We start from the raw sequence: 55,170 nt of genomic DNA on the forward strand, positions 1-55,170 counted from the left end.
GCACTGCCCGTGCAGCGCACTGGAGAACACGCGGCTGAGCGCCACGGCAAGTAGCGACGTAGCGGCGTACGGCCGGTCGTTGACGTACTGCGCCAGCGCGGCGTCAGGCGTCCCGCCCCGGCCCTTGCCTCGCCGCACCAGCGCCACAGGGTCCACCTCGAGCAACAGCGCGGCCGTGCAGTGCTCCGCCGTCGCCTCCGGGTACCACACATGAGCCGTGCCGTACGAGGTGGAGAACGCCTGCGCCTTGTCGGGGTGCTTGTGCAGCAGAAACCCGAGGTCGGTCGCGGGGCGCTCTGGGGTACCGGTCGTGCTGATTGTCAGGAACACCGTGGGGAAGCCTCGAAACACAGGGTCTGTAGTGCGGATGCCGTGCGGTGCGGTCCATTGCCGTGAACATCGCGGCCAACGTGCCTGCGCAAACGTACAGCGAACGTTTGAGAAGCTCCCAGGACTTTTTGATCGGCCACAAGTGCCCGACGGGAGGCACACCGGGAGAACCAGGTGCCGAGGGCACACGCCCGGCCTGGACGTGACCGGCCGGGCTTGAGGCTCCAACGCCGGTGCTGACCGGCACCGCGACCGGCAGCACCGGCTCACCAGTCCCGATGTCGCCACGTCATCCCGCCACCCCACGAACCCGCCGCGAAGGATCCCGCTCATGACCCAGCAGACGATCGTCAGTACCGGTGCCGGCGACGGCATCGGGCGCCGCCGCCGCGCGGAAACCGGCGGCCCAAGGCGAGGAAGCCGTCCTCGAGGGCCGCTCGCCGGCCAAGACCGCAGCCGCCGCACAAGAACTGAGCGCCCGGCACTACACGGCAGGCTTCGCCGATCTCGCGCAGGTACGCGACCTGGCCGACAAGCTCAGGCTGCCTGCTCGCACACCGACGTACTCGCCAACCACGCCGGTGGCCTCATGGGAGGCACCTGCGAGGTAACCGTCGACGGCTTCGAGAAGACCTTCGTCTGAGCAGGCCGCTGTCTGTGTGAGCCCTCCATCACGAGGAGCGCGCCTGCTCCCTCAGCCCCGGTGGGCGGCCTCGGCCGGTGGTGGCCGGCCGTGTGGTGGCCGCGGCGGTGCCGTTCGTCATGGCTTGCGCGCGACTCCGCCCCAGCCCGCCCGGTCGGTGGCTGTCCCAGTGTCCGCGTCAGGCATCCAACGAGGCCAAGAGGTGTACCCAGGGGGGTCGACCAGTTCGAGGCCGTCGAAGAGCTGCACCGTCTTGGAAGGTTCGCGGAAGATATAAGGGATCGCACCGCTCCGGTTGTACTCCTCCTGGACCGCCCGGTGTTCTTCGTCGGCTGCGGTGGAGTGACTCATCGCCAGCCAACTGCCTGACGGAAGCCTGTCCATCAGGCGCCGCACCAGCCCGACAGCCTCGTCCCAGTTCACGATGTGCCCCAGCACGTCACTGATGACCACGGCGACGGGCTTGGACAGATCCAACGTCTTGCTGGCCCCTTGAAGCACGAGATCCGTGTTTTCCATGTCCTCCTCGACGTAGGCCGTAGCGCCTTCCTCCGTGCTGGTGAGAAGTGCTTCAACGTGATTGATCACAAGCGGGTCGTGGTCGACGTAGACCACCCGGCACTCAGGGGCGATGCGTTGTGCGATCTCGTGGGTGTTGTTGCTGGTAGGCAGGCCGGCACCAAGATCCAGGAACTGCCTGGCCCGTTCATCCCGCGCCAGGAAGGTCACGGCACGCCGCAGCCAGTCCCTGCTCTCCGGGGGAAAGAGGCGCATCGGCGGGTAGTTGTCGATGTAGAGGTCACCGGCGATGCGGTCGACTTCGTAGTAGTCCTTGCCCCCTGTCCAGTAGTTCCAGATCCGGGCCGAATGCGGGACCGTGGTGTCTATCCTGCGGCGAGGCTGTGGTTCATTCGTCATGGCAGTTCCTCTCTCAGTCGATGGGCGCCGGACGCGGGCTCAACGCGGCCAAGCCGGTGGGTTCAAGGAGTCCGGGCCAAGGTCTGGGAGAGTATCGCCCTCCTCGCCCAGACCGCGCCCGGCCGCCTGGATGCCGCACGCACCCAGAACGACGCACGCCGGCCCCAGGCCCGCGACCACGAACTCCACGAGAGCCAGAGCGCGTTCGAGCGCCGCCGCGCCGTCATCGGGGCCGAGACGGTCCTGTTGGATGCCGCTCTCGGCTTCGACGCCACTCCTGATGGACCGGTGCAGATGCCCTTACCGCCGCTGTTGGCGTCCATGGGCGTCACCGACGCCGGACTGGAGCTCCTGTCCGCTCTGGACGACCCTGACCAGCCGTCCGGCGCTTCACCCAGGCCGTGACCCTCGCCAGCATCGACGCCCTCAGTCAGCCTGACGCCGGCACCTTTCACGTGGGCAGGTAGGCGTCATGCTCGGCGTAGTGAATGATCGCCGGGCACCGCTCCAGCACTCCGGGAGAAGCACCATCGCGCCAAGCTGACCACACCCGCAGCACGTCGCGGGCGAGCTCCACTTCCAGGAGGTAGGCCAGGTTGCGGGGCGGCGCGTCCCAGCTCGCCACTGTCGCACTGGAATCGGCCGTCCAGGGCTGGGCTGCGTAAATGACGAAGTCCGCGGGCTGGTGCTCATCGAGGGCCAGCAGCACCTCTTTCAACGACGGCATGGAGAGAACCTACTTCTCCCCACTGCCACCAGGAGAGGCACCGCCGGTGGGAGAGCCTCCCGCCACGGCACCGCGTGCGCTCAGAAGGTCCAGCGCGTGTGGCTGTAGACCCCGCCGTCCCTGCCGAAGCCGTACGCCGTGTCCGGGGCCACCGCGAAGACCAACACGTCGCCCTTTCGGATGCCGTCCCCCATCCCGTAGAAGGTGCCCTCGGGCGAGGTCATGTGCTCGCCGTACTTCGTCTCGTGGGCGGCGATGACCTCCTCCAGCGCCGCCGGGTCCGTGACCTGGTCCGCCATGCCCTCCACGATGATGTCGAGCCCCTCGGTGAGCGCGTTCCGCCCCGTGGTGAGCGCGCAGTGCGGATCGTGGGCGAGGTTCTTCGCCTTCTGCTCCCCCGGTCCGGTGGAAAAGTGGAGCGCTCCGTCGTGCCAGGCGCCGATCAACGGCGTGACGTGCAGCCGGCCGTCGGGCCGCACAGTGGACAGCCAGAAGATCTCGGCGGCCTCCAGCTGCCGCCGGGCCTCGGCCCAGTCGGTGGCGGTGACGTTCTCCGCGCCGGGACGGGGGTTGGTCGCAGAGCTGTAGCGGGTGTCGAGCTCGGTCTTGGGCATGCGGTTCTCCTCTCGTCTTCTCCATGTAACGACCGGGCTGCGGGACAGAAATCATCGCCATTCCTTTGCCCAGCGCCGCCAGCAACCCTCTCCGCCGCTCCGGCGCCGCTCCCGGTCCCCGACGAGCGGGGACGTGAGCGCAAGGGCCCTCTCCCATGCCGCGCGCCATGTCACGGGGGAGGGGTCGGCGGTGTCCTGGTCGGCCCGCTGCTGGAGCTGTTCGCGAAGCTGCATGGACCCAACCTCCCGTCCCACCCCGTCGGCACACCGCAGGCCGCACGGTCGTGTCAGTGGCGAGTGGGAGGCTGTAACGCCATCAGCCTGTTGCCTGAGCTCTGCCGCAATGTCGTACCAGTCCGGTTCTCAGTCGATCGATCCCCAGGCCCGGTACGGCCGTTGCGGCTCGGGGGTGTTCTGGACCGCGGCAGGTCCGTGCCGCCTGCGGGAGCAGTGTTTGAGAAGACCAACTAGGCCCGCTACGAGCCCTGCGGCGAACGGCAAGAAGAGCAGGCCGCCCATCACCAGCATGCCAATGGCCTCCGCCTTCTTCCCGTCCTGCAGCGCGCCGATGCCGGCGACGGTGAAGATCACGATGAGTACGAGCGGAGGCAGGAGCCATGGCCACGCTTTGGGCTCAGGGGTCTCCCGGAGAGCTGCGTACCAGTAGCGGGCGCACCACCAGGCGACCGCGAAGGCCGAAAGTGCGAGTGCGGCGAAGCCGATCATGGGCAGAGGGCGGTCGGCGGTGTTCGCGGCCACGCTGGAAAGCGTCACCCCCATCAGGGCCATGAAAGGCGTCAGCATCCCTCCCACGATGAGGCGGTGACGACGGGAGCCGCTGAGTGCGTTGGACGGAATGAACATGAACAAACATCCTAAGGACTGTCGGGCGGATCACGAGCGAAGCCAGAGACGAATAGCAACGACGGCCACCGTGCCGTGGAAGACATACGCCGCTTTTGTCGAAGCGGGTGGCTACAGCACGAAAGCCTTTGAACGTGTTGGTCGTTCACTCGACTTCGTTACGCCGCTTGTAGATCGTCTTGTCGAAGCCGGTGGGCCGGCCGCCCGCGCTACCGCGGCGCTGGCGGTTGGCCCGCTGGTCCTTGCGCTCGGGAATGGTGTGCTTCATCTGCCGACGTCGCAGATGCGAGCGATTCCGGCGGGGGCGAGTATGCCTTGTCGCCACCCAGGTGATCGGGACGCATGCGTGGATGACCGCCGGCCGGACGCGGGACACGGATGCGTTCGAGGACCGGGATCAGTTGCGGGGCGTGGCCCCACTGGCCTGGTGTGACGACGAACGTAACCGGACGTCGGCCGCCCTCACCTGCAAGATGGATCTTGCAGGTCAGCCGGCCACGCGAGCGGCCCAGGGTGATCTTTCTCGAAGGCCCTCTGCCCGCCTACTCGCCCGGCCTGAACCCGGTCGAAGGTGTGTGGGCGCACGTCAAACGCAGCCTGGCCAATCTCGCCGTCGTCGCCCTCGACCGCCTGGAGACTCTCGTCCGCAGCCGCCTCAAACGCCTCCCGCACCGGCCCGAGATCCTCGACGGCTTCATCACCGGAACCGGCCTGACACTCGACACCCCAACATCACCTTGACACGCCGAAGTCAGTAGGCACTGGACCCTCACTGCGGCAGCACATCCGCACACGTTTCCGCATTTGACAACCGGGCCGCTCACCATCAGGTTCTCAGCATGAACCGACGTCGGCTGCTCTCGCTCACCCTCCCGGCAGCTGCCGTGATGACCGTTCAATCCGCGTGTGGGCCGCAGCCGTCTCACGATCGACCGCGTGCGCTCGTCTACCGGGGCCCGGCGGCTTGCGGGGGCTGCGCGGAGGCGGTGGCCGCGCTGCTGCGTAGCGCGCCGGCACGGCCACGTGTGCGGTATTGCGGCCCTGGGGAAGCGGTGCCGCTGACGGCGTCGGCACTGGCACAGGCGGCTGTCTACGCCCAGCCGGGCGGTGGGGACGACCTGACAGCCGCTTGGAAGGAGATGAGCGCTTTCGCCGACCCGCTCCGCCGTTGGGTGCGGGGCGGAGGCCGCTACCTCGGCTTCTGCCTGGGCGGCTATCTGGCCGGCCACAGCCCCGGCTTCGGTCTCCTGCCCGGTGACACCGACGCGTACATCGCCTCCAAGGGTGCCTCGGTGCACACGCCGGCGGACACCGTCATCCCCGTCCGCTGGCGCGGCCGACGGCGGCACATGTACTTCCAGGACGGGCCGTACTTCAAGCTGGCCGACAAGGCCGCCGCCTCGGTGATCGCCACATACGACAACGGCCTGTCGGCCGCGGTCCTGGCGCCCTACGGAAAGGGACAGGTCTCCGTCGTCGGGCCGCACCCAGAAGCCGACGCCACCTGGTACGCCGACTACGGCCTGACCAACCCAGACGGTATCCGGTTCGACCTGGGCCATGACTTGGTGGAAACAGCCATGGCCGGCATCCCGTCCTGACCAACCAGGGCGGCAACTGGGTAACGCCTCGGATCCGGCCTCTAGCCCCAATACCAGTGATTTAGCGGACCGTTCGTAACTCTGAAGTGGAGAAACGTCGTCGGCTGGGGCTTCCGGAAGCCGTTACATACCTGCGGATCGGCTCGTGAGGGCACGCGAAGGGCGTACCTTCCCGAGTGATCGATCCTTCCCGAGTGATCGATCGACTGGTATCGAGCAGGCCGACGTTGCACCGTCGGTCGGGTCCTGGTCCTGATCGGCGTGCGCGGGAACGGCAGCAAGGAGACGAAGCCGAACTCCTCGCGTTCTACGACTTCCCCGCCGAGAACTGGGTCCACCTGCGGACCACGAATCCGATCGAGTCGACCTTCTCCACGGTCCGCCTGCGGACCAAGGTCACCCGCGGTCCCGGCTCTCGCGCCGCCGCCCTCGCGATGGTGCTCAAGCTGGTCGAGTCCGCCCAGGCCCGCAGGCGGGCCGTGAACTCGCCCCACCTCGTCGCCCTGGTCCGCGCCGGAGCCCGCTTCGAACGAGGCCACCTCGTCGAACGCCCTGGGGCAGTCGCGGCCTAATCGATCGAGAAGGTGGCACCGGGGGCGGCGTAGTCGACGGGACCGGCGAACCGGGCCGAAGCGCGTGCCACCGCCTGCTGCGGGGTGAGGAAGCGGCCGACGTGCGTGACGATCAACCGGTCCACCCGGGCTGCGCCGGCCGTCTCGCCGGTGTCCTCTGGCGTGTGGTGCACTCGTTCGCCCTCGGCCGGCGCCTGCGCGCTCTCGGCCTCGCACAGCAGCACGTCGCACCCCTCGGCCAGCTGCGTGAGGCTGGGACACGGCGCCGTGTCCCCGGAGTAGACCAACGACCGGTCCCCGGCCTCGATGCGCACGGCAAAGGCCGGGATGCCGTGCGCCACTGCCCGGCTGGTCAAAGTGAGTGCGCCGACGTGCACCTGATGCCCGTCGTGCAGTTCATGGACAGCGAAAGCGGATTCGACCGGGCTGCGGGTCGAGGTGTTGGTGAGGAAGTGTGCCAGCCGGTCAGCGATGCCCGGCGGGCCGTACAGCGGGATGGGCGCGGTGAGTTGCACGTCCGCGAAGAGCGCACCGTAGTAAGCAGTAAGCAGGTCTGCGCTGTGATCGGCGTGCAGGTGCGAGATCCAGATCCCGTCCAGCTCATTCAGCCGGACATGCCGTTGCAGCTGGGCCAGCGTCCCGCTGCCCGCATCCACCCAGACCCGGGTACCGCCGCTGGACACCAGGTAGCCGGAGCAGGGGTTGTCCACGCTCGCATAGGGCGTCGCGGACCCCAGGACGGTGAGCTGGAAAAGATCGCTGGTCATCCAGGGAGTCTAGAACGCTCGATCCACAGGTATGGACAATTTCTCCACCGGTCCGCTGCCGGAAGAGAATGCCGTTGATCACCTGCGATGACTCTTCCAACGCCCGCCTCGTCCCATGTTCTTCGGCAAGTGGGGCTCAAGCCGAGCCCACTACCGATCCGAAAGATCACCCCGCCCACACCAGCCGGAGATGATGCGACTGCCGACCTGGTCACACGACCCGTCGGACAGTGCCTAGCGGCGTACACCGGGGACGAGCCGGAGTCGCGGCGGGAGGCCGTGCGGCAGTCCGACGCAGCGAAGATTCAGGCGCTTCAGGAGTCGGGGCGGGCGGAGAACGTGGCTGGTTCGTCGCTGGGCAGGACCTCATGAAGGCGGCTCGCGCCGCCATGGCCCAGGAGTAGCCCTCAGGTCCCGTCATTAGTGCGGCCTTCCGTGCACGGTAGTCAGCGAGGGATCGGAACCTGGCGGTGAGGCGCTCGAAAACCAGTGGAGCAGCGCCGCTGTGTGCCATTACCGTGCTGCCGGACCAAGTCGTCTAGTCAAGGACGTGCCGTTGTACACCCTGTGAGACCTCCCGAGCGTTGAATCGTCGCGCGTCGCGCATGTGCGCCGCGCTCCTTTTTGCTGCGGACTTCTCACTGAAACCGGTGTATTTCTGTGCTCAAAACCTGGGTGGTCGTACCCACCTGCCTGTCGCTCGTTCTCCGTCGTTGTCACGCGTGCGTGGCCGAGCGCTTCCGGGCAAGCGGTCGATTTCGCGTCAACGCGAACCACAAGCTCATCGACGCCTGGCTCCTCGCGCTCTGTACTGCTTGCAGGGAATTGGCGAAGCTCACGGTCCTGGAGCGGATGAATGTGCGCTCCATACGACCTGAGCTGCTGGACCGGCTGCATGACAACGACCATGGCCTGGCAGCTGAGCTGCTCCGGGATCCGGTCGCGCGGCGCCGTAATCGTATTGCCCTCGACTGGGACAACTCCTGGCGCCTCGACACCGACGGATCGGATCACCTGGACTGCGAGGTGATCGACGTCTCGGTCCGCCTTGCGGCGCGGATTCCTGTCCGGCCGGTGCGACTGATCGCTGAAGGTTGCGGTCTTTCACGGGCCGAGGTCGGGAGACTGATCACGGAGGGGAAGTTCGTTTCGGCAAGCTGGCTGAGCGGCAAGCCCTCCGGCGAATTCACGTCTTCGATGACCACTCCGGCCTCCAGCGTCCCCGTCCAGCATCTCCGTGACATCGCGCGGGCATCTTTCCAGTTTGCCGAGGCGGTACGGGAAGCCGCTCATGCCTTCGGCCACACGGGCGGCCCGGACCAGGTCGAGCGCCCCGCTTGGCAGTCGCCGTACGGTCCGCCGCCGCCCCGGGCGCACCGCGGCCGGTGGACACCCGCGCCCGTCCTGGTTCGCTCCCGGCATCGCGACTCCACCTTCACGCTCAAGCGACCCTGAGCCCTCCTCGGGGCCAGGGCCTGTCCGGCAAGATCCGCTGGACAGGCCCTGGTGCTGTGACCGGAAAGGTGTGCCGGGTTGTTGTTCCCGGCCAGCGTCAGTGTGGCGTGATTGCCGAGAAGTCCCGTACGAAGCGGGTCAAGAGGTGGGCAAGGGCGGCTCGGTCTTCGGCGGTCCAGCCGGCTGTGGCCTCGGCGATGACCTCGCGGCGGAATGTTCGAATCCGCGTGAGTACATCTCGCCCCTCGGGGGTGAGGGTCAGCAACGACCGGCGGCCGTCGTGCTGGTCCGCCTCTCGTCGCAGCAGCCCGGCCTGGAGGGCCTGCGAGGCGAGTCGGCTTGACCTGGGCTGGTCGACGCCGAGCAGGGCCGCGACCTCGGTAACGGTCATCGCCGAACCTTGCCCCTCGGCCGCCTCGACCGCGTCGAGCAGCTCGAAGACAGCGTCGGGCAGCCCGGTGTGTTCGCCGTGACGCTCCGCCAGCCTCGCCAGTGCACGGCGCTGTCGGCTGCGGCGCAAGGCGACGACGGCCGTCTCAATGTCTGCCACGTCCACACTCGGCTTGCCCGCCACAACCCCTCCGTGCATAGTTGAAGACAAGTACATGTCATTCTACATATGACTTGGAGGGTTCGTGGACACGCCCAAGCCCATCGGCTACTGGCTCAAGCACCTGCACAACCTGTTGGAGGAGCAGTTCGACGCAACCCTTGCCGACCTCGGTCTCGGACGCCGGCACTGGCAGATCCTCAATACCCTGGCTCGCGGCGAAGCCACCCGCGACGGGCTCATAGCCGCCCTCGCCCCCTTCTGGGCACCAGGCGAGCCGGACCTGGACAGGGTCCTGGAGGACGTCACCGCCCGCGGATGGATCCGTCCAGGCCCGTCCCTCGAGCGGAACCCCGTCGTTCTCGCCGACGAGGGACGCGCCGCTCACGCGAACATCGCGGCACGTGTTGATGCAACCCGCGCAGTGGTGCTCAAGGGTCTGACCCCCGAGCAGTACACCGAAACCGTACGGATCCTGTCGGTTATGGCAGGTAATGTCGAAGCGGATCTCGCCGCCCGGTAGTGCTGCGACCGGGGCTCGGCGGTGTCCGGTGTCAGGCCGTGGCCCGGACCGCCCGGCCGCCCCGACGGATGCCTTTCTCACTGCGGATCCGCGCGCGTTCGCGACGCTGAGCGGCGCGGACGTCGGGTGGCGGGCGTAGGCGTTGCGCCAGCGCAGGTAGGCGTGCGGGGCGCGGGTCTGCACCGTGTGGTTGGGGTGCCGGGCCGTCACGGTAGTGCGGCATGACCAGGCCCTTTCACCAAGAGCACCCCGATGCTGCCCCGGCAAGAGACTTGGTGCCTCCCAAACTCAGGTTCTGGCTCAACTTCTGTGGTGGTGTGCCATGCACGCTCGTGCCCGGGTCGCTGCCAGCTTGTCTGCGGTGCGGGGCGGTGCTCCGGCCCTGGTCCGGGCCACCGAATCCCGCCCGGCATAGGGTGACACACCGTGGAAGACGCCAAGGATGATCTCGGAAGTCTCGTATGGGGCCAGGCCGAACAGCGCGCCGCGCAAGGTGACCCCTCGTACGTGCGCGAGCTGGGCTCGCAGCTGGCCGACCGGCACGCGGCCGCTGTCGAGCAGGTGCGTGAGTACGAGCGCCAACTTGCCTACGTGGTAAGGGTGCTCGCCCTAACCCCTGGCCGCGCCAGCCTCGTACAGCTGTGCCGACTCCTTGATGAAAAGCGCCCATCCACTTCGGGTTCCGGCCTCCTGCCGCGCTTTGTCGCGTCGCTCCTCGCAGAGCACCAGTACGTCACCGACCTGGCAGCCACCGTCTTCGACCGCCGCGAGTGGGGCCGGCTGGACGAGCTGCGCGCCTGCCTCTTCCACGAATTGGTGCTCCGTGGCGTGGATATCGACAAGTTCCCGCCGCTGCGCTCCTGGCCGCTCGAACGGCCCGGCTGGCATGCTCTGGCCTGGCTCCCGGTGCACCTCAGCGCATTTGAGTCCGATGTCGACTTTCCGAGCCGCTCGATACGCGGCTCCGCCCGCGGAGGGCCGGCCAATCTACCCAGCGAGGGTCGGATGGACCCGCCGACACCACGCACGTCCGAGCGGTCCGCCCTTCGGGACATCGCCACCGTGGATGTCTACGAGACCATCGTCGCTGCTGTGCAGGCGGGCGAATGGGGTGACTACGGGGCCTGGGTTTTCATGCTCGACGAAGCCATCACCCCCGACCAGGTGCCCGCCTTGCTGCCGACCCTGCCTATGGACTGTGTCGACGGTCTCGGACCCACGGGGCGCTTTGAGATCGCGGTCCGCCCGGCAGACGGAATCTGGAGCATGCTCTTTGCCACCGCATCGATGGGCGGTATGTACGGCTCGGGCGTGCAGGGCGCCTTCGGGCGACTTTGGGCATGGCGTTCGATGGCGGGGCTCAGCGGCACTCGGGTGGGCGCGAGTGTGGAGGAGGTGGAGTACCAGGCCCGGCAGTGCACCTGGTTCCACTTCGAGGCCGATGCGGACTGGTTCCACAACGACATTTCCGCCGACTACGGCATAGCCACCCTCTCTGCCGACCGCCGCCGGATCGCAGTACTGGCAGCGACTGACACCGACTAGAGATACAGGCGGACCAGTTCCCCGACACAACCCGTGTCGACTGCATTGAATGCGACTGGCTTCGGTGAAATCCGACATCACAGAAGTTGAGCCAGAGCCACTACGGTTCGATAGGTCCACCGGCTGAGCGGGCGGCGCCAGGGCACTGTCAGTCAGAGAAGACGGGCATCTTGAGCTGGGGGTGGTCTTTGCAGCCGAGGCGTTTGGTCTCAGCGGTGACGTAGCGGGGGAACATCTTCCGTACCGCCTGTCGGCCGGCCGCCCCGCCGTCGCCCTCGGTGGCCGGGGGCCTCGCGGTGAAGGCCACGACGTCGTCGCCCTTGCAGGGCATTTGTACGACGGCCTGCGTGGCGTTCAGTGTCCCGAACACCTTGGGGGAGCCGGCGGCCCGGATTTCCGGGCCGCCATACAGGGCGGCGTCGTCGTAAGCATGAGCGAGACGGGGATCGGCGATGGTGGTGAAGAGCCCCTCGCGTCCTTCCAATCCCTCGGGGTTGACCTCACAGGTACGCACCCCGTGTCGGGAGCCCTTCGAGCTCCGGTCGTACGGTGACCGAGGGTTCACCTCCTGCGGCCAGTCGAGGTTCTCGATTCCGCACAAACGGTGCCTGGCGTCCTCATAGCGTGGCGGGCGGGGGAGTTTGCCTGGTGTGGGCAGGGTGCCTTTGCAGCCGTAGTGGTGCATAGCAGCGTTGGCGACGTCGGTGACGGCCCGTGCCATCTCGGCTTGAGCCGGCACATCCTTCTGCGACAGGCGGACACCGTTGGCCCGGGTGATTACCACCATGAACGGAGTGGCGTCTTCGCCATAGCCTGGGCCACTGAGGCAGCTTTCGGGGATTTCGCGCCACGCCCGCGTCGGGGACGTCACGCCCGTGCTGATGTGTCTGCCGTGGCCGGACTGGAAGGACGTCATGCCACCTGTCAGGTTCTCCCTCACCCACAGCGGCCCATGGACACCGTCAGCTTGGGGCCGGCCGTTGCTGACCGTCTCCAGCTTCACGGTGACGGAGTGGGCGAGCTCTCCCCTTCCGAGGCGACATTCGCCCCTGGAGCGCTCCGTCGTCAACTCCCCTCGAGCGGGTATCTCTTCCGACCACAGCCGGTCCTCCTCCAGGTCCGGCATCAGGTCAGTCTGCTCCTTGTGGGAGAACGCGCCCCAACAGGCAGCAGCGCGGGGCTCCTTCTGCATGGGCAGTTTGCCTGCCTGCCAGGCCATGCCACCTGCGCCGACCAGCACACCGGCCATGACGCCTGCCACGGCGGCCGTCGGCCGGCCCCGCAAACGACGCTGTCGGGGCTTCGGCGGGTCCTGCAGGACCCGCGTTTCGCTTTGCTGCTCGCCACTCGACACTTCGTGCCCCCTGCCGGTGATGGTCACTGGTCGTGCGGGAGCGTACAGACCGGTGATCAGCGGAGCATCACGAGGGCCGGACTCCGCAACCTGGTCCTTCAGTCAGCTTCGTCCGGCTCGCTGGCGCGTGCGATGCCGTCCAGCTCTGCGCCGATGGCTTCGCGTTCCGTGGCCCAGCGGTGGAGGCCCTCTTGGATCTCCCGCAGCTTGGCCGGGTCGTCGGCAGCGGAGGCTGCCACGATGGCGAAGCCGGTGCTGCCGTCACTAGACCGGTGCTGCCGTCACGAGAATGGACGATCCCGGGCAGCAGCTTGGACGTACACGGCGTGGATAGACCCTCGTTCTCGTCACACCGCCTGTGGGTCCGCAGAGATACGCAGGGCCTCCACCAGCTCCCGGTACAGCGCGTCCGTGGCGAGCAGCTCATCGTGGCTGCCCCGCGCGCGTATCCGGCCCTCGTCCAGCACCACGATGGTGTCCGCGTCGATCACGGTGGACAGCCGGTGGGCGATCGTGACGACGGCGCCGGTCTCCGCGCGGGCGCGGACGCACCCCTGGACGGCGGCCTCGGTCAGCCCGTCGAGCTGGGCCGTCGCCTCGTCCAGGAGAAGCACGTCCGGGGCGCGCAACAGGGCGCGGGCCAGTGCGATGCGCTGCCGCTCGCCGCCCGAGACGGCCGTGCCGGACAGGGACGTGCCGAGCCCGTCGTCCAGGGCGTCGACTTTCTCTGCCAGCCGCACCTCGTCCAGCACCCGGCGCAGTTCCGCGTCGGTCGCGTCGGGGCGGGACAGCAGCAGGTTGTCTCGGATGCTCCCGGGCACGACCGGGGTGTCCTGCTCGACGTACGCCAAGCGGGACCGGATCTCGTCGTGGGTGTGGTCGCGGTAGGGACGGCCGTCCAGGAGCAGTTCGCCTCCGGTCGGCTCCAAGAAGCGCAGTACCAGGGAGAACAGGGTGGTCTTGCCCGCTCCCGACGGTCCGACGATCGCGGTGTGCCCACGCCGCGGAATAACCAGGTCGACATCGCGCACCACCGGTTCGGCGTCGGGGCCGTAGGCCGCGGTGACGGCTCGCAGTTCCAGTACGGGGGTGTCCGGTCGGGCGATCTCGCGCACCGGGGTCTGCCGTACGGGTCGCCCCACCGTCTCCTCCGTCCGGAGGTCCTCCGTCTCCCGGATCCGTTCCGCCGCGGCGATGCCCGACTGGAGCGCGGTGACGTTCTGGCCGAGTTCGCTGACCGGTTCCATCAGCCCGAACGCGTACAGCAGGAACGCGACGAGGCTGGAGACCTCGAGCGCCCCCTCGGAGACCCGCCACGCGCCCACGCCCAGGACCAGGACGATCGCCAGTTGGATGCCTGCCCCCGCGATCGTCCAGGCCAGGGCTTCGCGGCGGACCGCGCGGATACCGTGCTCGGCGGAGGTGCGCGCGTCGGCGACGATGCGCTCGGCCGTGCGGTCCTCGGCCCGGCCTGCCTTCACCGTCCGGATGGCGCGCAGCGCACCCTCCAGGTTGCCGCCGAGCCGTCCCAGATGGTCCTGGGCGCGTCGCTGGGCGGTCGCGATCCCGGGCATCAGGACGGCGAACAGGACGCCGAGCACCGCCACGGCCGCCCCGACCGTGCCCAGCAGCACCAGGTCGAGTACGCCCATGAGAACCAGGGTCCCGAGGAGCATGACCACGGCGTTGATCAGGCCGACCGGGACGCCGGTGGCGGCCTCGTGCAGCAGGACCGTGTCGGACGTGACGCGGGTGACCAGCTCGCCGGGGGGTCGCCGGGTGACCGCGGGCACCGTGGCCCGCAGGAAGCGATGCACCATCGACTCGCGGGCCCGGAGCACCACGCGCTCCCCCAGAGCGCCGATCAGCGTCCACTGCCAGTACGTGACGGCACTGCCTACGACCAGCAGAAACAGCAGGGCCAGCAGCGGCCCCCGCAGCGAGTCGGAGCCACCGAGCGCGTCGAGCACGCCCTTTGTGACCATCGGCGTGGCCAGTCCCATCCCGGACCCCACGAGGGCGAGGACGAGAGCCAGGGCCAGGGCTCGCCGGTGCGGACGAGCGAACGACCAGAGGATCCGCAGCCGCGGAATGGACACTTTGGAAGACGTACCTTCCGGAACAGTCATGCCGCTGAATGGAACACTGCTGTTCCGTAACGGTCAAGCGATTTTCATCATGGAAGGGAGCGCTACCGTATGGCGCATGAGTGAGGAGCGGACAGGGGCGCCTGAGAGCGGAACACGGACACGCACGCGGCGCGCCATCGTCGACGCCGCCGTCGTCCTGCTGGCCGGCGACCCGACCGCGTCGCTTGGCGATGTCGCGGCAGCGGCGGGGGTGGGGCGGACGACCGTGCACCGCTACTTCCCCGAGCGGTCCGACCTGCTGGCGGCCATCGGCGCGGACGTCCTGGAGAAGGTCGCCGCTGCGACCGAGCGCGCCCGGCTCGACGACGGCCCGGCCGCCAAAGCGCTGGAGCGGCTCTGCCAGGAGTACTTCGAGCTCGGCGACGGCCTCACGCTGATGTTCGAGTCGCCGCAGCTGGCGACCTGGTCCGGCTGGGACGAGGAGACCGCCGCCGACCAGGACTTCCTGCGCACGGTCCGGCGCGGCCACACGGAGGGCAGCATCGACCCCGAGCTGGACGAGGAGTGGGTCCGCAATCTGGTGTGGGCACTGCTGTACTCGGCCTGGGAGCACACCCGCACCGCCGGGGCGTCCAAGCACACCGCCATGACCCTGTGCCTGCACACCCTGCGCAAGGCCATCGCCCCCTAGCCAGAAGCCGGGTCCGACAACTCGACAACTCACCCTGAAAACCTGCATGGGGGGCTGCGGCCGCTGCTGAGGAGATGCTGTCAGCCTGCGACCAGTGGCCGTCCACGGCAGCCCCGAGCTGTCTACGGCGTCACCGTCACAGACACACCACGCTGCGGCCGGCCTCCGCATCACGGTGCAGATCGGGAAGCACCTCGGCGGCGGTGGAGGTAGGTGATGAACGGCCCGAAGTGCGCGGAAGACGTCGTATGCCTCGCCGACGGCGGCTCGTCCTGCGGGGTCTAGCTGGTAGGCATCCAACAGTGCGGACAGGTGGGATAGTCATCTTCAATCGGCACCTGCGTCAGCCCCCCGTGTCAATCGGGCCGTGCCGGCCTTCGACGGGTTCAGCGCCTCGGTGAGCCAGCTCATGAAGGGCACGTATGCCGCGCTCGTACTCCAGCGCAGAACGGCCCCCTCGCCGTGTTCCGCTGCGGTCGTGCGACCGATTCTGTCCATCGTGATCGGCATCAACTCCGAGTCCACGAACGGGAGGTCGAGCGCGGCCGAGAGGGTGAGCGCGTCGTGCTGCATGCTGCCCGGGTGGAAGTCTCGGAACCACCGGTCCAAATGGTCGGAGAGGATCCGCGCCCACGGCGGGTTATTCGGGGCGTTCAGGGCCTCGTACAACGCGCTGTTCGCGGTGACCTCCATCTGCGGCGTGAACGTCACCTCGGAGGGAATGAACTCCGGGGTCGTCAGGCGGCCTTCGGCCACCGCCGCGAGCACCGCCTGAGCGGCCGGGACGTCGAGCCGGACGTTGTGCTCGGCGCGTTCGGGGTTGCGGTACCTGAGTGCTCCGCCCATCTGCGTCACGCGCAATTGCGCAGCCACCTCGGGGGCCTCGGCGAGGACGCGGGCGAGGTTGCTCAGCGGGGCAATGCCAACCCACCGCACCGGCCCCGTGGTGGAGGCGCATACCTCACGGACCGCAGCCACCACATCGGTGGGCTGAGGCGGCACGTCCTGGGGAATCAAGTCGTCCACGCAGTAATAGGGGGTCGCTCCCAAGGAGGCCCCGGCCACCGTGGCCACGTCGCTACGGCCCATGGCGTCCAGGAGGTGCCGGGCGAAGCGAGCGCGCTGCCCTGCGGCTTCGTCTCCCGTGATCACCGCGGCCAGTTCAGGCACGTGCCGGGCCGCGACGGCGACGGCCAGCGCGTCATCGGCGTCGCCGCCGATATCGGTGTCAATGATCAGAGGGCTATGGCGCAGGTCCTCCAGCCACGGGCCGGTGGTTTGCAGCTGCTCGCCGATCTCGGCGAGCCCGCCGCCCGGAACGGCGTTCCCGAGGTCCACCGTGGTCTCCCAGCGGCGCCCCATGGCATCTACTCCTTCCTGGTGCGAAAGCTCGCACTCTTGCACAGGCGTTGGTCACTTCGCGATGGGATGCGAACGGGCCCTCCTTGCTTCCCGCAGATCGCACAGCGGATCGGAGCGGGGCGGTGAGCGGCTGGGGCCATCTGACGGTGCGCTGGTGGCACCGTTCCGGACGCCGCTTTCACCACTGCGCGCCGCAGCGCTGCTCCTTGAGGAACCTGATCACCGCCATCTTGGCAACGGGGGGCCAGACGGATGCGCTCGGGGAGGGTCTGGCGGCTATCGCTCTGGCGTTGACTGACGTGGCAGAGGCGATCAGGGACGCGTCGGCGGACCTGCAGCGGCGGTAGCGACTTCCGCTTGGGCCCTCGTTAAGGGCCCCGAGCGGGGCGCTGTTACCTACGGGTGTGTGACGGGCCGCCCGGCGTGGTGGGGCGGCCCGTCGGGGTCGGGGTGGTCAGTTCTGGATCCACCACGTCAGCAGCCATGTCACCATTCTCGTTGTCTCCTCTCGGCAGGCGTCGGACTACGTGGAAGGCAACGCCGGAGGCGTGGCACTGCCCTGGGTCGGTCGAACTGTCCCAGGGGTGACAGTAGTTGCCGTGTGGCACACCGGGGTATCGGCCTTTGGGACGGTGGCGTATCGGCCTATGGGACGGCATCGGCAACAGCATGGTGTACGTCCTGCGGGGCCTGTGGGAAACCCCTCTGAGCCGTCCGCAACTGTGGTGTTCCACCTTGCCTGCTGCCCCCTGACGCCAACGATTGGCACACACGCTCTGGGAGCCGAGCTGTGTGCGGCGAGCAATTGTCAATGGTTGTGGACGGCTGCGCGCGGGCGTCGTGCGAGGAACCCGCCTATTCGTTCAAGCCGTCTCCGCCGGAGATCACAAGCTCAGGTAACGCTGCTCAGCAGTGAGGAGAGCTTCTCCGAGGCTGCTGTCGGAGGGCCACGAGTCGGTGATCACTCGGGCCATGCCGCTGAGACGTTGTCCCCGTGGTGGCAGCGTCCCCAACATGACTTGGCCCTGAAGGATCTCCAGGTTGGCGCGGAAGGTCTTGAGCTGTTTCGGATTGCCGACAGTGCCCCGGCCTGCGGCGTGCTCTGAGAGCTCTTCCTCGATCGCTGCAAGGGCGGCTTCCACTGCCTTCAGCGCGCGCTGCGTCTTGGTCATGTCAGTTTCCGGGTCTCTCAGTCAGAGCCTGGGGGCCAGTCTCGCATCATGGACAGCCAGGTCGAGCAATTGTCAAGACCTTTGGTTGGGAGCCGCACCGACCCAGCGGCGATAGGCGTCCACATCGACGTTGCTGCCGCACACGATGGTGACTACGTGTCGGCCGGCGAAGCGGTCACGGTCTTCGAGGATCGCCGCGACGCCGAGCGCGGCCGACGGTTCGACGACGAGGCCGGCGTGGTCGAGGAGCATCCGCATACCGGCGATGATCGACGCCTCCTGGACCAGGACGGCGTCGTCAGCGACGAGGAGGAGGTCGTCCAGGACGTCCGGGATGGGACGCCGGCCGGCGACGCCGTCAGCGATGGTGTTGGTCGAGTCGGTGGTGACGACGCGCTGCTGGTGCCACGAGTGCGTCATCGCCGGTGCGCCCAGCGGCTGGATGCAGATCACCTCGGCTTCGGGCGCCATGGCCTTCACCACATGACCCACGCCGGTGGCCAGTGCCCCGCCACCGAGAGCAACCAGGACGGCGTCGAACGAGGGCACCATGTCCACCAGTTCCAGGCCGATGGTCGCCGCGCCCTCGCAGGTTTCGATGTCAAGACTGTCTTCGACCAGCCGGATGCCGTCGTACCCCGCGATGGCTGCCGCCCGCTCTCGAGCCATCTCGTGGTCGCCGTCGACCAGTTCCAACCTGGCGTCCAGTGCGCGGATGCGATCAAGCTTGGCCGCAGTCGCGAAGCGGGATGCCACGACGGTGACGTCGAGCCCCCGGCCGCGACCGGACCAGGCGAGGGCTTGGCCAAGGTTGCCCGCGCTGGCGCAAACCACGGCTCGTGGGCCATTGTCGGCGAGCAGGCTCGCGACTACCTCGGTGCCGCGGCCCTTGAAGCTGCGGACCGGGTTCGCCGTTTCGAGCTTGATGCTCACCGTGCACCCGAGGTCGGGCTCCAGCGCCTCGCAGCGGTACAGCGGAGTGTCGAGAAACATCGGGTCGATTACCCGGCGAGCCGCCCGGATCCGAGCAGTGTCGAGGCGCGTCTCCTGCATGACACAGCAGCGTAGCGCCGCCGACGCAGTTCCTTTTGGACGAATGCCCTGCGGAACCGGCAGTAATAGGTAAGACCTGTGGGTCGGTTGAGGTTGTGCACGCCGCGGCGGGCTCGGGACGCTCGACGAGGTAACCGCGTTCGAAGAGGGCTCCAGCGCGGACGAGGGCGACGAGATGCGGTGCGTTCACGGCCCGGGCCGCTGCTCGCGGTCTTCCGCGTTATAGATGTACTGGATCGCTTTCTTCGCCATCGGCTGGGCCGACTTCGGGAGGCTGTCGAGGGCATTTTCGGTTTTGTGAACCCAGCATCTTTGTGGGCGTGTTGCCGGGCACACCTCGGCAAGGGCCTTCCAAAAGCCCAGGGCGCCGTCGCTCACCGCGAAGACGGGATCGTGCATCCCACGCCGGGGCGGCATCCCGCAGCAGGTTCGCCCAGGACTCCGACGACTCGCGGTAGCCGTCGGCCATCGCGATGAGTTCCTTAGTGCCGTCGGCGCGCACGCCCATCAGCACCAGCACGCAGGCTTTCGCCTGCTCCAGGCGGACCTTCAGGTGGATGACATCGGCCCAGACATAGACGTAGCCCGCCTAACGGCTGTCCCGTAAATGATCTTTGATGTGCTGGGTGACCTGCTGGGGGTTTCTGCGTCACCCGGCAGGGACAAGGTTGTGCAGGCGGGCGGTGCCGGGCAGGGCGTGGTGAATGACGTCGCCTTTCAGTCGGCAGTCGCGAAGGATCTTCCAGCCCTTCATTCCGGCGAAGACATGCTCCAACGCGGGCGCGGGCTTTGCGGTGGGAGGTGTTGTGTTCCTCTTTCCAGGCCGGGAGTTCGTCTGGCCTTTCTCAGGCGGTGCGGGATGACCAGGCCGGTGCCCCGGCAGCCACCGTCCGCGATGACCGTGGTGTTGCAACTGTGCCTCGATGCCAACGGAAGCGACGAGGTCTATGCCAGGCCGTGCACGCCGGGTGGCAATGACTACCAGCGGTGGGGGCGCTGACTGCCCGACTCGGGCAGCAACCGACGGACCGTCTCTACCGGCTCATCGGCGATTGGAGCGGATCAGGCCTTCGGCAGCCGCCACAATTGTGGGAACGCGAGCATGTCGTCGAAGAGGTTGAACGCCGGGTGCTCCATAGTCACGGTGGCGGCGTCGCCGGTGAAGAGTGCGGAGCACTGCGCGGTCAGTCGCTCCATGGCCGGCACGTCGGATTCCAGCGGCTTGACCAGGCGGTAGCCGATGGTCGAGTGGAACTGGTAGGTCTCGAAGTCCGACGCCCGGATCTCCAGCAGGGCGCTCAGCTCCCGTCGGATCGTCCAGAGCGTATTGAAGGTGGCGTCGTCGGCGGGAGTGAGCTCCATCGTGAAGGCGGTGTCGAAGGGATGGAACCCCTTGACCTTCATCTTGATCGGGCCCACTGGGGTCAGCGTCGACTCCTGGAGGCGCGCGAGGATCCGCTGGGACACCTCGGAGACATCCGTGCAGTCAGCGAGCCAGGCCGGGAGTTGCTTGTTGACGACGGTGTCTTGTGTCGTGGCGTCGAACACCGTCATGTGCATGCTCTGGTGTGGCAGGCAGACGTACTGATCGGCGATGGAGGACCGCTTCATGAGCTCCATCGCCTTGGTCTCGGCGTGGAAGAAGGCCGAGTCCTGGGGCACAGGGCAAACAAACGTGTTGCCACGGAAGCGCTGCGCGTTGCCGTCGAGGTCCCACTTCTTGCCGGGTCCGGCGGCCAGCGGCTCGCGCCGCTCGGTGCTCTGCGAGGCGGCAAACGCCGTGGCGGGGGCAATCGCGAGACCGGCGGCAGCACCGGCAGCGCCGAAGAGGACGCCCCGGCGGTTGGGGGTAGACATGTCACTCCTGTTGAGTCGGGGGCCAGACAGGCGAAAAGTGCCGGGGCGACCTGAACGTTGGATGGACCCTGGCCTACCTCTAGGCGGCGACTGTGAGCTTGTCCCTGGCCGTAGCCGCCCACGCCTGCCTGACCGGCCTACGGGCCCGCGAACTGGACGCCGGAAAAGCAGAAACGGGTCCTCCCAACTCACTCACCTGAGCCTCGTCGAGATCAGACGGCTGATCCACCGCCTCACCGACCCCCGATCCGCATCAGTCAGCCACACTCTGCACTGGTCACGCCGGCGCGCCGCAGACGCGACACGTCCAAGCCCGCAGCAGCCTTACGTGCGACGTTGCCCAGCTATCAGAACAAACACCGTTGCAGTACTAGCGGCGGCCGTTGTGGCACGGCCGTGATCATGCGAAAGGGCCAGTTCGAGAGGATCAACCGGTGGACTGGTCCACTATCGCCAGCACGGTAGTCGGCAGCCCTATCGGGATTGCCTCAACCCTCACGGGGGAGTGGGTGCACTCCCGCCGGGACCGGGAGACGAGCGGCCATGCCGTCCGTCTCCAGCTCCACGGCGACAATCTTGCTGCACTGTCCCGCACGCGCTCAGACCTGCGGGCCGTTGCCCGGTCTGCTGATGTGCCTCCTGAGCAGCGCGCGAGCAGGGCTTTGGAGGCGTTTCCTGGGTGGCGGAGCATACGAACTGCGCTACCAGGTCGCGATCGTCGCGCCCGAAGAGGTGGTCGAGGCGTCCACCATCGCATTCCGCGAACTGCGGCTGCTGCGCGAGCGGCTCCGGGAGGGTGCCCTGCGCACCGATGCCGCAGTTGCCGAGGCTCGGCGGCGTTGGAAAGAGGCATTCGGAAAGCTGCGCACCCGGATCCGTGCGGACCTGGGGGCTTCCGGGCGCTGAGCGGTGAATGCTGCACTCTCAGGGCATGGCGATGTTGCATGGGGGCGCGGCCAGTAGTGGGTGTAGGCCAGTGCTGGTCTGCTGAGGGTGGGGCCGAAGGCAGCGAACAAGCTCTCCAGGCGGCTGTGGGGGTTGATGTCCTCGGCGTGGGTGGGGAGCACGACGACTGGGGGCTGGGTGGCGGTAAGGGCGCAGCCCCTGTGGCAGTGCGCTGCCACAGGGGCTGGAAGGTGTGCGGATCGCCCTGCAGCGCCAGGACGAGACGCTCGGTGCGGGACCAGCCGAGGAGGAAGGTGCCCTCCAGAGCGGCAGTGATCTGTTCGGGCTGGAGGGTGTGACGGAGAACGACGGCGATGTCATAGGCGCTGGGGGAGCCGCAGCGTCGTGCCGGCGCCCGTAGGGCGGTTGCCAGATCGGTGTGGGAGCTGGCGCTGCGGAAGTGGTGCTGGCCTGGCGGCGGCGCGGAGTTCTCGACGGTCAGGTGGCGGTGTTCGTCGTCCCAGATCTGGCGGATGACGCATACGTCGGCGCCCACGGGCGCTAGCCGAGGGCGTGCGGTCAGCTCCCAGGAGGGGAAGCGTTCGCCGGCCAGGACAACTGAGGTAGGAGGCGGAGACGCGGGTGCGCTGGCCGAGCTGGCGTAGCGGAAGGCGGGCGGCTCGCTGGAGGCGCATTAGTCCGGCTGGGCCGACACACACGCAAGCCTGCCTCGGTAATCCGCACACATGGGGTATTCATGCTGCTCTAGCGCCCTCTGGTGACCTCCAGGAGGAACCGTGAGAATCTCGTGCGTCGGTGGTGGGCCCGCCGGACTCTACTTCTCGGTACTGATGAAACTGCGAGATCCCGCCCATGACATCACCGTCTACGAACGCAATCCGGCCGGTTCGACATACGGCTGGGGCGTCACCTACTGGGCTGGGCTGCTGGGGACGCTTCGGAAGGGAGATCCGGAGTCGGCCCGGGACATCCTGGAGAACTCCGTACGGTGGAGCGACGGCACCGCCTACGTGCACGGGCGAACGACGACGAACCACGGGGACGAGGGGTTCGGGATCGGAAGGCGGCGGCTGCTGGGCATCCTCGCTGCGCGGGCCAGGTCGCTCGGGGTTCGGTTGGAGTTCTCACACGAGGTGCTGCCCGCGGCGTCCGGGGTGCTGAAGGGCGCGGACCTCGTCGTCGCATGCGACGGCGTCCACAGTGCACTGCGCAGCCAATACGCCGAGCACTTCGGGCCACGCTGGACGATCGGCCGTAACAAATACATCTGGCTCGGCACCAGCAAGGTCTTCGACTCGTTCACCTTCGCGTTCGAGGAGACCGAACACGGCTGGATCTGGTGCTACGGCTACAAGTTCAGCGAGGAGCAGTCCACGTTCGTGGTGGAGTGCGCGCCCGAGACCTGGAGCGGTCTCGGCCTCGACCGGTTGGGCGAGTCCGAGTCGCTGGCCCTGTTGGGGCAGTTGTTCGTCAAGCCGCTGGACGGGCATCCGCTCATCGGCCGCACCCAGCAGGACGGCAGCGCCCCGTGGCTGAACTTCCGCACGCTCACCAACCGTACGTGGCACCGCGACAACCTCGTGCTGCTCGGCGACGCCGCGCATACCACTCACTACTCCATCGGCGCGGGTACCACTCTCGCGCTGGAGGATGCGGCAGCCCTGGCGGAAACGCTCGACCAGACGTCCGGGATGCCTGCGGCTGTGGCGGAGTACGAGCGCACCCGCAAGGCGGCCATCGCCGCCACACAAAGCGCGGCGCGGTACAGCGCACAGTGGTACGAGAACCTGCCGCGCTACGTTCGTCTTCCTCCCGAGGAGATGTTCGCCCTGCTCGGTCAGCGGCACTCGCCCCTGCTGCCGCACGTACCGCCCCAGCTGTACTACCGGGTGGACCGCACCGTCGAGAGGTCCGCCGCCCTGCGAAAGCTGAAGCGCTGGCTGGGACCCCGGCTCGCCGGCGCACTGCACGACAGCCGGACGGCACGGACCGGTGACCCGGAGGGTTCTCCTTCGCTCCCGGCGCGGAAGTAGACATGTGGCCGATAAGCGTGTGGTGAGGGCGCCGGAGAAAAATCCCCGGGCGCCCTCCTCGGCCGCTTAAGGCCGCTCAAGGGGACGCTGGGGTGCTCCGCGCAGCCCCGGGCCCGCACCAAGCCTTCTGCACGCCGTCGCCTCCGGTCACGCGTGTGAAGAGGTGCGAGAGGGCGTCTTGCCCGAGGACGAGAAGTTCCTCCACCCCGGCCTCCGACTCCACGTCGGGCAGGGCGTCCATCACCTGCTCGGCTTGGCGGCTCACCACGCTGGTCATGCCAGCACCCCGGTCCTCGTGTCACCAGACGGGGAGCCTACGGCCGTCGAGCAGGTGAGGGGACCGTTGGGTCGGGTGATCCTTCGGCGGCCTCGCTTGTCTTCGGCGTAGCAGTAAGGGGCGCGCCGGGCGTCGTGGGCCAGAGCCGCATTGACTTCATCCCCACCCTTCCCAAGGGGGATGTGGCGACGCACGCACGGTGGAAGCGGCGTCGGTGCTCTCGGTGAGAGCGGATCCGGGGCAGGCGTGGCCGGTAACAGCGGTCAAGGATACGGCGGACGCTTCCCGTCAGTCGGCGGCGCCCAGGTCCGGCTGGCTCCGTCGCCACCAGATGACTGAACCGCCGTCGACCGGTCAGCCAGGCGATCTACTCGTCATCGGCCGCGGCAGCGCTTCCTTCGCATCCCTCTGGCTGTGCGTGCTGGGCGAGGCGGAATGCTGGCCCGCGGTCTGGGGGGAGGGTGCACCCGGGGGCGGGCAACCATTCCGACCCCGACGCTGAACCAGGGCGACAGCGAGCAGGGAGGTCAAGAATGCCCAGGGTTGCTGCTGGCGCGTGGTCACAACCCTGGGCCGACAGACGGCGACTTCGGGCCAGTGAGCGTCGCGGCAACCAACGCCTTCCAGGAGGCGGCTGACATCCCGGTGGATGGCCAGATCGGCCCCATCACGTGGGGAGCCCTCCTCAATCACTTCCAGGAGCTGTCCGGGCGATCATGTGACTCGCCAGGCTGCTCCTCCTCGCCCGTCCGATCCCGTCCGATCCCCAGCCCATCGATCCGAGCCGTTGCCGTCATGTGATCGAGTGCCGTCACGTGATCGAGGTCTACGCCTTGTGGGCGAGGAGCTGAATCTCTTGGAACTGCCGCCGGTCGGTGGGCTTCGGCTGGATCACCGTGCGGGCTGCCTCAGTCAATCCGTGGTCGCGCAGGAGCGCGGCGAGACGGTCGGGGGACCAGCGGTAGGCCGTTGCCACCGCGTGGTCGTAGGCCTGCGTCTCGTGGTGGGGGCCGTCGGTGGCGGGGAAGCCGATCAACAGGTGCCCGCCGGGAGCCAGGACCCGGGCGATCTCGGCCAAGACGGCGGGTACGTCCTGCGGCAGGGTATGGATGATGGACCATCGCGAGAGCACCCCGCCCAGCGCGCCGTCCTCGATGTCCAGCGCGGCCATCGAGCCGACCTCGAACCGAAGTCCGGGGGCCGCCTCGCGAGCGAGCTCGACCATCGCGGGGGAGGCGTCGACACCGAAGGCATTCAGGCCCAAGCCGTGCAAGTGAGCTGTAACGTACCCCGGCCCACAGCCGAGGTCTGCGACCTCGCCGTCACCGTTCGCCCGCACCAGCTCCGCGAAGGCGCTCAGGAGGGCGCGCTCCAGGGGACGGTCGCGCAGGGAGTCGTGGAACATCTGCGCATAGGTGGGTGCGATGGCGTCGTAGGACTCACGGGTGGCACGCAAGGTCTGAAGGTCGGTCACCCGGAGACCGTAGCGGGTGGTGGATGCATACGCTTCAAGAACGTTGACGGAGGATCTGTGCGGATGATCACACGCGGAGCGAAATGACGAGGGAAGCTGCGGTGCGGTGACGGTACCGAGGAACATGTAGCCGCGTTCGTCGTTGCGGTTGGCCACAGCCGGTGGTTCTTCAGCTTGTTGATGGCCCGTTCGACGGTGATGTTGCGCTTCTTGTAACGGCCCTCGTCGAAGCCCGGTGACCGCCCACCCTTGTGATCCTCTGCGCAGGCGGGCGGCCCGGGTGTCGGCCTTTTCCGGGATCGTGTGCCGCATGCCCCCGATGTCGCAGGTACTCGCGGCAAGGGCGGTTGCTGTAGTACTTGTCCGGGGCAACGCTGTCCGGCTTCTTGCGGGCTTCCCGGCCCCGGGCGGGGCACTCGGATCTTCTCCAGCACGTTCTCGAACTGGGTGCAGTCCGCCCGTTGCCCCGGAGTGACGATCAGGGACAGCGGGCGGCACTTCCCCTCGGCGCTCAGATGGATCTTGCTGGTGAAGCCACCCCGCGAGCGGCCCAGGCCCTTACCTCCTGCACCACCTCCACCAGCCGGCCGAAAGGGCTCTGCCACGGGGCTTCGGCCGGGTGTTCTGGCGCTTGGGCCCCCTTTGCCGTCACTGGCGCAGGCGGCGGATCGATGCGAGCGCCGGCGGCGGTGGTGGGTGATGGCCTGCTCGATGCGTCAGAACGCACTCAGAGCAGTTGGGCCCGCGCAGCCTCACATCCGGGATCTCAGCACGTCGACCTCACAGCCCGGCGCGGTTGGGTCGAAGCCATGCTCGACCAGCCAGCGAACCCCCAGCAGGCTTCGCAACGACCACCACGCGCGGATCACGTCGAGGTCGACGTCGGTGCCATAGCCGGCGACGACGTTGCCGACGTGCTCCTCGTGTCCGAGCGTCAAGGTGGCGAGGTCGTACAGGGCATCACCCTGGCCCGCCTCGGACCAGTCGATGACGCCCGTGATCTCGTCACCGTCGACGAACACGTGAGCGATCTGCAGGTCGCCGTGCGTGAACACCGGAGTCCACGGCCGGAGCGCGGCCTCGGCGACCTGGCGGTTGCGGGTGACCAGGTCGACGGGCAGGACGCCGTTCGTCACGAGCCATTCGCACTCGCCGTCGAGATCCGCCGCCAACGCGTCGAGGTCCCGGCCGCCCCGGCCGGGCCAGGGCGGCAACGGCGCGTCGTGCAACCTCCGGATGGCGGCACCCGCCGCGGCCCACGCCGCCGGCGACGCGGTCGACGGCTCGCCGAGGCGGCCGAGCGCCGTCCCCGAGACCGCGGCGATCGCGAGCACGGGCGGCTTGCGCCACAGGACCTTCGGGGTCGGGACCGGCGCGAGGGCCATCGCCTCGACCTCGGCGTCGATGCGCGCCTGATCGGCGTCCACCTTCAGGAACACGTCGCCGACGCGCAGGGTCGCGCGCTCGGAATGGGCGACGACGACTTCGACCTCATCCATGGGCGACCAGTATCCCGGGGATGATCGTCGACGTCGCCGGGTTTATCGCGGGCGATTGCGCGGCTGACCGCGTCCGCTACCCGGCGGCCCCGTGTACGACACCGACCGCTGACCAGGTCAAGTCCACCATTTTTGTCAGGAGCCCTTACTCAGGTCTCCCTCGTCATCCCAGTAGTCGTCCTCCCCCTCCGGCTCGTTGCGCTCAGCCGCATCAGCAGCACGCTCATCAAACCCGGAGACCGCTGTCGCGCTCTCCGGGTCTTTCGGATGCCGCACCATCACGCTGCTTGGCGATCGACCACCACTTCGCGAGTGGCCGAAGGCCCTATCACTTGGCCGCCTCACCGTTCTCCGCCGCCAGACTCCGCACATGCGCCACTGCCTGGTCCGTAAGTTGTGCGGGGACGAGCCAGTAGTCGTAAATGCCGCCCTGCGCGGAGTTGTAGCCGCAGAGCACGGCCACTCCCGAGCCGAGCTGGTCCTTGAGCTCGCTGGCCAGCCAGCCGACGAAGCCGCTGTTGTCGGCTGCTGCCGGGAAGTGAAAGGCGAAGACGCCGAAGACCTCCGCCTCGTCGCCCCGCGCCGACTCAAGAACCGACCAACCCTCCTCGTCGCGCACCAAAGCCAGTGCGTCGGCCGACGGCTGTGGCATCTCCCCAGCAGAGTGTTCGTGATACGCCCAATGCCCTGGCAGCACCTTGAAGGTGGCCTCTGCCAGCACTCGGCGCAGCCGCGTGCGAGTTTCCTGGGGCGTTTCGTGACTAATGTTGACCATGGCACATTGAACTTTGAACACACACCCGAGATTCCGAGCCTGCATGCGATATGACGCACGTCTCATTCGCACGGATGTAGCCAAGGCCGACCAAATCTACTGACGGGATCGGAAACAGTTACTGACACAGCAACGCACAGCCAGCCCGGCCCGTTGCATGTGCACGGTCAGCTGCAGCTCAGGCTCTGCCTCTAACAATGGCGTGGCCCGGTCATGCGCACCGGCAAACTCGCCATCGCCTGTCAGGTCGCACTCCACCTCGCGCCATCCTCATCCGGGCCCGCAGATAACCACCGTTTCAAAAACCTCAACCCCCGTCAGGCCCCCGCCGTCTCCGCCCCCTCCGCTCCCTTCACGCTCTCCACCCCCGTGCAGATGTAGCGGGTGCGAGCCGCGTAGGAGCGAGCCGCCACGATGAGGGCGAAGCCCAGGCCGCTGAAGGCCAGGCCACCGAACCACACCATCCAGGTGAGGTCCGCGCTGGTGGTGAAAGGCGGCTTCGGCTCGGAGGCGGATATCACCCCGGTGGCGCTGAGTAGGGCAATGACGTTGAGGACCACCCCGTACACCGACAGGGCGCCGCCGGTCAGCCAGGCCGGGATCAGCGGCAGCAGGCGCGGGACCCGGCGCCCGGACAGGAACAGCGTCCAGCGGGGGAAGACCATCCCCCACCGGTACATCAGCCCTGTCAGCAGGAAGACCCCGAGCAGCGCAGCCATCACCGACACGTCGAGCCCGACCGAGGCGAGCGACTCGGCGGCCCCCGTGCCCTCGCTCAGCTTCCGCCATCCCTCCGCCATGACGCCCAGCGCGTCGCCGCCCAACGTCCAGATGGTCTTGAGGCCCGCCCAGGGCAACAGGCCGCACAGGAAGACGTACGCCGTCACCTGGGTCCGCGCCGAGGCCATGGACGCACTCGGGTGGATCAGTGTGCCGTCGCCGGCCCCGGCGTGCGGGCGCCCGCACCGCGGGCACCCGCCCCGCCGCCTGCGGCGATACGCCACCACGGTCATCAGCAGGAAGGTGGCGCCGACCGCGTTCAGTAGAGTGTGGACCGCCCCGGTGGCGCTCTCGATCCCGGAGAGCGTCACCAGCGTCACGACGATCATCATCACGCCCAGCGCGCCCGCCCCGAAGACGAGGAGGGCAGCGGCGAGCACCGTCGACACCACCACCCGACCGGGTCTGCCGAGCGGCCGCGTGATGGCCCAGGCAGCGGCGCCGCCCAGCACGGCGAGGGCGGCGAGCGCGAGCTGGGCTCCCGGCGGGTAGACCTCATGCGGCTTCACAGGCACGCTGGTCCCCGTCGCCGCCCAGGCGGTCTGGACGACGGCGTACACCGCACCCCACGCGGGGGCGGCGCGGGGCGCCCACGTCGGCCATCGCCGCCACCACGTCGTCCACGCCGTGCCCTTGGGCGCCGGCCCGGCACCGAGTTGTGTTCGCGAGTTGGTGGAAACAGCCACCGCAACCTCCGTATGTCCGCCGTTCAGACACAAGGCTGAACGGCGAACGGGCCGCGTACATCCACCCCTGCGGACCACGCACTCCGCCGCACGGCGGACCGGGCGTCAACCGGCGGGATGAGGCCGCCGACTGAGGCTTCGGCACCGCAGCAGCCGCTTGTGCGCGGTCTTGAAAGAGCCGAGCTCCGCGGGCAGGTCGCGCCAGGGTGAGCCGGTGCGTACTTCCAGGCGATGGCCTCGATCGTGCGGCGGTGATCGGCCCACCGTGTCAACGGCCAGTTCGTTCGGCTCTGATCCACTTCTTGTGAGACGGTCACGGAGTGTCACGATAGTCAGTGTCCGCGAACAGCAGACCCAACGGCGATACCACCCCGTCCGACCCTGTGTTCCTCAATCCCTCTCGGCTCATGGGCCGTTCCCTACGGCCGCGGAGTCGCGTCGTGCACGCCGAGTTCGCCGCGTAGGCGGGGAATCATCGCGATCGTCTCGTGAAGCCGTGCGGCCTCCTCGGTGGACGGGTTATCCGTCTTCGAATAGACATCAGCCAGGTCACGCAGGCGCTGCTCGTATGAGTCAAGGTATCTGCGGACCGCCTTCCGCGGCTCCGTCGGAAGCCCTGCCCACTCCAGTAACCGTCGTGAGCCTGGTTCCAGGCCCAATTCCCGTCTGAGACACAGACGTTCCTGCTCACCGGGAAGAGAGCCCTCCAGAACCCCTGTGAAATGCTCGTATGCCTCTGGCGACCAGCTTTCCTCGCTCCACACCAGCTGGTGCTGAAGGTGGCGGCGGACCTCGTCGACGGTCTTCCATCGAGGGTGTCTCAGCAGCGGTGCCCGAAGCATCTTGCCGAACTCGATTGTTCTGGTCGCGTTGTAGGTGATCTTCACGCGCGCCTCGAATGACACCGGAGCATGTCTCCCAAGGGATGGTTGCGGCACGACAAGGAAAACCCTCTCCAGAGCGCCGGGTTTCACTTCCTGGGACAGCGGCTTCGAGACCACCACGTCCCCCGACTGTTCTGAGCGGCCCAGACCCTGCGCATACGGGTCAACCTCGTAAACCGCGGTCGGCTCCTGCAGTGAGGTCCGGATCGTCCGAAACGGAGACCAGGGCTTCGGCATCTCCAGTGTGTCCTCGTTGTATGTGACGTCTGAGATCGTGAGTTCCAAGGCATGAACGAAGGCGGGTTGGCCGCCGCTGTTGAGCAGCTTGATATCGAGGACGATCTGCGGGAGAGGTTCCGGGAGGATGGCTCGTTCTGCGGGCTCCAGGTTGTCAGGCACGGACAGGGTGGCGTCCACGAACTTGACGTTCGCCCTCGGAGGAGTGCGGGCCCTCACCGCTGCCCAGGCACCGATGAGAGCGCCGATAACAGTGCCCAGCCCGCCGATGATGGCTTCCTGCATAACGGAACCGTACGCACGTTGGCACTTCCGAGCTGCGACAAGGCCGGAACTCAACCTCGGTCAGCGAGGGGGATTTGGCGTCGGAGGTGGTCGAATCCGGCCCGGCCGTACTCGTCCCTCTTGATCCGCTTCACCCTGTCGGCGTTGCTCTCGACCCTGCCGGAGCTCCACTCCAGGGTGAGTCCGGCGGCGACGGCATCGAGATCCTGGCGTAGGCCACGGGCCAAACTTCGCAGTGGCTTCAACCCGGTGTGCTCAGCACGGGTGAGCCAGCTGTCGAGGTGGCTGCCGCGGCGCTCGTCATCACCTGGGCGAAGGCGCGCACGCAGTCGCGACGGCTGCTAATTCCCGGCAGCGGGGCAGGAGTTGTGTGCGCTTGAGCGCAGTTGTTCTCGTCGATCTTGTCGGGGTGTGCGGTGATCAGCCATGGCTTTGTCGCTGAGAGCCGACAGCGCATGCAGGTGAGTTTCGACAGCACTTCGTGATCGATTGGCGGAGGAATGTCGGCCAGTTTTGGCAGCACCAAAGCTCCGCCCGGTCTGCTCGCCTGGTGTGATGATCAGCCTCGTGTCTTTGCTGCCCGCCATGGAGTGAGAGGACGAAGAGGCGTGGATGTGTATGAAGCCGTGGGCAGCCGCAGGGCTGTGCGGGCGTTCAGCGATGAGCCGGTATCCAAAGAGGTACTCGAACGAGTGCTGGCCGCAGCGACGCGGGCTCCGTCGAGCGGGAATCTCCAGCCGTGGCATGTGTATGTCGTGACCGGCGAGCCCTTGGCCGAACTGAAGAGACGCGCGACGGCCAGGGCACTGGCGGGAGACCCGGGTGATGAGCGGGAGTATCCGATGTACCCGGCCGAACTGACGTCACCGTATCTGGACCGTTTTGCCGCCGCGGCCGCTCAGCGGTACAAAGCGCTGGGAATCGAGCGTGACGACCCCGCCCGGCCCACGAAGATCGCCGCCTTGAACTCGGAGGCGTTCGGGGCGCCCGTCGTGCTGTTCTGCTACCTCGACCGGACGATGGGACCCGGACAGTGGGGGGACGCGGGGATGTACTTGCAGACGGTCATGCTGTTGCTGAGGGCGGAAGGGTTGCACAGCTGCCCCCAGGTGATGTGGACGATGTATCGCGAGACCGTCAGCCAAATAGTCGGAGCCGATGACGGACGCGTGTTGTTCTGCGGTGTCTCGGTGGGATTCGAGAAGGAAGGCGCGCCACGGCTGCGTACCGGGCGGGCGGACATGACAGAAACAGTGAGCTTCATCGGAGCGTGACCCGCTGACCGGCGATCCTGACAACAGACGGGTCGTCAGTCCGTGTCGCTCCGCTCATTGCGAGCCCGGGTTCGGGCGAGGCGGAAGGAGTCGGTGCCGGTCTCGATGATGTTCCCGCCGAAGGTGAGACGGTCGACGGTCGAGTTCCGTGTATCCCAGCTCATCGATCACGAGGAGATCGACGCGTCCGTAGCGGGCGATCGTCTTGGTCAGCTGCCTCTCGTCGGCGGCTTCGACCAGCTCGTTGACCAGCTTGGTGGCCAGGACGTATTCACCCGGTAGCCTGCCATCGCCGCCTCGGTGCCGACACCCTCGGCCAGGAGATCGTCGCCGTCTCCTCCGGCCGGGAGGCACTCAATGCGCTGCTGGACCACGACGACTTCGCCGTCATCCTGCTGGTCGTGGCAGATGCCGGCATGGACGGCTATGAGACCGCCGCTCACCTCAAGCGCCGCCCGCGCACCCGCGACAACCCCGTCCTCGTCCTGACCGCCATGGGCCCCGACGACTCCGCACGCGGTTACGCGGCCGGCGCCGTCGACCACCTTGCCAAGCCCTTCGGTCCCTGGGTTCTTCGGGCGAAGGTCGCCGTCTTGACCGGCATCCGCCTCGAACGAAGCGAGCGCGGTAGCCGCTGATGTCACGTGGCAGGGCTGACGGTTGGCGCGACGCTTTAAGTTGTACGGGCCCAGGGCCCAGGCCCGCCGGTTTGTCAGCGTCATCTTCGCCGTTGTGACGCGGGAGAGGGTGAAGGGGAGGCCTCAGGCTCGTCGAATATTGAGGCACTCCGCGAGGCCGGGAGACTCCATGGCCAACCGCCTCCTCGATTGCTCAGGAGCCGGCGCACTTGTCGGCCATGTGTCGGCCATGATTGCCCTCTCTCCTCGGTTCTATCCCGGGCTGGGGAGACGTACGAGGCTCCTGTGCCGTTGAGGGAGGTGGCGGAACTCTGCCCGTCGGCACAGGAGCCCCGTCGGCGCGGGAGCCCCGGTCGGTTTCCCCCGCTCCGCGTCACCCGGGACGGTCAGTGCTTCTTCGGACCTTTGCCATGCTTTCCGGACCGTTTCTTGGAAGATGTGTGAGCAGCGGGGTCGGTCCGGTGCCGGCGGCGGGAGGAGGACCCTTGCTCCGGTGCCGCGGGAAGACCTGGTGACGTCATCCTCGCGTGCTCGGCGATCCGCCCCTGCGCGCTGTCATCTGTGGATTCCCAGCCGGCCACGGGACCGATTTGGCTTATCGACACGGGACCGATTTGGCTTATCGACACGGGACCGATGGTGCTTCGTGCCACCTGACCGACGTTGCCGCGCATGATCTCGTCCTGCCGATCGCGTGATTCCGGCTCCATGAACACCAGTGACGTTGCCGGTGCTTCATACCCCGGAGGGTTTGCCGGCCGGCCGTGTGCCGAGGGGTTCTCCGGCCCTTCGTACGCCGGGGGCTGGCGGTCGCTGTAGGTGACGGCACCGATTTGGCCGCTCATGACCTCCTGATGCCGGTGATGCGACTGCCAGTCGATGTACTGCAAGGCAGGTGCCGGTGGTTCGTACGCCGGAGGCCGCTCCTCCGGATTCCCCTCGGCCGGTGGGTTGTGATCGGGCATTTTCCTTGTCCTTTCTCTGCGAGTCCCTGTGAGGGCGTGACCAACCCGGGTCCTAGCGCCCCGGCCCGCTCGCCGCCCGCTTCACCGGAGGCTTGACCGGCTGAGCGGCGGCTTTGGCGGTGATGTCCGGCCCTTCCGGAGACGGGGTCCGGGGCAGGGACAGACTGGCCACGCCACTGCGCAGTTGTTCCACGTCCGCCCCCTTCTCGCTGTTCGGACTCGGCGTACGGCGCGGGGAGTTGCCGGCGGACGAGGAGTACTTCACCTCGTAAGGAATGCGGGACGGCCTGTCGAGCCCCCCGATGCCCGCACTGGCGGCCTGGGCGACACCGATGTTGGAGGCCTGAACCAGGGTGACTTTCTGCCCTTCGAGGGCGCGCCCCAGGTCCATGGCATCCTGCCTGTCGCTGGTCCGCCAGCTGCCCTGATTGGTCTTGGTCAGGCCGAGTTGCGGCAACACGCGCATACCGTTGACATCGAACGCCTGCATGGTGATGGCGTCCCAGGTCTGCCGGTCCACCCGGGGCACGGGCATGGAGTCCCGGCCTTGGCCGTCCGGCGTCCGGGGCCTGCCGAAGACGAGGTGGGCCGCGTCGGTGGCGGCGGCGATGTTCATCATGCCGATGATGTGGTTCCGACGGTCGTCCCCGGGGTTGTACTTGGCGGCCAGCACGTTGTCCGGTGTGAGGGTGATGCGCGTCGGCTGGAACCGGGTGTGATCGTTGCCGTCCGGGAAGGCGACGTTGCCTTTGCGGGCCTCGTCCTGGGCGATCTTCGAAAGGTAGCCGATGTACTGGTTGGCTGCCGCCTGGGCGAACTGCTGTCCCCGGGTGCCCTCACGTGCGTACAGGGCGAAGACATCGAGGTGACGCGTGGTCTCCGGTTCGATTCCCGCGTCGTCGAACCGTGGCACCATCGGAAGGAATTCGGTGCTCAGGACGTGCCGCATGTTGGCGTCCTCGCCATGCGAGAGGTCGACGAGCTTCAGCTCGGCGGTGGAGAAGTCGACCGGTGCCACCGCCTCCGGGGAGAAGTGAGGGCTCGACTGGAGCGCCTGCCACTCCGCATCCCTCATGTGGTGGTGCGACAGGTCGATGTGCAGGCCCGTTTCGACTCCCGCCCCCAGGTAGAAGCCCAGGTCCTTCGACGCGATGTGGCCGTTGTTGGCCGACTCGAAGCTGTAGATGTCGTCGAGGGTCTTGCTCGTGTACTTCGTCTGGTCGAGGCCCTTGGCCAGCTTGGCGGTGATGTCGGGAATGTGCACCAGTTCATAGCCGTGTTTCCGGGCCTCCTCCGCGTACCCCGCCATGAGGAGGTCCCGGTTCTGCCGCCCCGTCTCTCCCGGGTGCCTCGGAGGGTTCACCCACAGCTGCCTTGCCGAGTTCGGGAACCGCTGGGCCAATTCCCTCAGCCCGTCCTTGGCGTTTTCGCTCATCCCCTCGCCGTTCCAATGGGCTATGACGCGTTCCGGCTCGTTGACCGGATCCCGTTCGGGCATGTCCGTCCCTCCTGCAACGGCGATCGAATGCCGCCGACTGCCAGACACAACGGACCGCGCACGCCCGCCGGTTCAACACTCGGATGAACCGGCGGCCCTGGCGCACCGTATTGCTGCCGACAACAACCACTACCGATCGAACGGAGCACCGCATTGACCCTCGCAGCGGAGCCGACGCAAGAGCCGTGGCAGGAAGAACGACAACAGGGCCCGGCGTTCATCCTCTACATGGAGGGCCCCGAGTACCAAGACGCCCTCAACCGGCTGGCCCTGTGGGTGCGCCATCTGCTGCTGCCGGTGTACGGCCGCGAGGTCACCTCCACTGCCCCCTGGTGTCCGAGCTGGTGGAAGCATCCGGAGGCGGTGGCGCAGCTGTACGGGCTGTGGATGGCATGGCAGGACCTGACCGGACCCGACTCCTCGGCGACCGGCCCCGCGAGCTGGCACCGCGACCACCTCACCCACGTCATGACGTCACTGCGGGACCCCGCGGGCCCCTTTGCCGGCTGCAAGCCGAACGCACACCGCGCCAAGGAAGCGCCGGGGATCATCCCGTACCCGCCCTGAGCCGCGCCCCCCGGCAGTCGAAGTAGCCGTCCCGGAAGTGTGCCGCCACCGTGAACGCTTCGCGCCGGGCATCATGATGGAGCACCAGCAGACTCATTCCCCTTTGGCCTTCGCGCTGGTCAAGTGCATCTTTGGTCAGAGCACCGGATTTAGACGGAAGCCGTGTTCACGTCCCCGGAATCCCCGAACGAGCGATCACGTTCGCGGCATCGTTCGAGGTCAGATCATAAGAAACAGGTTTGCTGATCCGGTACCGGACTTGATCGACTACTGGTACCAGTCGTCTCCGCCGTCGGTCAGAGACCGGACGAGGTAATCCTGCAGGTCCCGGGCAACCCACCGGCGGCTGTCGTCCTCGTGTTCCCACACGAAGATGTCGGCTCGTGAAGGGATGCGGACGAAGGCGAACTGATCGCCGCCACCGTTGTCGCCGAAGAAGAGCAGCGCGTCGAACGACATATACAGATCCGCGAAGGCCCGAGCGGACCAGAAATGAAGGTTCTGCTCGACGATCTGCTGCAAGGGCCAGACCGTGGCCACCCCATCCCGCCCCACCATGCCATCCGACTCCCGGAACAAGCTCACCAGCTCAGACGGCATCGGACATCCCAGCCGTTGCTCAGCGGCAGCCACCCTCGCCGCGTCGACGGGCTCGCTGAACTCGACCCCGGGGAACGCTTGGCGGGCGAACTCTCTCCACATGCGCTCAGCCTAAGGTTGTCCCGTAAATGATCTCGAGCGTGGTGGATGACCAGCTGCTTTCTTCGTCACCCGGCGAGGGTGAGGTTGTGGAGGCGGGCGATGCCGAGCATGGCGTGGTGGACACCGTCGCCTTTGAGGCGGCAGTCGCGCAGGATCTTCCAGCTCTTCATGCGGGCGAAGGCGTGCTCGACGCGGGCGCGCACCTTGCGGTGGGAGGGGTTGTGCTCCTCTTTCCAGGCGGGGAGTTCGGCCTGATCGCGTTCGCGGCGGTGCGGGATGACCAGGCCGAGGCCCCGGTAGCCGCCGTCGGCGATCACGGTGGTGTGGCACCAGACACCCCAAGAGCGTCCCATCCTGAGATCATTTACGGGACAGTCCTCAGCGCGCCACGCGGTAGCGGAGATAGACGACTCTCGAGCTGAAGGTGCGGGTCTCGACGAGTTCGAGATCCACCCGGCGCTCGCGCTGGGGAAAGAACGGAATGCCACCGCCAACCAGCACCGGGTAGACCATGGCCCGGTACTCGTCGATCAGACCCAACGCGGCCGCCTCGGCGGCGAGAGTCGCGCCGCCGATCGCGATGTCGCCCGCCCCCGGCTCGGCTCGCAACCGCTCGATCTCCTCCGCCAAGCCGCCGGAGGCCAGGCGGGCATTGCCCTGCACCGCCGACAGCGTGGTGGAAAACACCACCTTTGGGAGCGGTTTCCAGAGCGCGGCCCACTCAAGCATTGAGTCGTCGAGCGATGGATCCTGGTCGGCGGTCTCCCAGTACAGCATCGTCTCGTACAGCCGTCGTCCCAACAGGTGGACGCCGACCTCTCGGATCTCGTCGATCCAGAAGCGAAAGACCTCCTCGTCGGGCGCCGTCCAGTCGAAGTCGCCGTCCGGCCCGACGATGTAGCCGTCAAGTGAGACGCTCATCGAATAGGTCACGCTGCGCATCAGAAGTCCTCCTCGGTAACGGGTTCGACACTATGACCACCGGACGCTGCAGAACTCATCGCGGCTCGCGGGATCTCCTGTGCCGAGTCACCTCACGAGATCATTTCGTTGAGACGACCTCAGTGGGGTGGAAAGGGGCCAGGCATGGCCAGGCATCGCGAGTTCGGCACCCTTGTCGGGGGTGGGTCAAGAGGGGATAGTTCCGATGACGTGCACTTGAACCGGCACTCATGCGGGGGGATCAGTCATGGGATCCATCAAGCGCTCAGCGGCGACAGGCGTAGCAACCGCGATCTCGGCAGTGACGCTGATCGGCTGCGGGATCGAAGGAACGATCCAGGACTACGACACAGTAAGTGTCTGGCCGTCTGCAGACCCCAGGGGTCGCCAGCCGATTGGTCAGCTCACGACGCAGTCAAAGGTGACGGTCAAGTGCATCACGCGCGGCCACGTGGACGCGAACGGGATGGGGTATGGGGACACGTACAAAATCGACTTCAAGGGCGGCGAAGGTTATATCGACACGAGCACATCAATTCTGACTGATGACGGTGTGCTGGCCCCCGGCAACGTGGATGAGTGCTGAACTTCGGGCATGAGCCGTGCACCATGCGCCTCTCATTTTCGCCGAGGTTGTGCTCGGGCTGGCCGCGTGCCGGGGCGTGTCATCCGGCAAGTCCCGGCACGAGCCATTCGGTCCTGACGCCATCGGCCACCCCGCTTCGGCGTCCGGTCCGAAAGTAACGGCTCGATCCGCGCCCACTGCACGTCAGCCAACGAAACACCCAGACCAACGCAGGCTGATCCAAGCGAAACTGCCAGGCCGGCGTCATCAAGCAGATGCAGCACCGACCCCACACACCAGCCTTTGCCCAAATCAGGAATTGGCGGTGGACACGCCGCCGGAGCCCCGAAAAGCTGCGCCGCCCACCGCGTCAAAGGGGGTGCGCGTGACGGTGGTTCGCGTGCGTCGGAGCCTGCGCGACCTGCTGGAGGAGGCGGTGCACCGTCTTCAGGCTGGCGCCCCCCGGCGGGGAGACGGCACAGCCCTGCCCGGCGGCCTGGGCGTCCACGGCGGCGGGGCACCCGCCGCCGTGCGGGGCGGGCCGGGGTCAGCCCGCCGCGTCCAGCGCCCGCCGGGCCTCGGCGACGATGGCCGGGTCGGTGACGAAGTGGGTGTCCTGCTCGGCCGAGGCGCCTCCCGCTCCGAGCGGTACCCAGCCGCCGCCGCGCCGGGGCGCAGCCCGGGTTTTGGCGGAAAGGTGGACGGCGGCAGCGCCTGCGGCGACCAGTTCCGCGATGGTGGAGGGGCGCACTCCGCCGCCGGCCATCACCTCCACGCCGGGAGCGGCGGCGGCCATCGCGGCGATCTGCCCGGCGCCCTCGGCCGCCGTTGCGGCGCCGCCCGAGGTGAGGACCCGGGTGAAGCCGAGCCCAGGGAGGAGCGCGGCTGCGGCGACCGGGTCGGCGGCTTGGTCGACGGCGCGGTGCAGGGTGACCTCCACCGGTCGGCCCGCGGCGTGGGCGGCCTCGGCGAGCGCGGCGCTTGCGCGGACGTCGAGACCGCCGTCCGCGGTGAGCGCACCGATCACTACCCCGGCCGCCCCGGAGGCGATGGCGGACCGCACCTCGGCGGCCATCAGCGCGACCTCCTCCGCGTCGTACACGAAGTCGCCCGGTCGGCACCTGACCAGCACCTGCACCGGTGGCCCTGCTTCGGCGGCGGCCTCGACCAGCGCCGCGGACGGGGTGAGGCCGCCCAGCTCCAGGCCGGTGCACAGCTCGACACGGTCGGCGCCGTGCTCGCGGGCGGTGCGGGCGCCGGCCGGCGAAGTGACGGCGATCTCCAGGGCGGGGCGAGCGGTCACTCGTCGTTCCCGGTCAGCGGCTGGTCGGAGGCAGGGATGAGGCGGGCCGTCAGGTCGGGGTCGGCCATGCCGCGGTCGAAGGGGAACATCGGGCGGCGGATGCGGTGATGGCCCAGACGCACCAGGTCCTGGTCGACGCCGCCGGGAGTGAGCGCCATCGTCCAGCCGACCGACATCTCGGAGAGTTCGGGCTCCAAGTAGCCGATCTTCACGATCACGATGTCGGCGCGGCGCGGGTCGAGGCCGAGGTCGGTGAAGTCGTGCTCGTGGTGGTACGGCTTGCGCAGCCGGGTGAGGATCGCGTAGACGCTGCCGACCCGGACGACGACCTCGGTCCCGGCGTCGCGGTCGCCGTGCCGGACCGCGTGCACCACGCCGGTGAGGGTGACAGGGCCGGCGTGGCGGGCGTCGACCTCGGCGCCCGCGGTGACGGTGACGGACGCGCCGACGCCCGCCGTGACGGCGGTGTCGACTGCGTCCGGCCCCGGCACGGAGGCGTAGATCACCGTCGGGCCGTCGCTCTTCTGGAACTCCGGGCGCTCCAGCAGCCGGGTCAGACCCCAGGTGACGTCGCCGGCGCCGCCGGCGGTCGGGTTGTCACCGGTGTCGCTGACGAAGTAGGGGCGCTGGTCGGAGGCGAGCGCCTCGTCCAGGACGCCGTCGAAGGTGCCGGTGGGGGCGACGAAGTCGAAGTCGTGGCGGGCGTCCCAGAAGCCGCGGGCGAGCCGTTCGGCGCCGGCCGCGACGGCGTTCTCGTCCGGGCCGGTGACGACGACGGCGGCGCGGTTGCGGGGCTCGTCGGCCCAGGCGTAGCCGACCCAGATCGCGGCGTCGGTGACGCCGTCGGCGGCCTCGACCTCGTCGACGGCGGCGTACACGCTCCTGGCGGGTTCGACACGCGTGGAGGTCTGCTCACCGGCCAGCAGCACCGGCACCGGCACCCACGCCTTGACCGGGCGGGGCGCGCCGGAGACCAGCAGGTCCACCAGGTTGCGGGCGGCCCGCTCCTTGGTCTCCACGTGGTCCTCGTGGGGCGCCATCCGGTAGCAGGTGATCAGGTCGCTGCGGTGGACGAGTTCGCGGGAGACGTTGCCGTGCAGGTCCATGGAGGTGGAGACGGTCACGTCGGGGCCGATCGTGGCCCGGATGCGTTCCAGCAGCACTGCCTCGGCGTCGTCGACGCCCTCGACGGTCATGGCGCCGTGGATGTCGTACCAGAGGCCGTCCAGCTCTGGCAGGGCGGCGAGCCGTTCGATCAGCTCACCGGTCAGCTCCTTCCAGGCGGCGGCCGTGACGGTCCCGCCCGGCAGCGATTTGCCGACGAGGGCGCCGTGCCACTCGGCGGCCTCGCGCAGTTCCCGGCCGGGCGCGAGGAAGGGGTAGCGCTCAAGGACCTCGTCCCCGCGCGAGGGGTGGAAGGCGGGTGCCTGGGTGCGGGCGGGCGAGAAAGTGGAGGACTCGATGCCGAGCCCGGCTATCGCGATCACCGGGCGGCCGGCGGAGGTGCGGGGTCGTGACATGGCTGTTCTCCTACGGTGGTGCGGGGGCCTGGCGCGACGGGGGTGGGGAGGCGGTCGGACGCCAGGTCGGTACGGCCGACCTCGCGCAGGGCGTCGGCGAGGGCGCGCTGCAGGGCGAACTGCCCGGCGCCCACCAGTCCGGCGTCAGCGCTGAGGCTGACGCGTTCGATGGTGAGGTGCTCGGTGACCAGCGGGTGGCAGCTCTCGTAGAGCTGGCTGCGCACGGCGGCGACGAACGGTTCCAGGGTGGAGAGGATGCCGCCGAGGTAGACGGCGTTGGGGTTGAAGAAGTTGACGTTGGTGGCGAGTACCTGGCCCAGGTAGTCGCCGGCTTTGCGGACGGCGCGGGTGGCCTCCGGGTCGCCGTGGGTTGCGAGCCGCACCACGTCCTCCAGGCGGCCGACCTGGGCGCCGCGTTCGCGCAGGATCCGGACGAGTGCGGCGCCGGAGGCCACAGTCTCCAGGCAGCCGGTGTTGCCGCAGGAGCAGGGAGTGTCGCCGCCGACGACGCGGATGTGGGTGATCTCGCCGGCGGCTCCGGTGGCGCCCCGGAAGAGGCGGCCGTCGACGATGACGCCGGCACCGATCGCGGAGCCGATCTTCACCATGATCGACTGCCGGTGTTCGGCAGGCCGCACGGTGTGCTCGCCGACCGCCATGCAGTTGGCGTCGTTGTCGGCGGCGGCCGGGACGCCGAAGCGCTCCTGGAGCCAGGCGGTGATCGGGAAGCGGTTCCAGCCGGGCATCCGGGACGGCATGACGACCGAACCCGATGCGACGTCGACCGGGCCCGGCAGCGAGAGCCCGACGCCGCGCAGCCGGCCGGGGCCGTGGTCTTCGGCCAGCGCCTGCAGGGTCTCGGCGAGCCGCGGCAGGGCCGTCTCGGGGCCGTCGGCGATGGCGAACGGGACGGTCGAGACGTTGGTGAGGCCGCCGCCGGGCAGCACCACGCCGACGCGGGCGTGCCGGCCGCCGAGGTCGGCGGCGACGGCGAACTCGTCGGCGCCGCCGAGCCGCAGGACCTTGCGGGGCCGCCCGCCGGTGGACGCTTGGGTGCCCTCCTCCGCGATGAGCCCGCGCTCGACGAGCTGGCTCACGGCGAGGGAGACGGTGGAGGCGGCGGCGCCGAGCAGCCCGGCAAGCTCGGCGCGCGAGGATGCCTGCCCCGACGCCACGAGCTCCAGGATCCGCGGGGCGAGGGCCGAGGCGCCCTTCGCCGCCCTTGGTGCCCCTGTACTTATTTCAGTCATGGACGAAGTAACTTCCGCGAGGGGTGGGTGTGACGGAGACAGTACGCCCGGCCGGCGCGTCGCGGAACGGCTCCAGGTGATCTCTTCAGGGCGCAAAATCCGCCCCATACTGCCCAAATACCCGCATCGGGCCCGGTCTGTGGGGCAGGTGGGACTTTTTTCAGAACCGTAGATACTTACTTGTTACGGAACTTTGTTTGTGTGTGCGGCGCGTCCGGCGTTAGCTGTCGTGAACACAGCGCCGGTCCGACGGCGCCCGGCCCGGTCCACCGAGATCCCCCCTGCGGGCCCCACTTCATGAGGAGAGCCATGTCCCTTGCTCACACGGTCGCCGGCCGCCGCTGGGCCCTCGCCGCGGGCGCCGCCGTCACCACCGGGGTGCTGCTGGCCGGCTGCTCAGGCGGCGCCTCGTCGTCCGCCTCCGGCGGGTCGGACACGATCAACTACGCGCTCCCGGCCAACTTCACGCCGAACTGGATACTCCCGATCGGCACCGCCGCCCATCTGAACACCAACAACTCCTCCATATCCCAGTCCCTGTGGGAGCCACTGATCGCCTACGACGGTTCCACCGGCAAGGTCGGCTGGAACAAGGACAACTCGCTGGCCACCGCCGCGGACTTCGCCGACGACAGCAAGAGCGTCACCATCACCCTCGGCGACCGGCACTGGAGCGACGGCAAGCCGATCACCTCCCGCGACGTGGAGTTCTGGTTCAACCTCATCAAGGCGAACAAGTCGGACTGGGCCAGCTACAGCCCCGGCAAGGCGCCGGACAACTGGACCTCCTTGAAAGCCGTCGACGACACCCACTTCACGATCACCTTCGACCGGGCCTACAACCAGCAGTGGATGCTCGCCAACCAGCTGAGCATGATCCGCCCGATGCCGCAGCACGTCTGGGACAAGACCAGCGACTCCGGCTCCGTCTCCAACCTGGACCGCACCGCCGCCGGGGCGAAGAAGGTCTGGAAGTACCTCAACGGTGCAGCCAAGAAGATCTCCGGTTACGCCACCGACCCGCTGTGGAAGACGGTCAGCGGCCCCTACACCCTCAAGTCGTTCACCACGGCCGGCAAGGTGCAGCTCACCGCCAACGCCAAGTACGACGGCGACGGCAAGGCCCACATCAAGAACGTGAACCTGCTGCCGTTCACCACCACCGACGCCGAGGAGAACGCGCTGCGGGCCGGTACGGTCGACTACGGCTACATGAAGGCCACCGACCTGGGCCAGAAGGAATCGTTCAAGGCCAAGGGCTACAAGGTCGAGCGGTGGTCGGGTTGGGCCATCACCTACATGCCCTACAACTTCCACAACCCCGACATGGGCCCGGTCTTCAAACAGCTCTACGCCCGCCAGGCCATCCAGATGTCGGTGGACCAGAAGACGCTGTCAAAGGTCGTCTTCAAGGGCACCGCGGTGCCCACCTTCGGCCCGATCCCACAGGGCCAGAAGTCTTCCTTCGTCTCGCAGAAGCAGCAGGACAACCCCTACCCGTTCTCCACCGCCAAGGCCCGGAAGCTGCTGAAGGACCACGGCTGGACCGAGCAGGGCGGCACCATGGTGTGCACCAGACCCGGCGACGGCGACCGCCACTGCGGCAAGGGCGTCGACAAGGGCACCAAGTTCTCCATGCAGGTGCTCTCCCAGTCCGGCTCGACCGTGACCGACAACATGATGAGCGCCCTGCAGTCGTCGTTCGCCAAGACCGGCATCGACTTCCGCATCAAGACCGCGCCGGTCAACTCCGTCCTGTCGCAGACCGGCCAGTGCAAGGCGAGCGAGCCGGGCTGCAAGTGGCAGCTGTCGTTCTTCGGCACCGCCGGCAGCTGGTACTTCCCCGCCTACCCCAGCGGCGACTCGCTCTTCGCCACCGGAGGCGGCTCCAACTTCGGCAGTTACTCCGACCCTGAGGTGGACAAGCTGATCGCCCAGACCACCACCTCCTCCTCCGACGAGGCCATGCGCAAGTACAGCGCCGCCCTCGCCGAGAAGCTGCCGGTGGTGTGGCTGCCGGAGCCCGACTACCAGGTCTCCGTGGTCAAGAACGGCCTCGGCGGCTTCTCGCAGGACTCACTCGCCAACTTCCACCCCGCCATGTGGCGGTGGACCAAGTAGGCCGTCCCCGCGACCGCGCGCACCACTGACAGCGACCGGAACACACATGAGCACTCCCACATACCTGATCAGGCGGGTCCTGCAGGCCTTCGCGGTCATCCTGATCGTGACGATCGTCGTCTTCGCCCTGCTGCACGCCCTGCCCGGGGGACCCGCCCGCGGGATCCTCGGCCCGCAGGCCACCGCGCAGCAGGTCGCGGCCTTCGATCATGAGCAGGGCCTCGACAAGCCCCTCCCCGTGCAGTACCTCTACTACCTGGGGCAGCTGGCACACGGCGACCTCGGCACCTCGTACACCCTCAACGAACCGGTGTCGCAGCTCATCACCGAGCGCCTGCCGAAGACCCTGCTGCTGACCGTCCTGTCGGCGATCGTCGGCCTGCTGCTGGCCGTGCCGCTGGGCATGTGGCAGGCCGTGCGACGCAACAAGCCGGTCGACTACGTCATCACCACCCTGAGCTTCATCGCCTACTCCACGCCCGTGTACTTCCTCGGACTGATCCTGGTGCTGGTGTTCAGCCAGGCGCTGCCATGGTTCCCGTCCCAGGCCCCGCAGGGGCACACACTGGGGCAGGTGCTCTCCGACCCGCAGGGGCTGGTGTTGCCGGTCGCCGCGGGTGCCGCGTCGATGGTCGCGGTGTTCACCCGCTACATGCGGGCCGCCACCCTGGAGAACCTCTCCGAGGACTACGTCAGGACGGCGCGGGCCGGCGGCTCCCGTTCCCCCGCCATCCTGCGGCGGCACGTGTTCCGCAACTCGCTGACCCCGGTGGTCGCCATGCTCGGCTACTACGTGCCGGTGCTGTTCGGCGGCGCCCTCGTCGTCGAACAGCTCTTCAACTACCCGGGCATGGGCCTGCTCTTCTGGACCGCCGCGCAGTCCTCCGACTACCCGGTGCTGCTGGGCTGCGTGCTGATCATCGCGGTCGCCACGGTGACCGGCACGCTGATCGCCGACATCGTCCAGCGGATCATCGACCCCCGAGTAAAGGCAGGCCGGTCATGAGCACTCTCATACAGCCGGGCCAAACCCCTGGCACGGCCACCCCCTCGGAGTCCGCCGCGGCGTCGGGGACCCGGCTCGCCGTCCGCCGGTTCCTGCGCAACCGGCTCGCGGTCGTCGGCCTCGGCGTCGTGGTCTTCTTCGTCCTGTTCTGCTTCGCCGGCCCGCTGGTGTACTCCACCGACCAGACCCACACTCTGCTCGACCAGGTCAACCTGGCCCCCAGCGACGCACACTGGCTGGGCACCGACGCCGTCGGCCACGACGAGCTCGGCCGGCTGATGTACGGCGGCAAGGTGTCGCTGATCGTCGGCCTCGCCGCCGGCACCCTGGCCACGGTCATCGGCACCCTGTGGGGTGCCGCCGCCGGCTACGCGGGCGGCTGGATCGACGCGGTCATGATGCGGATCGTGGACGCCGGCATCGCCATCCCGGCGCTCTTCATCCTGCTGGTGGTCTCCGCCATCACCACGCCGGGCCTGGGCGGCCTCGTCGTCATCCTGGGCTTCGTCTCCTGGCTGGTGCCCTCGCGGCTGGTCCGCGCCGAGACCCTGACCCTGAAGAACCGCGACTACGTCCTGACGCTGCGCGCCATCGGCGGCACCCACGCCAGGGCCATCACCCGGCACATCCTGCCGAACTCGGTCTCCACCTCATCGTCGCGGCCACCTTCCAGATCGCCGACGCCATCCTGCTGGTCGCCTACGTCTCCTATCTGGGCCTGGGCGTCCAGCCGCCGTCCACCGACTGGGGCGGCATGCTGTCGACCGGCCTCACCGCCGCCTACTCCGGCTACTGGTGGCTCATCCTGCCGCCGGGCCTCGCCATCATCCTGGTGGTGTGGGCGTTCAACGCGATCGGGGACGGGCTCCGCGACGCATTCGACGTGAGGGGACGCGGATGACCGCCACCCAGAGCCCCGCCGCACCGGCGGTCGGGCCCATCCTCCAGCTCGACGACCTCGGCGTCGTCTTCACCACCCAATCCGGCGAGGTGCCCGCCGTCCGTGGCGTGTCCCTGCTGGTCGACCCGGGCGAGACCCTCGCCCTCGTCGGCGAGTCCGGCTCCGGCAAGTCCACCGTCGCGCTCGCCGCGATGGGCCTGCTCGCCGACAACGCCCGTGCCACCGGGAGCGCCGCCGTCGCCGGCACCGAGGTGATCGGCGCGGACGAGGCCGCGCTGGCGGGCCTGCGCGGCCGGACCGTGTCGATGGTCTTCCAGGAGCCGGCCACCGCCCTGGACCCGCTGACCCGCGTCGGGAAGCAGATCGCCGAGGTCATCCGCAACCACCGCGAGGTCTCCGCCAAGGACGCGTCCGCCGAGGCCGTGGAACTCCTGCGCCGGGTCGGCATCCCCGAGCCGGAAAAGCGGGCGTCCGCCTACCCTTTCCAGCTCTCCGGCGGGCAGCGCCAGCGCGTCGTCATCGCCATGGCCATCGCCAACGAGCCCGCCCTGCTGATCGCCGACGAGCCGACCACCGCGCTGGACGTCACAGTGCAGGCCGAGATCCTCGACCTGCTGCGCCGCCTCGCCGCCGAGACCGGTACCGGCGTGCTGCTGGTCACCCACAACATGGGCGTGGTCGCGGACTTCGCCGACCGGGTCGCCGTGATGTACCACGGCGAGATCGTGGAGACCGGCCCCGTCAAGGACGTGCTGCTGCGCCCCTCCCACGAGTACTCCCGGCGGCTGCTGGCCGCAGTGCCGCGCCTCTCGGTCGTCGGCGAGGACGCGCCGGACGCGGCGGGGGCCGCCGCACCCCCCGCCGAGGCCGAGCCAGTCGTCGAACTGGACGATGTCTCCGTCGTCTTCGGGCGCGGCAGGGGCGCGGTACGGGCCCTGGACGGTGTCTCCCTCGCCGTGCGCCAGGGCGAGACCCTCGGCCTCGTCGGTGAGTCCGGCTCCGGCAAGTCGACCGCCTCCCGGGTCGCGCTCGGCCTGATCCCGCCGACCGAGGGCACCGTCTCACTGTTCGGCACCGACCTGGCCCGCACCCGTTCCCGGGCCCGCCGGGCGCTGCGTGCCGGCATCGGAGTGGTGCTACAGGACCCGGTGGCGTCGCTGGACGCCAGGATGACGGTCGGCGAGTGCGTCGCCGAGCCCCTCAGGGTGCACCACCGCGCTCTTTCCGCCCGGGAGCGCCAACGGTGGGTCGCCGCCGCCCTGGACCGCGTCAGACTTCCGCGCGAGGTCGCCCGGAGGGCCCCCCGGGAGCTGTCCGGCGGGCAGCGCCAGCGCGTCAGCCTCGCCCGCGCCCTGGTGCTGGAGCCCCGCCTCCTGGTCGCCGACGAACCCACCAGCGCGCTCGATGTCAGCGTCCAGGAGGCCGTCCTCGAGGTGATCTCCGAGCTCCAGACCGAGCTGGGCTTCGCCTGCCTCTTCGTCTCCCACGACCTCGCCGTCGTCCAGCACTTCGCGCAACGCGTCGTGGTCATGCGGGCGGGCCGTGTCGAGGAGCAGGGTGACACCGGCACGACACTGCTGCGGCCGGAGACCGACTACACGCGCAGGCTGCTGGCCGCCGTGCCGGTGCCGGACCCGGTGGTGCAGCGCAGCCGCAGAGCCGAACGCCTGGCCACCCTGGCGGCGGGCCGGACGGAGGCGACGGCTTGACCCCCCACGACCGCCCCCTCTTCGCCGGGGTCGACATCGGCGGCACCACCACGCAAGTAGTGCTCTGCGCCGAGGACCTGACCGTGCTGGACCGGGCCGGGACGGCGACCCCGGCGGCCGACGGCGGCCGGGCCATGGTCGCCAAGGCGCTCGGTGCCCTGGCCCCGCTGCTGGAGCGCACTCCCGGGCAGCTCGCCGGCGTCGGCGCCGGCGCGGCCGGCGTCGTCGACTCCGCGGCCGGACGCATCCTGGTGGCCAGCGACTCCTTCACCGGCTGGGCGGGCTTCGCGGTCGCCGACGCCGTCGAGGCGGCACTCGGCGTCCCGGCCTACCTGGACAACGACGTCAACGCCTTCCTGTACGGGGAGGTCTACGGCGGCGCCGTGCGCGGCGAGCCCGACGTCCTCGGCATCACCCTGGGCACCGGTGTCGGCGGGGCGCTGTGGATGGGCGGCGCGCTGTTCGCCGGGTCGCACGGCGCGGCGGGCGAGATCGGGCACATCCCCGGATTCGGCGACCTGCCCTGCACCTGTGGCGGCCGGGGCCATCTGGAGACCCTCGCCTCCGGGCGTTCGCTGTGCGCCCGGTACGCCGAGCGCACCGGCCGCCGGCTGACGGCCCGCGAAATCGCCGAGGCCGCTGGGCACGGGGACGGGGACGCCCTCGCGGTGTACCGGGCCGCCGCCGGCGGCATCGCCCGGGCCATCGTGATGACGGCGGGCGTCGTCGATGTCACCACGGTGGTGGTCGGCGGCGGCGTCAGCGGCGCCTGGCCGCTGTTGGAGCCTCTGGTACGGGAGGCGCTCGCCGCCGAGCCGCCGGTCAGCGGCCACCCGGTCCGGCTGGTGCAGGCCGCGCTGGGTGCCGACGCGATCCCGGTGGGCGCGGCGGCCAGAGCCCGCCGGGAGCTGACCGCCGGCGCCCTGGTCTGAGGCCCCCGGGGCGACCTCCACGATCGCGCTCCGGCGCTGTGCCCCGTGTACCCCGGCACCGGAGCGCACTCCACTGCGGTACCCGCCCCGGCGGTTTCAGAGCCGCGCATCCCTGTCGGGCGAGGTGCTGTGGGAGTCGGCTCGCGTCACGGCGCTCGACTCGTGGCGGTCGACCGCGGGCGAGAGGGGCGCGAGCGGGTCCCGGGCTCGCAGGCGGTGTTCACGCGGAAGCTCGCCGCGTCCTCGGCGTCGCGCAAGCGACTCACCAGAGTGCCGGAAACGGCGTTGCGCCTCCTCACCTCGCTGCGAGCTCTCAGTTTGGTGTCGGTGGTGATGAGGGTGAGTTGGCACTGTCGCGAGATGAGAGATTCTGGACGGCTGTTGCTCTCGAGGGAGTTGTCTCATGGCGGGTGATGCTCTCTCAGGTCGAGATTCTTTATGCGTGAGGTGAGGGAGACGGTGTGATCGTGGGGTTGAGCGAGAGGCAGGAGCCGGCCGTCGGCTGGCCTGCCCAGGGCGCTGTTGGTGCGTCGCCTGCTGGAGTGGCAGCCAGGCGGGAGAGCCGTCTACCCAGCATGTGCGTGCGGTCGTTGAGATGGTGGGGTCTCGGAGCCTACGGTGCAGCGCCGGCCGGAGCAGGCCAAGACGACCGGGCAGACGGAGTCTTCAGTCCGGCAGGGATACGCGAGCTCCCCGATTCGGCTGCCTGGCGTCGGCGCCGTTCGACTTGTTCGTCTTTTTCTGCCCCCCATGACACACCTTCGCTCGGTGACGTGCTGATTGAGTCCGGGATTCCGTACACACGAAAGGAAAGGCGCCTCCGATTAGTACTCCAGCGCGGCTTCGTGAGCCATCCAGCGGGTTCGTCGATGGTCCGTCGGTCGATCAGGCCCGTCCCGGCTGGTGGCCAGAGCGAGGAACACGCCGACCTGGGCATTCTCGATGCGTCCTGCGGTGCCGGTGTACTGCCGCTGCACCCCTGCCGAGAAGCGGCCCTTCTTCAGGAAGCCGGTCTCGTCGACAACGAGAACGCCGCTGTCGGTGCCGAGGTGTTCGGCGGCATAGGCACGCAAGTCGTCGCGAACAGCATCGGTGGCCCAACGGGCGTAGCGCAGCAGACGTTGCATCGGCCCGAGCCGCGTATGGCCCGCGTGCTCGGCCAACTGCCAGCAGTTCTTCCGTTCGGCGCTCGACGACAGCAGCCCAAGGAGGTAAGCGCGGGCTGCGGCCCTGGGGCTCAACTCGCCTGAATCTGCCCGCGATCCGGGCCATAACCTTGTCGAAGATCGCTCGCCAGCGGGCCGGGTCTACGCTCCTCAACTGTGAGTCGATCAAGGAGGTTTGATGACCGCTGACCGAAATCCGGCATTCCGCGTACTCGGGGGCCGGGTCTTGGCCGTAGCATCTCGTATTTCCGGGAGATTCAAACCTCGTGGAGCTGTGCTCTGCGAGTCAACGTCCACCTCGGGGCCGCCTGCGCCATGGGCGTGCTGCTGACCGCTGCACACACGAAGCTTGGCTAGATGCGCCCAATGTGCCCGCTGAGCTGCGGAGGCTGGTATTTGATGCCGCCCTGCGGCCGGCCGGAGCCTGGTTTTTGCCATCACACTCTCAGACAGAGCTGCGGGCCTCTTCGTAGTCCGGCTCTGGAATCGGACCCTTCTTCTTTCCGACAGCAGGCAAGGTAATCAGCAGCACAGCTGCTCCGAGGAGTGCGATGACCGCGATCCAGCCCGCGCCGACGTGCATAGCATGGATAAACGCATTATCAGCGGCCTGAGCAAGAGTGGGCCGGTGGATAGCGGTGGCGACGTGGCGGGCCTGTTCGGCGGAAACTCGCGCCTGATCCTGCACCGGACCGGGTGCACCCTCCAGCGAAGGTTCGATCGCACGTCGGTACATGATCGACATGATCGTGCCGCCTACGGCGATTCCGATCACACTGCCGGTTTGTCGCACGGTGTTGGTGACGGCCGATCCTGCGCCGGCCTGTTCCAACGGCAGGTTGCTGAGCAATGCGGCCGTAACGGGGCCGATCACCATGCCTATCGAGAGACCCTGTATCAACAACAGGATCTCGATCCAGACGAGTGGAGTTTGGAGTCCGAGGAACCCGTACCCGCCCATGGTCAGCGCAGCCACAGTTAGCGTCGGCACGGTGACAAGGCGCAGCGACAGGCGGCGAACCAGGCGCGAGGCAAGGGGCGCCCCCGCGAGCGCGCCGAATGCGGTCGGGATATTGGCCAAACCCGCCTTCATCGGCGAAAATCCGAGCGCGCCTTGCAGGTAGAACGCATTGTAGAAGGTGATGGCGGCCACACCGAAGAGCAGCAATCCGAGCGCCACATTGCCGCCACCGAATGTGCGTTGCGCGAGCAGTCGCGGATCAAAGCTGGGTACCTTGACATGCAGTTCGACGAGTACGAAAACGGCCAGCAGAACCAGACCGACAACGATCGGCGCCCAGACGTCGGTACGACTCCACACAGCCACGTGCCCCGCCCGGATCAGCCCGTAGGCCAACGCCACGAGCCCACTGATCGACAGCAACATTCCAGCGGGGTCCAGTGGTCGCAGAGTGGGGCTGCGGAAATTCGGAACCAGCACGGCGAGCCCGACCAACGCCAATGCCGCGACCGGGACATTGATCAGAAAGACCGAGCCCCACCAGAAATGATCGAGCAGGAACCCGGCCAGCACCGGGCCGGCAGCCATTCCGACACCGGCCGACGTCGAGAAAATGCCGATCGCGGCAGCCCGCGTGGGGCCAGTAAAGGTCCACATGAGGATGGCCAAGTTGGCGGGCGTGATCAGCGCGCTGCCCACCCCCATCGCAGCTCGAGCTGCAATCAGCTGGCCCACATCGCTTGCGTACGCCGCCCACAGCGAGGACCCGGCGAAGATCACCAACCCACTGGAAAACACAGTCCGGTGACCGAACCGATCGCCCAATGCGCCTGCAGTGAACATCAATGTGGCGAAGGCCAGAGTGTACGAACCGGTCGCCCATTGCAGCTGACCGGGATTGGCCCCCAGTCCACGGACCGGGTCTGCAAGGGTCTCCAGCGTAGTACTCAGGACGGTATTTTCTAGCCAAATCAGCAGCGAACACAACATAAGAACGGCAAGAATCAACTGCTGCCTGGACTTCGGCAACGTTGGAGGCGCGGTCATGAACACCTTCGGATATCGATCGGCGTGAACTTGAACGACTGGACTGTAAGCAAACTCCACGACCTGGTCAAGCTTAGAGTTTCTCGTCAATACTGTTGCGGCTGAACGGGCTATATGCCTTCTGCCGGATTTGCGGGCTGAACAATTTTGTGCCCTCTGGAGGATTTGCGAGTTGCAGGATTTCGTGACTTCGGGAGGGTTGCGGCTGAACGGATTTCATGCCCTCCAGCGAGCTGTCGCACCGCGTCCTGCGACCCCAGCTCGGTGCCCACGCCAAACCGCAGTTCCTGCCCGCCCAAGACTGCCGGAACACTTGCACTTACCTGACGCTAGGCCCGAGGTCGTCCTGGCTGACAAGGCGTATTCCTCCCGCGCGATCCGCGAGCACCTGCGTAGGCGCGGCATCCGCGCGGTGATTCCCGTCCCGGTGGATCAGCAGGGCCACCGCTGCGAAGGGGCAGCCGAGGCGGCAGGCCACCGGCCTCCGATCGTGATGCCTACAAGCAGCGCAATGCCGTCGAGCGGTGCATCAACCGCTTGAAGCAGTGGCGGGGCATTGCGACTCGATACGAGAAGGGAGCCACCATCTACCTGGCCGGACTCCACATCGCAGGCATCTTCCTCTGGGCGCCCGTTGATCCAATGGGGACTACGATCTGGCGATCTCTTGCCGGAGCTGGTGGGTGAAGCGACGCAGGAGGTCCAACGTCTCTCGGAACTCGGCCCGGCGGTCGTCTCTGCCGTCGGTGGGCCGGGTGCTCCAGACCCGACGCGCGAGAGCATCGGCGAGATCGACGGTGTCGCTGGCGCAGAGCAGGTAGAGGGCTGAGCGTGCTTCCTGCATCTGGTTCGCCAACTCGTTGGCTCCGGGACCGTCGTCACTCAGCTGTGCTTCCTTCAGGTAGTCCAGTAGCTGGACTACGGCAGTGTTGAAGCCGATCCCGGCTTTGAGTTTCTGTTCGCGGAGCCACATGCGGTCCTGTCGGCGTGCGGTGAACCATGAACCGAACACCACCCCTATGAGGCCGATAGCGGCTCCGATGGCCACGGACAGAATGTTCTCCACGGTCAGCTCCCCCCGACGTACAGCGACGCCAGGCTACAGAGGCCGTCGGAGACGCCGCACTCGATGAGCGCGCTCACATGCCAAGGGCTCGGCGATCCGAACGAAGCGGCCTACAGCAGCCTGGCCTCCTCCAGGCTCTCCGCACCATGAAGTCGGCCGGTGCTGACCATGAACTGAAGCCCCGGACGATGGCGCTGTCCTCGCCGCCAGGAGAATCAGCGGATCGGATCGCTGTTCACCATCGGCACCTGGCCGAGCTCCCGCACCGTCCGGGAGACCCGCTCCTCGCCGGTCCTCCACTCGACCGACCAACGAAGGGGCCAGTCGTCATCCAGCCGTAGACCGGCTCGGCCCGCGTCGACCGACACCGGGATTGCGGAGTTCATCCCACCTGGCGAGGTGCGACCAGAGCGGCCAACCGCCGTTCCGTCAGGAGTACATACGGCCTTGCCCACGCTCACGCTTCTCATGGCATGAAAGGAAAGCGCCCACCACCGACGAGGACCTTGGATCTTCGGAACTGGTGCCAAGAAGACTGACATCACGGTTGATTGCGAGAAGCGTGACCACTTGGTGCCAACAAGCGTGTCCCACCGACCAGAAACCACCAGCTCATCGGGCTTCACCGGTTCCAACTAAGTGTCCAGGCTTACGTCGTCTTGCTGGAATGGGGCGAGCTATGGCTGACTCCTGGCCGTTCGACAGCCGGTTCGGGTTGCCCTGCTCCTCGATGCAGAGCAAGGCGTGACGAGGCGTGCCCGGTTCAGTCCGAGGGGGCGGGCAAGGGACGCATCCGGGATGGATGTGCCCCTTGCCCGCCTGCTTGTGTGTCCGTGTCAGGTCAGTTCGGTGCTGGCCAGGACACGGCGCAGTACGTTCCAGGACAGGTCGGAGTAGGTGGGGAAGACGGCGGGCTTGTGGGGGGTGTCTTCTGTGATGTAGTCGAAGGCGTCGCGGTTGTGGCTTTTGCCGTCGTGGGGCTGGGGGAGGGTCTGGTCTGGGTTGAGGTAGACGTGGAAGCTGGCGCCGAAGGCGTCGGTGTTGTTCATGAAGCCTGGGCCGGTGGTGCCGTCGCCGCCGTCGAGGGGGCAGTAGACCCGGTGGACGGCGTAGGTGTCCTTCGACAGCCAGGCGCATTGCCCGGGGGTGAGGGTGATCAGGCCGAGTTTGGTGGCGTTCCAGTCCAGGCGGTTGTAGAGCATGACGTCGAGCTGTCCGGCGAGGCAGAAGACGATGCCGGTGGTGTCCCCGTGGGAGTGGATGGGTGAGTAGTGCTGGGCCGGCCATATCTCCAGTACCACCGGTGAGCCGTAGTCACCCCGATGGGGGAGGACGTCGAGGTAGCCGAAGTCGGTGGCCATGTCGTCGTAGTTTCCCCGGCCGGTGCAGGCGACCCGGATGTAGGGCGGGTGGGAGTGGTCATCCTGGTGCTTCTCCTCCAGGATCCGGCGCAGCAGTCCCACACTGCCGTCATGTTCTGCGGGGGCCAGTTGCTTGCGCATGGCCTCCACTTCCCAGGTGGACAGTTGCAGCTCTGCCGCTTTGCGTACCAGGTCCATCACCGCGGGCGGGATCATCAACTGCCGGGTGTACTCGTCGAAGGATGTTGCCTGGCCGACGACCGGTGACGGCGTGGCCCGCTCGCCCTGCAGGCGCAGCTGCCGCTCTTCGGCCTTGGTGATGTGGAAGGGATACCCGTCCCCGTGCGGGTCGGCGGCGCCGGTGGGGGATGTGGTGTCGGTCATGCTCATGCGTCGGTTCCTTGTCCTTGTGGTGGAACGTGCTGCGCGCAGGCGGCATGGCGGCTGCAGTTGCGGTGATCCGGCGGTGAGGGCGGCTGTTGTCTTCGGATGCGCGCCCGCGCGTAGCAGCGCGTGGTCGGCTGTGACCTACCCAGGGATGGCACAGGCCGGCACGGGCTCGAAGTTGCGGTGGGGGGCATACGCTGTACGGCGCACGCCCCCGGCTGCTGCGAGGCCCTGCCGTTGCCTCGGTCTCAGCCCTCAGTGGAGTCCGACTGCGGCGAGCCGGGCGTGCTGTGTCGCGGTCAGCTTCGAGGTATTGGGCCGGACATGGAGTCAGCTGGGGAGCGGATTGCCGTAGCGCCCGTGGTTCGTCGGCGCGTAGCAGCAAGCCGACCGCGTCCGCCCTCCGGTTGGTCGTTGAGCTCGCCAACTACGCCGCCGACTGCATCCAGATGCGCGCTGCCAAGCAGCGCATTCCCGTGCAGGAGATCTTGGACGACCTGCCCAGGTCCTCGCGCATCAAGTGACGCATGGTGGTCAGTTCGGGGTCGCCGTGTGTCGTGAGGGTGTGGCGGACCGAGTCGGGGCATCCGGGACTGAGCCGAGAACCGGCGAACGGGAACGGGAGGGCCAGCCAGAATGAGCAATGTCCTGAAGACAGTGGGCGCAGAGCTCGCGAGCGCCCTTGCAGTTCGACGGCGACCGGTCGAGCGGTGAGCTGCGCGGGGCGGGGCCCCCAGTCGGAGGCCCGCCCCCTGGCGGGTGTCG

48 protein-coding genes and 15 pseudogenes (1 of these 63 only partly in view) are annotated in these 55,170 nt (G+C 68.0%); 22 read left to right on the forward strand and 41 right to left on the reverse strand.

Going from position 1 to position 55,170, the window contains the following annotated elements; all coding sequences use genetic code 11:
* Positions 1 to 330, reverse strand: the start of a protein-coding gene (locus ACTWQF_RS18190; protein WP_443280460.1) for a 3' terminal RNA ribose 2'-O-methyltransferase Hen1. The gene continues 1,179 nt to the left of window position 1, outside the view; only the first 330 of its 1,509 coding nucleotides appear in the window; its start codon is at positions 328 to 330; its stop codon lies off the left edge, out of view.
* 359 nt (positions 331 to 689) lie between these two features.
* Here ACTWQF_RS18190 and ACTWQF_RS18195 point away from each other — a divergent pair, with 359 nt between their 5' ends.
* Positions 690 to 941, forward strand: coding sequence for a hypothetical protein (locus ACTWQF_RS18195; protein WP_443280461.1), 252 nt, complete (start codon positions 690 to 692; stop codon positions 939 to 941).
* Between the two features lie 149 nt (positions 942 to 1,090).
* Here the strand turns inward: ACTWQF_RS18195 and ACTWQF_RS18200 are convergent, their stop codons facing one another.
* The 5 genes and pseudogenes from ACTWQF_RS18200 to ACTWQF_RS18220 all read right to left on the reverse strand — a co-directional run.
* On the reverse strand, positions 1,091 to 1,891 hold the full coding sequence (locus ACTWQF_RS18200; RefSeq protein WP_443280462.1) for an SAM-dependent methyltransferase: 801 nt from the start codon (positions 1,889 to 1,891) through the stop codon (positions 1,091 to 1,093).
* Between the two features lie 451 nt (positions 1,892 to 2,342).
* Positions 2,343 to 2,618: a hypothetical protein gene (locus ACTWQF_RS18205; RefSeq protein WP_443280463.1), complete on the reverse strand. Its 276-nt coding sequence runs from the start codon at positions 2,616 to 2,618 to the stop codon at positions 2,343 to 2,345.
* Positions 2,619 to 2,698: 80 nt separating this feature from the next.
* The gene (locus ACTWQF_RS18210) at positions 2,699 to 3,232 is read right to left on the reverse strand and encodes a pyridoxamine 5'-phosphate oxidase family protein (RefSeq protein WP_443280464.1); all 534 of its coding nucleotides are present in this window, start codon (positions 3,230 to 3,232) and stop codon (positions 2,699 to 2,701) included.
* Positions 3,233 to 3,595: 363 nt separating this feature from the next.
* The gene (locus tag ACTWQF_RS18215; RefSeq protein ID WP_443280465.1) at positions 3,596 to 4,096 is read right to left on the reverse strand and encodes a hypothetical protein; all 501 of its coding nucleotides are present in this window, start codon (positions 4,094 to 4,096) and stop codon (positions 3,596 to 3,598) included.
* A 30-nt stretch (positions 4,097 to 4,126) separates the two neighbouring features.
* Positions 4,127 to 4,608 (reverse strand): annotated as a pseudogene (locus ACTWQF_RS18220) (IS5 family transposase); the annotation flags it as partial.
* A gap of 22 nt (positions 4,609 to 4,630) precedes the next feature.
* Here ACTWQF_RS18220 and ACTWQF_RS18225 point away from each other — a divergent pair.
* The 3 genes and pseudogenes from ACTWQF_RS18225 to ACTWQF_RS18235 form a co-directional block, all read left to right on the forward strand.
* A pseudogene (locus tag ACTWQF_RS18225) lies at positions 4,631 to 4,837 on the forward strand (IS630 family transposase); the annotation flags it as partial.
* Between the two features lie 311 nt (positions 4,838 to 5,148).
* Positions 5,149 to 5,697, forward strand: a complete 549-nt coding sequence (locus ACTWQF_RS18230; RefSeq protein WP_443280466.1) for a BPL-N domain-containing protein — start codon at positions 5,149 to 5,151, stop codon at positions 5,695 to 5,697.
* 290 nt (positions 5,698 to 5,987) lie between these two features.
* Positions 5,988 to 6,269 (forward strand): annotated as a pseudogene (locus ACTWQF_RS18235) (transposase); the annotation flags it as partial.
* Here ACTWQF_RS18235 and ACTWQF_RS18240 read toward each other — a convergent pair.
* Both ACTWQF_RS18240 and ACTWQF_RS18245 read right to left on the reverse strand, forming a co-directional pair.
* On the reverse strand, positions 6,266 to 7,036 hold the full coding sequence (locus ACTWQF_RS18240; RefSeq protein ID WP_443280467.1) for an MBL fold metallo-hydrolase: 771 nt from the start codon (positions 7,034 to 7,036) through the stop codon (positions 6,266 to 6,268). The pseudogene ACTWQF_RS18235 and the gene ACTWQF_RS18240 sit on opposite strands and share 4 nt — an antisense overlap.
* Positions 7,037 to 7,082: 46 nt before the next feature.
* Positions 7,083 to 7,228: pseudogene (locus tag ACTWQF_RS18245) on the reverse strand (transposase); the annotation flags it as partial.
* A gap of 468 nt (positions 7,229 to 7,696) precedes the next feature.
* On the opposite strand from ACTWQF_RS18245, the pseudogene ACTWQF_RS18250 reads away from it, so the two are divergent.
* Positions 7,697 to 8,236: pseudogene (locus ACTWQF_RS18250) on the forward strand (DUF1062 domain-containing protein); the annotation flags it as partial.
* Positions 8,237 to 8,588: 352 nt separating this feature from the next.
* Here ACTWQF_RS18250 and ACTWQF_RS18255 read toward each other — a convergent pair.
* Entirely contained in the window at positions 8,589 to 9,041 is a 453-nt protein-coding gene (locus ACTWQF_RS18255) for a MarR family winged helix-turn-helix transcriptional regulator (protein WP_443280468.1), read from the reverse strand.
* An 85-nt stretch (positions 9,042 to 9,126) separates the two neighbouring features.
* On the opposite strand from ACTWQF_RS18255, the gene ACTWQF_RS18260 reads away from it, so the two are divergent.
* On the forward strand, positions 9,127 to 9,564 hold the full coding sequence (locus ACTWQF_RS18260; RefSeq protein WP_443280470.1) for a MarR family winged helix-turn-helix transcriptional regulator: 438 nt from the start codon (positions 9,127 to 9,129) through the stop codon (positions 9,562 to 9,564).
* A 31-nt stretch (positions 9,565 to 9,595) separates the two neighbouring features.
* Here the strand turns inward: ACTWQF_RS18260 and ACTWQF_RS18265 are convergent.
* Positions 9,596 to 9,765, reverse strand: a pseudogene (locus ACTWQF_RS18265) (IS630 family transposase); the annotation flags it as partial.
* 225 nt (positions 9,766 to 9,990) lie between these two features.
* On the opposite strand from ACTWQF_RS18265, the gene ACTWQF_RS18270 reads away from it, so the two are divergent.
* Positions 9,991 to 11,109, forward strand: coding sequence for a DUF6183 family protein (locus ACTWQF_RS18270; RefSeq protein WP_443280471.1), 1,119 nt, complete (start codon positions 9,991 to 9,993; stop codon positions 11,107 to 11,109).
* A 148-nt stretch (positions 11,110 to 11,257) separates the two neighbouring features.
* Here the strand turns inward: ACTWQF_RS18270 and ACTWQF_RS18275 are convergent, their stop codons facing one another.
* The 3 genes from ACTWQF_RS18275 to ACTWQF_RS18285 all read right to left on the reverse strand — a co-directional run bounded on the left by ACTWQF_RS18275 (position 11,258) and on the right by ACTWQF_RS18285 (position 14,562).
* Positions 11,258 to 12,490 carry a hypothetical protein gene (locus ACTWQF_RS18275; RefSeq protein WP_443280472.1) on the reverse strand — a complete coding sequence of 411 codons (1,233 nt, stop codon included), beginning with the start codon at positions 12,488 to 12,490 and terminating at the stop codon, positions 11,258 to 11,260.
* Between the two features lie 71 nt (positions 12,491 to 12,561).
* Positions 12,562 to 12,702, reverse strand: a complete 141-nt coding sequence (locus ACTWQF_RS18280; protein ID WP_443280474.1) for a hypothetical protein — start codon at positions 12,700 to 12,702, stop codon at positions 12,562 to 12,564.
* Between the two features lie 108 nt (positions 12,703 to 12,810).
* The gene (locus ACTWQF_RS18285) at positions 12,811 to 14,562 is read right to left on the reverse strand and encodes an ABC transporter ATP-binding protein (protein WP_443280475.1); all 1,752 of its coding nucleotides are present in this window, start codon (positions 14,560 to 14,562) and stop codon (positions 12,811 to 12,813) included.
* A gap of 106 nt (positions 14,563 to 14,668) precedes the next feature.
* Between ACTWQF_RS18285 and ACTWQF_RS18290 the strand changes: the two genes are divergently transcribed.
* Positions 14,669 to 15,244 carry a TetR/AcrR family transcriptional regulator gene (locus tag ACTWQF_RS18290; protein ID WP_443280477.1) on the forward strand — a complete coding sequence of 192 codons (576 nt, stop codon included), beginning with the start codon at positions 14,669 to 14,671 and terminating at the stop codon, positions 15,242 to 15,244.
* A 327-nt stretch (positions 15,245 to 15,571) separates the two neighbouring features.
* Here the strand turns inward: ACTWQF_RS18290 and ACTWQF_RS18295 are convergent, their stop codons facing one another.
* The 6 genes and pseudogenes from ACTWQF_RS18295 to ACTWQF_RS18320 form a co-directional block, all read right to left on the reverse strand.
* Positions 15,572 to 16,606, reverse strand: coding sequence for a nucleoside hydrolase (locus tag ACTWQF_RS18295; RefSeq protein WP_443280479.1), 1,035 nt, complete (start codon positions 16,604 to 16,606; stop codon positions 15,572 to 15,574).
* An 884-nt stretch (positions 16,607 to 17,490) separates the two neighbouring features.
* On the reverse strand, positions 17,491 to 17,778 hold the full coding sequence (locus ACTWQF_RS18300; RefSeq protein WP_443280480.1) for a hypothetical protein: 288 nt from the start codon (positions 17,776 to 17,778) through the stop codon (positions 17,491 to 17,493).
* Between the two features lie 72 nt (positions 17,779 to 17,850).
* Positions 17,851 to 18,831, reverse strand: coding sequence for a threonine ammonia-lyase (locus ACTWQF_RS18305; protein WP_443280482.1), 981 nt, complete (start codon positions 18,829 to 18,831; stop codon positions 17,851 to 17,853).
* A gap of 210 nt (positions 18,832 to 19,041) precedes the next feature.
* Positions 19,042 to 19,414 (reverse strand): annotated as a pseudogene (locus ACTWQF_RS18310) (transposase); the annotation flags it as partial.
* A gap of 66 nt (positions 19,415 to 19,480) precedes the next feature.
* A pseudogene (locus ACTWQF_RS18315) lies at positions 19,481 to 19,737 on the reverse strand (transposase family protein); the annotation flags it as partial.
* Between the two features lie 156 nt (positions 19,738 to 19,893).
* Complete coding sequence (locus tag ACTWQF_RS18320; protein ID WP_443280484.1) at positions 19,894 to 20,688, reverse strand: DUF1868 domain-containing protein; 795 nt, start codon at positions 20,686 to 20,688, stop codon at positions 19,894 to 19,896.
* 543 nt (positions 20,689 to 21,231) lie between these two features.
* On the opposite strand from ACTWQF_RS18320, the gene ACTWQF_RS18325 reads away from it, so the two are divergent.
* From ACTWQF_RS18325 to ACTWQF_RS18335, 3 genes are all read left to right on the forward strand, one after another.
* Positions 21,232 to 21,594, forward strand: a complete 363-nt coding sequence (locus ACTWQF_RS18325) for a hypothetical protein (protein WP_443280486.1) — start codon at positions 21,232 to 21,234, stop codon at positions 21,592 to 21,594.
* Positions 21,595 to 21,826: 232 nt separating this feature from the next.
* On the forward strand, positions 21,827 to 21,994 hold the full coding sequence (locus ACTWQF_RS18330; RefSeq protein WP_443280487.1) for a hypothetical protein: 168 nt from the start codon (positions 21,827 to 21,829) through the stop codon (positions 21,992 to 21,994).
* Between the two features lie 376 nt (positions 21,995 to 22,370).
* Positions 22,371 to 23,627: an FAD-dependent monooxygenase gene (locus tag ACTWQF_RS18335; RefSeq protein ID WP_443280489.1), complete on the forward strand. Its 1,257-nt coding sequence runs from the start codon at positions 22,371 to 22,373 to the stop codon at positions 23,625 to 23,627.
* Between the two features lie 76 nt (positions 23,628 to 23,703).
* Here the strand turns inward: ACTWQF_RS18335 and ACTWQF_RS18340 are convergent, their stop codons facing one another.
* The gene (locus ACTWQF_RS18340; RefSeq protein ID WP_443280491.1) at positions 23,704 to 23,904 is read right to left on the reverse strand and encodes a hypothetical protein; all 201 of its coding nucleotides are present in this window, start codon (positions 23,902 to 23,904) and stop codon (positions 23,704 to 23,706) included.
* 435 nt (positions 23,905 to 24,339) lie between these two features.
* On the opposite strand from ACTWQF_RS18340, the gene ACTWQF_RS18345 reads away from it, so the two are divergent.
* On the forward strand, positions 24,340 to 24,705 hold the full coding sequence (locus tag ACTWQF_RS18345; protein WP_443280493.1) for a peptidoglycan-binding domain-containing protein: 366 nt from the start codon (positions 24,340 to 24,342) through the stop codon (positions 24,703 to 24,705).
* 25 nt (positions 24,706 to 24,730) lie between these two features.
* On the opposite strand, the gene ACTWQF_RS18350 is transcribed toward ACTWQF_RS18345, so the two are convergent.
* The 7 genes and pseudogenes from ACTWQF_RS18350 to ACTWQF_RS18380 form a co-directional block, all read right to left on the reverse strand.
* Entirely contained in the window at positions 24,731 to 25,378 is a 648-nt protein-coding gene (locus ACTWQF_RS18350; RefSeq protein WP_443280495.1) for a class I SAM-dependent DNA methyltransferase, read from the reverse strand.
* A 752-nt stretch (positions 25,379 to 26,130) separates the two neighbouring features.
* Complete coding sequence (locus ACTWQF_RS18355) at positions 26,131 to 26,877, reverse strand: aminoglycoside phosphotransferase family protein (protein ID WP_443280497.1); 747 nt, start codon at positions 26,875 to 26,877, stop codon at positions 26,131 to 26,133.
* Between the two features lie 328 nt (positions 26,878 to 27,205).
* The gene (locus ACTWQF_RS18360) at positions 27,206 to 27,718 is read right to left on the reverse strand and encodes a DUF6196 family protein (RefSeq protein WP_443280499.1); all 513 of its coding nucleotides are present in this window, start codon (positions 27,716 to 27,718) and stop codon (positions 27,206 to 27,208) included.
* A 251-nt stretch (positions 27,719 to 27,969) separates the two neighbouring features.
* Complete coding sequence (locus ACTWQF_RS18365; protein ID WP_443280501.1) at positions 27,970 to 29,118, reverse strand: hypothetical protein; 1,149 nt, start codon at positions 29,116 to 29,118, stop codon at positions 27,970 to 27,972.
* Between the two features lie 153 nt (positions 29,119 to 29,271).
* Positions 29,272 to 29,393 (reverse strand): annotated as a pseudogene (locus ACTWQF_RS18370) (transposase); the annotation flags it as partial.
* 144 nt (positions 29,394 to 29,537) lie between these two features.
* The gene (locus ACTWQF_RS18375) at positions 29,538 to 30,524 is read right to left on the reverse strand and encodes a hypothetical protein (protein WP_443280503.1); all 987 of its coding nucleotides are present in this window, start codon (positions 30,522 to 30,524) and stop codon (positions 29,538 to 29,540) included.
* Positions 30,525 to 30,574: 50 nt separating this feature from the next.
* Positions 30,575 to 30,853 (reverse strand): transposase, encoded by a 279-nt coding sequence (locus tag ACTWQF_RS18380; protein WP_443280553.1) that lies wholly within the window; start codon positions 30,851 to 30,853, stop codon positions 30,575 to 30,577.
* A 279-nt stretch (positions 30,854 to 31,132) separates the two neighbouring features.
* Between ACTWQF_RS18380 and ACTWQF_RS18385 the strand changes: the two genes are divergently transcribed.
* A complete protein-coding gene (locus ACTWQF_RS18385; RefSeq protein ID WP_443280554.1) occupies positions 31,133 to 31,798 on the forward strand; it encodes a nitroreductase in 666 nt (221 codons plus the stop codon).
* A 35-nt stretch (positions 31,799 to 31,833) separates the two neighbouring features.
* Here the strand turns inward: ACTWQF_RS18385 and ACTWQF_RS18390 are convergent.
* Positions 31,834 to 32,136 (reverse strand): annotated as a pseudogene (locus ACTWQF_RS18390) (ATP-binding protein); the annotation flags it as partial.
* Between ACTWQF_RS18390 and ACTWQF_RS18395 the strand changes: the two are divergent.
* A pseudogene (locus tag ACTWQF_RS18395) lies at positions 32,107 to 32,436 on the forward strand (response regulator); the annotation flags it as partial. The pseudogenes ACTWQF_RS18390 and ACTWQF_RS18395 overlap by 30 nt on opposite strands.
* Positions 32,437 to 32,822: 386 nt before the next feature.
* Here ACTWQF_RS18395 and ACTWQF_RS18400 read toward each other — a convergent pair.
* Together ACTWQF_RS18400 and ACTWQF_RS18405 are read right to left on the reverse strand one after the other, a co-directional pair.
* Positions 32,823 to 33,401, reverse strand: a complete 579-nt coding sequence (locus tag ACTWQF_RS18400; protein ID WP_443280504.1) for a hypothetical protein — start codon at positions 33,399 to 33,401, stop codon at positions 32,823 to 32,825.
* 52 nt (positions 33,402 to 33,453) lie between these two features.
* A complete protein-coding gene (locus tag ACTWQF_RS18405; RefSeq protein WP_443280506.1) occupies positions 33,454 to 34,899 on the reverse strand; it encodes a hypothetical protein in 1,446 nt (481 codons plus the stop codon).
* A gap of 153 nt (positions 34,900 to 35,052) precedes the next feature.
* On the opposite strand from ACTWQF_RS18405, the gene ACTWQF_RS18410 reads away from it, so the two are divergent.
* On the forward strand, positions 35,053 to 35,466 hold the full coding sequence (locus ACTWQF_RS18410; protein ID WP_443280508.1) for a DUF4913 domain-containing protein: 414 nt from the start codon (positions 35,053 to 35,055) through the stop codon (positions 35,464 to 35,466).
* 267 nt (positions 35,467 to 35,733) lie between these two features.
* On the opposite strand, the gene ACTWQF_RS18415 is transcribed toward ACTWQF_RS18410, so the two are convergent.
* The 3 genes and pseudogenes from ACTWQF_RS18415 to ACTWQF_RS18425 form a co-directional block, all read right to left on the reverse strand.
* A complete protein-coding gene (locus ACTWQF_RS18415) occupies positions 35,734 to 36,168 on the reverse strand; it encodes an SMI1/KNR4 family protein (protein WP_443280509.1) in 435 nt (144 codons plus the stop codon).
* Between the two features lie 65 nt (positions 36,169 to 36,233).
* A pseudogene (locus ACTWQF_RS18420) lies at positions 36,234 to 36,491 on the reverse strand (transposase); the annotation flags it as partial.
* Positions 36,492 to 36,546: 55 nt separating this feature from the next.
* The gene (locus ACTWQF_RS18425) at positions 36,547 to 37,110 is read right to left on the reverse strand and encodes a dihydrofolate reductase family protein (protein ID WP_443280511.1); all 564 of its coding nucleotides are present in this window, start codon (positions 37,108 to 37,110) and stop codon (positions 36,547 to 36,549) included.
* Between the two features lie 247 nt (positions 37,111 to 37,357).
* On the opposite strand from ACTWQF_RS18425, the gene ACTWQF_RS18430 reads away from it, so the two are divergent.
* Positions 37,358 to 37,696, forward strand: coding sequence for a hypothetical protein (locus ACTWQF_RS18430; RefSeq protein ID WP_443280512.1), 339 nt, complete (start codon positions 37,358 to 37,360; stop codon positions 37,694 to 37,696).
* Between the two features lie 526 nt (positions 37,697 to 38,222).
* On the opposite strand, the gene ACTWQF_RS18435 is transcribed toward ACTWQF_RS18430, so the two are convergent.
* From ACTWQF_RS18435 to ACTWQF_RS18445, 3 genes are read right to left on the reverse strand one after another with little or no spacing between them, the layout of a single operon-like run.
* Positions 38,223 to 38,978, reverse strand: a complete 756-nt coding sequence (locus tag ACTWQF_RS18435) for a copper homeostasis protein CutC (protein WP_443280514.1) — start codon at positions 38,976 to 38,978, stop codon at positions 38,223 to 38,225.
* Complete coding sequence (locus ACTWQF_RS18440) at positions 38,975 to 40,498, reverse strand: M81 family metallopeptidase (protein ID WP_443280516.1); 1,524 nt, start codon at positions 40,496 to 40,498, stop codon at positions 38,975 to 38,977. Before ACTWQF_RS18440 ends, ACTWQF_RS18435 begins: the two co-directional genes overlap by 4 nt.
* Complete coding sequence (locus tag ACTWQF_RS18445; protein ID WP_443280518.1) at positions 40,462 to 41,748, reverse strand: ROK family protein; 1,287 nt, start codon at positions 41,746 to 41,748, stop codon at positions 40,462 to 40,464. Before ACTWQF_RS18445 ends, ACTWQF_RS18440 begins: the two co-directional genes overlap by 37 nt.
* A gap of 309 nt (positions 41,749 to 42,057) precedes the next feature.
* Here ACTWQF_RS18445 and ACTWQF_RS18450 point away from each other — a divergent pair, with 309 nt between their 5' ends.
* The 5 genes and pseudogenes from ACTWQF_RS18450 to ACTWQF_RS18470 all read left to right on the forward strand — a co-directional run bounded on the left by ACTWQF_RS18450 (position 42,058) and on the right by ACTWQF_RS18470 (position 48,417).
* Positions 42,058 to 43,869 carry a peptide ABC transporter substrate-binding protein gene (locus ACTWQF_RS18450; protein ID WP_443280519.1) on the forward strand — a complete coding sequence of 604 codons (1,812 nt, stop codon included), beginning with the start codon at positions 42,058 to 42,060 and terminating at the stop codon, positions 43,867 to 43,869.
* A 46-nt stretch (positions 43,870 to 43,915) separates the two neighbouring features.
* Positions 43,916 to 44,875: an ABC transporter permease gene (locus ACTWQF_RS18455; protein WP_443280521.1), complete on the forward strand. Its 960-nt coding sequence runs from the start codon at positions 43,916 to 43,918 to the stop codon at positions 44,873 to 44,875.
* A pseudogene (locus tag ACTWQF_RS18460) lies at positions 44,872 to 45,776 on the forward strand (ABC transporter permease). Before ACTWQF_RS18455 ends, ACTWQF_RS18460 begins: the two are co-directional and overlap by 4 nt.
* On the forward strand, positions 45,773 to 47,485 hold the full coding sequence (locus ACTWQF_RS18465; protein WP_443280522.1) for a dipeptide ABC transporter ATP-binding protein: 1,713 nt from the start codon (positions 45,773 to 45,775) through the stop codon (positions 47,483 to 47,485). The pseudogene ACTWQF_RS18460 and the gene ACTWQF_RS18465 overlap by 4 nt, the downstream one beginning before the upstream one ends.
* Positions 47,482 to 48,417, forward strand: coding sequence for an ROK family protein (locus ACTWQF_RS18470; protein WP_443280524.1), 936 nt, complete (start codon positions 47,482 to 47,484; stop codon positions 48,415 to 48,417). Before ACTWQF_RS18465 ends, ACTWQF_RS18470 begins: the two co-directional genes overlap by 4 nt.
* Positions 48,418 to 49,288: 871 nt before the next feature.
* Here the strand turns inward: ACTWQF_RS18470 and ACTWQF_RS18475 are convergent.
* Positions 49,289 to 49,689, reverse strand: a pseudogene (locus ACTWQF_RS18475) (IS701 family transposase); the annotation flags it as partial.
* Between the two features lie 339 nt (positions 49,690 to 50,028).
* The gene (locus ACTWQF_RS18480) at positions 50,029 to 51,651 is read right to left on the reverse strand and encodes an MFS transporter (protein WP_443280526.1); all 1,623 of its coding nucleotides are present in this window, start codon (positions 51,649 to 51,651) and stop codon (positions 50,029 to 50,031) included.
* Between the two features lie 262 nt (positions 51,652 to 51,913).
* Between ACTWQF_RS18480 and ACTWQF_RS18485 the strand changes: the two are divergent.
* Positions 51,914 to 52,278 (forward strand): annotated as a pseudogene (locus ACTWQF_RS18485) (transposase); the annotation flags it as partial.
* On the opposite strand, the gene ACTWQF_RS18490 reads toward ACTWQF_RS18485, so the two are convergent.
* From ACTWQF_RS18490 to ACTWQF_RS18500, 3 genes are all read right to left on the reverse strand, one after another.
* The gene (locus tag ACTWQF_RS18490) at positions 52,241 to 52,657 is read right to left on the reverse strand and encodes a hypothetical protein (protein WP_443280527.1); all 417 of its coding nucleotides are present in this window, start codon (positions 52,655 to 52,657) and stop codon (positions 52,241 to 52,243) included. The pseudogene ACTWQF_RS18485 and the gene ACTWQF_RS18490 overlap by 38 nt on opposite strands.
* Before the next feature lie 215 nt (positions 52,658 to 52,872).
* Positions 52,873 to 53,043, reverse strand: coding sequence for a hypothetical protein (locus tag ACTWQF_RS18495; protein WP_443280529.1), 171 nt, complete (start codon positions 53,041 to 53,043; stop codon positions 52,873 to 52,875).
* A 450-nt stretch (positions 53,044 to 53,493) separates the two neighbouring features.
* On the reverse strand, positions 53,494 to 54,408 hold the full coding sequence (locus ACTWQF_RS18500) for a hypothetical protein (protein ID WP_443280530.1): 915 nt from the start codon (positions 54,406 to 54,408) through the stop codon (positions 53,494 to 53,496).
* Between the last annotated feature and the right edge of the window lie 762 nt (positions 54,409 to 55,170).

This window comes from Streptomyces sp. 8N114 (assembly GCF_052245835.1).
GTDB lineage: Bacteria > Actinomycetota > Actinomycetes > Streptomycetales > Streptomycetaceae > Streptomyces.

What these genes read in the sequence shown, in the direction of transcription:
- ACTWQF_RS18240 (WP_443280467.1), bottom strand. Translation starts at nt 7,036, where the DNA reads ATGACCAGCGATCTTTTCCAGCTCACCGTCCTGGGGTCCGCGACGCCC.
- ACTWQF_RS18320 (WP_443280484.1), bottom strand. Translation starts at nt 20,688, where the DNA reads ATGTCTACCCCCAACCGCCGGGGCGTCCTCTTCGGCGCTGCCGGTGCT.
- ACTWQF_RS18295 (WP_443280479.1), bottom strand. Translation starts at nt 16,606, where the DNA reads ATGGGGCGCCGCTGGGAGACCACGGTGGACCTCGGGAACGCCGTTCCG.
- ACTWQF_RS18405 (WP_443280506.1), bottom strand. Translation starts at nt 34,899, where the DNA reads ATGCCCGAACGGGATCCGGTCAACGAGCCGGAACGCGTCATAGCCCAT.
- ACTWQF_RS18325 (WP_443280486.1), top strand. Translation starts at nt 21,232, where the DNA reads ATGCCGTCCGTCTCCAGCTCCACGGCGACAATCTTGCTGCACTGTCCC.
- ACTWQF_RS18360 (WP_443280499.1), bottom strand. Translation starts at nt 27,718, where the DNA reads ATGAGACGTGCGTCATATCGCATGCAGGCTCGGAATCTCGGGTGTGTG.
- ACTWQF_RS18400 (WP_443280504.1), bottom strand. Translation starts at nt 33,401, where the DNA reads ATGCCCGATCACAACCCACCGGCCGAGGGGAATCCGGAGGAGCGGCCT.
- ACTWQF_RS18300 (WP_443280480.1), bottom strand. Translation starts at nt 17,778, where the DNA reads ATGACCAAGACGCAGCGCGCGCTGAAGGCAGTGGAAGCCGCCCTTGCA.
- ACTWQF_RS18375 (WP_443280503.1), bottom strand. Translation starts at nt 30,524, where the DNA reads ATGCAGGAAGCCATCATCGGCGGGCTGGGCACTGTTATCGGCGCTCTC.
- ACTWQF_RS18290 (WP_443280477.1), top strand. Translation starts at nt 14,669, where the DNA reads ATGAGTGAGGAGCGGACAGGGGCGCCTGAGAGCGGAACACGGACACGC.
- ACTWQF_RS18440 (WP_443280516.1), bottom strand. Translation starts at nt 40,498, where the DNA reads ATGTCACGACCCCGCACCTCCGCCGGCCGCCCGGTGATCGCGATAGCC.
- ACTWQF_RS18450 (WP_443280519.1), top strand. Translation starts at nt 42,058, where the DNA reads ATGTCCCTTGCTCACACGGTCGCCGGCCGCCGCTGGGCCCTCGCCGCG.
- ACTWQF_RS18210 (WP_443280464.1), bottom strand. Translation starts at nt 3,232, where the DNA reads ATGCCCAAGACCGAGCTCGACACCCGCTACAGCTCTGCGACCAACCCC.
- ACTWQF_RS18425 (WP_443280511.1), bottom strand. Translation starts at nt 37,110, where the DNA reads ATGCGCAGCGTGACCTATTCGATGAGCGTCTCACTTGACGGCTACATC.
- ACTWQF_RS18465 (WP_443280522.1), top strand. Translation starts at nt 45,773, where the DNA reads ATGACCGCCACCCAGAGCCCCGCCGCACCGGCGGTCGGGCCCATCCTC.
- ACTWQF_RS18415 (WP_443280509.1), bottom strand. Translation starts at nt 36,168, where the DNA reads ATGTGGAGAGAGTTCGCCCGCCAAGCGTTCCCCGGGGTCGAGTTCAGC.
- ACTWQF_RS18345 (WP_443280493.1), top strand. Translation starts at nt 24,340, where the DNA reads ATGCTGGCCCGCGGTCTGGGGGGAGGGTGCACCCGGGGGCGGGCAACC.
- ACTWQF_RS18340 (WP_443280491.1), bottom strand. Translation starts at nt 23,904, where the DNA reads ATGACCAGCGTGGTGAGCCGCCAAGCCGAGCAGGTGATGGACGCCCTG.
- ACTWQF_RS18205 (WP_443280463.1), bottom strand. Translation starts at nt 2,618, where the DNA reads ATGCCGTCGTTGAAAGAGGTGCTGCTGGCCCTCGATGAGCACCAGCCC.
- ACTWQF_RS18430 (WP_443280512.1), top strand. Translation starts at nt 37,358, where the DNA reads ATGGGATCCATCAAGCGCTCAGCGGCGACAGGCGTAGCAACCGCGATC.
- ACTWQF_RS18455 (WP_443280521.1), top strand. Translation starts at nt 43,916, where the DNA reads ATGAGCACTCCCACATACCTGATCAGGCGGGTCCTGCAGGCCTTCGCG.
- ACTWQF_RS18305 (WP_443280482.1), bottom strand. Translation starts at nt 18,831, where the DNA reads ATGCAGGAGACGCGCCTCGACACTGCTCGGATCCGGGCGGCTCGCCGG.
- ACTWQF_RS18215 (WP_443280465.1), bottom strand. Translation starts at nt 4,096, where the DNA reads ATGTTCATTCCGTCCAACGCACTCAGCGGCTCCCGTCGTCACCGCCTC.
- ACTWQF_RS18200 (WP_443280462.1), bottom strand. Translation starts at nt 1,891, where the DNA reads ATGACGAATGAACCACAGCCTCGCCGCAGGATAGACACCACGGTCCCG.
- ACTWQF_RS18355 (WP_443280497.1), bottom strand. Translation starts at nt 26,877, where the DNA reads ATGGATGAGGTCGAAGTCGTCGTCGCCCATTCCGAGCGCGCGACCCTG.
- ACTWQF_RS18500 (WP_443280530.1), bottom strand. Translation starts at nt 54,408, where the DNA reads ATGAGCATGACCGACACCACATCCCCCACCGGCGCCGCCGACCCGCAC.
- ACTWQF_RS18445 (WP_443280518.1), bottom strand. Translation starts at nt 41,748, where the DNA reads ATGACTGAAATAAGTACAGGGGCACCAAGGGCGGCGAAGGGCGCCTCG.
- ACTWQF_RS18495 (WP_443280529.1), bottom strand. Translation starts at nt 53,043, where the DNA reads ATGAACTCCGCAATCCCGGTGTCGGTCGACGCGGGCCGAGCCGGTCTA.